This window comes from Sphingobium sp. TomMM15 (assembly GCF_055397045.1).
Window position 1 is genome coordinate 555788 of record NZ_AP027314.1, and the last position, 55785, is coordinate 611572.

Annotated in this window: 56 protein-coding genes and 1 tRNA gene (2 of these 57 only partly in view); 41 read left to right on the forward strand and 16 right to left on the reverse strand. The window is 61.4% G+C overall.

What is annotated here, in order from left to right; translation table 11 throughout:
• From ACZ51H_RS02885 to ACZ51H_RS02895, 3 genes are all read left to right on the forward strand, one after another.
• Positions 1-577, forward strand: partial view of a tyrosine recombinase gene (locus ACZ51H_RS02885; RefSeq protein WP_464802388.1) — the 3' portion only. Its footprint begins 341 nt before the window's first position; the window shows 577 of its 918 coding nt (coding positions 342-918); the start codon falls outside the window, past its left edge; it ends in the stop codon at positions 575-577.
• An 11-nt stretch (positions 578-588) separates the two neighbouring features.
• Complete coding sequence (locus tag ACZ51H_RS02890; RefSeq protein WP_449471788.1) at positions 589-1533, forward strand: acetyl-CoA carboxylase carboxyltransferase subunit alpha; 945 nt, start codon at positions 589-591, stop codon at positions 1531-1533.
• Between the two features lie 210 nt (positions 1534-1743).
• On the forward strand, positions 1744-2274 hold the full coding sequence (locus ACZ51H_RS02895; protein ID WP_464802389.1) for a LysM peptidoglycan-binding domain-containing protein: 531 nt from the start codon (positions 1744-1746) through the stop codon (positions 2272-2274).
• Positions 2275-2346: 72 nt separating this feature from the next.
• Here the strand turns inward: ACZ51H_RS02895 and ACZ51H_RS02900 are convergent, their stop codons facing one another.
• Entirely contained in the window at positions 2347-2508 is a 162-nt protein-coding gene (locus ACZ51H_RS02900) for a Flp family type IVb pilin (protein ID WP_464792423.1), read from the reverse strand.
• 136 nt (positions 2509-2644) lie between these two features.
• A complete protein-coding gene (locus ACZ51H_RS02905; RefSeq protein ID WP_464802390.1) occupies positions 2645-2830 on the reverse strand; it encodes a Flp family type IVb pilin in 186 nt (61 codons plus the stop codon).
• Positions 2831-2910: 80 nt separating this feature from the next.
• Here ACZ51H_RS02905 and ACZ51H_RS02910 point away from each other — a divergent pair, with 80 nt between their 5' ends.
• A complete protein-coding gene (locus ACZ51H_RS02910; protein WP_449471791.1) occupies positions 2911-3318 on the forward strand; it encodes a (deoxy)nucleoside triphosphate pyrophosphohydrolase in 408 nt (135 codons plus the stop codon).
• A 36-nt stretch (positions 3319-3354) separates the two neighbouring features.
• On the opposite strand, the gene bfr is transcribed toward ACZ51H_RS02910, so the two are convergent.
• The 3 genes from bfr to ACZ51H_RS02925 all read right to left on the reverse strand — a co-directional run bounded on the left by bfr (position 3355) and on the right by ACZ51H_RS02925 (position 5463).
• Positions 3355-3834, reverse strand: a complete 480-nt coding sequence (gene bfr / locus ACZ51H_RS02915) for a bacterioferritin (RefSeq protein WP_196224051.1) — start codon at positions 3832-3834, stop codon at positions 3355-3357.
• 158 nt (positions 3835-3992) lie between these two features.
• Positions 3993-4163: a (2Fe-2S)-binding protein gene (locus ACZ51H_RS02920; protein ID WP_460987790.1), complete on the reverse strand. Its 171-nt coding sequence runs from the start codon at positions 4161-4163 to the stop codon at positions 3993-3995.
• Positions 4164-4218: 55 nt separating this feature from the next.
• Complete coding sequence (locus ACZ51H_RS02925) at positions 4219-5463, reverse strand: DUF418 domain-containing protein (RefSeq protein ID WP_464802391.1); 1245 nt, start codon at positions 5461-5463, stop codon at positions 4219-4221.
• Between the two features lie 59 nt (positions 5464-5522).
• Here ACZ51H_RS02925 and ACZ51H_RS02930 point away from each other — a divergent pair, with 59 nt between their 5' ends.
• Positions 5523-6290 carry a methyltransferase domain-containing protein gene (locus ACZ51H_RS02930; RefSeq protein ID WP_464802835.1) on the forward strand — a complete coding sequence of 256 codons (768 nt, stop codon included), beginning with the start codon at positions 5523-5525 and terminating at the stop codon, positions 6288-6290.
• Positions 6291-6328: 38 nt separating this feature from the next.
• On the opposite strand, the gene purL is transcribed toward ACZ51H_RS02930, so the two are convergent.
• Positions 6329-8506: a phosphoribosylformylglycinamidine synthase subunit PurL gene (purL, locus tag ACZ51H_RS02935; protein ID WP_464802392.1), complete on the reverse strand. Its 2178-nt coding sequence runs from the start codon at positions 8504-8506 to the stop codon at positions 6329-6331.
• Between the two features lie 107 nt (positions 8507-8613).
• On the opposite strand from purL, the gene ACZ51H_RS02940 reads away from it, so the two are divergent.
• Positions 8614-9057 carry a DUF805 domain-containing protein gene (locus ACZ51H_RS02940; protein WP_464802393.1) on the forward strand — a complete coding sequence of 148 codons (444 nt, stop codon included), beginning with the start codon at positions 8614-8616 and terminating at the stop codon, positions 9055-9057.
• 49 nt (positions 9058-9106) lie between these two features.
• Here the strand turns inward: ACZ51H_RS02940 and ACZ51H_RS02945 are convergent, their stop codons facing one another.
• On the reverse strand, positions 9107-9490 hold the full coding sequence (locus ACZ51H_RS02945; protein ID WP_464802394.1) for a hypothetical protein: 384 nt from the start codon (positions 9488-9490) through the stop codon (positions 9107-9109).
• Between the two features lie 170 nt (positions 9491-9660).
• Between ACZ51H_RS02945 and ACZ51H_RS02950 the strand changes: the two genes are divergently transcribed.
• The 5 genes from ACZ51H_RS02950 to queA all read left to right on the forward strand — a co-directional run bounded on the left by ACZ51H_RS02950 (position 9661) and on the right by queA (position 13308).
• Entirely contained in the window at positions 9661-9921 is a 261-nt protein-coding gene (locus tag ACZ51H_RS02950; protein ID WP_196224044.1) for an exodeoxyribonuclease VII small subunit, read from the forward strand.
• An 11-nt stretch (positions 9922-9932) separates the two neighbouring features.
• Entirely contained in the window at positions 9933-10841 is a 909-nt protein-coding gene (locus tag ACZ51H_RS02955; protein ID WP_464802395.1) for a polyprenyl synthetase family protein, read from the forward strand.
• Between the two features lie 3 nt (positions 10842-10844).
• Positions 10845-11357, forward strand: coding sequence for a pantetheine-phosphate adenylyltransferase (coaD, locus tag ACZ51H_RS02960; RefSeq protein WP_196224042.1), 513 nt, complete (start codon positions 10845-10847; stop codon positions 11355-11357).
• 94 nt (positions 11358-11451) lie between these two features.
• Positions 11452-12210: a peptidylprolyl isomerase gene (locus tag ACZ51H_RS02965; RefSeq protein ID WP_460987798.1), complete on the forward strand. Its 759-nt coding sequence runs from the start codon at positions 11452-11454 to the stop codon at positions 12208-12210.
• 69 nt (positions 12211-12279) lie between these two features.
• A complete protein-coding gene (gene queA, locus ACZ51H_RS02970) occupies positions 12280-13308 on the forward strand; it encodes a tRNA preQ1(34) S-adenosylmethionine ribosyltransferase-isomerase QueA (RefSeq protein WP_464772135.1) in 1029 nt (342 codons plus the stop codon).
• Between the two features lie 14 nt (positions 13309-13322).
• Here queA and ACZ51H_RS02975 read toward each other — a convergent pair whose 3' ends face one another.
• A complete protein-coding gene (locus ACZ51H_RS02975) occupies positions 13323-13661 on the reverse strand; it encodes a DMT family protein (protein WP_449471805.1) in 339 nt (112 codons plus the stop codon).
• Positions 13662-13860: 199 nt separating this feature from the next.
• Entirely contained in the window at positions 13861-14781 is a 921-nt protein-coding gene (locus ACZ51H_RS02980) for a DUF2171 domain-containing protein (RefSeq protein ID WP_464772136.1), read from the reverse strand.
• A 199-nt stretch (positions 14782-14980) separates the two neighbouring features.
• Between ACZ51H_RS02980 and ACZ51H_RS02985 the strand changes: the two genes are divergently transcribed.
• The 3 genes from ACZ51H_RS02985 to ACZ51H_RS02995 all read left to right on the forward strand — a co-directional run bounded on the left by ACZ51H_RS02985 (position 14981) and on the right by ACZ51H_RS02995 (position 16328).
• Positions 14981-15056 (forward strand) — tRNA-Ala (locus ACZ51H_RS02985).
• A 68-nt stretch (positions 15057-15124) separates the two neighbouring features.
• On the forward strand, positions 15125-15895 hold the full coding sequence (locus ACZ51H_RS02990; protein ID WP_464772137.1) for an NUDIX hydrolase: 771 nt from the start codon (positions 15125-15127) through the stop codon (positions 15893-15895).
• Between the two features lie 160 nt (positions 15896-16055).
• The gene (locus tag ACZ51H_RS02995; RefSeq protein ID WP_196224035.1) at positions 16056-16328 is read left to right on the forward strand and encodes a DUF4242 domain-containing protein; all 273 of its coding nucleotides are present in this window, start codon (positions 16056-16058) and stop codon (positions 16326-16328) included.
• On the opposite strand, the gene trpE is transcribed toward ACZ51H_RS02995, so the two are convergent.
• The gene (gene trpE / locus ACZ51H_RS03000) at positions 16329-17852 is read right to left on the reverse strand and encodes an anthranilate synthase component I (RefSeq protein WP_464775207.1); all 1524 of its coding nucleotides are present in this window, start codon (positions 17850-17852) and stop codon (positions 16329-16331) included.
• A gap of 1 nt (position 17853) precedes the next feature.
• Positions 17854-19806, reverse strand: a complete 1953-nt coding sequence (locus ACZ51H_RS03005) for a peptidylprolyl isomerase (protein ID WP_464802396.1) — start codon at positions 19804-19806, stop codon at positions 17854-17856.
• Positions 19807-19977: 171 nt separating this feature from the next.
• On the opposite strand from ACZ51H_RS03005, the gene tpiA reads away from it, so the two are divergent.
• From tpiA to ACZ51H_RS03020, 3 genes are all read left to right on the forward strand, one after another.
• A complete protein-coding gene (gene tpiA / locus ACZ51H_RS03010; protein WP_464802397.1) occupies positions 19978-20724 on the forward strand; it encodes a triose-phosphate isomerase in 747 nt (248 codons plus the stop codon).
• Positions 20725-20974: 250 nt separating this feature from the next.
• Positions 20975-21352, forward strand: coding sequence for a preprotein translocase subunit SecG (gene secG, locus ACZ51H_RS03015; protein WP_464802398.1), 378 nt, complete (start codon positions 20975-20977; stop codon positions 21350-21352).
• 91 nt (positions 21353-21443) lie between these two features.
• On the forward strand, positions 21444-23075 hold the full coding sequence (locus tag ACZ51H_RS03020; RefSeq protein ID WP_449471834.1) for a CTP synthase: 1632 nt from the start codon (positions 21444-21446) through the stop codon (positions 23073-23075).
• Positions 23076-23303: 228 nt separating this feature from the next.
• Here ACZ51H_RS03020 and ACZ51H_RS03025 read toward each other — a convergent pair whose 3' ends face one another.
• A complete protein-coding gene (locus ACZ51H_RS03025) occupies positions 23304-24575 on the reverse strand; it encodes a serine hydrolase domain-containing protein (protein ID WP_464802399.1) in 1272 nt (423 codons plus the stop codon).
• 212 nt (positions 24576-24787) lie between these two features.
• Between ACZ51H_RS03025 and rimP the strand changes: the two genes are divergently transcribed.
• From rimP to ligA, 13 genes are all read left to right on the forward strand, one after another.
• Positions 24788-25312 carry a ribosome maturation protein RimP gene (gene rimP / locus ACZ51H_RS03030; RefSeq protein WP_464794602.1) on the forward strand — a complete coding sequence of 175 codons (525 nt, stop codon included), beginning with the start codon at positions 24788-24790 and terminating at the stop codon, positions 25310-25312.
• A gap of 12 nt (positions 25313-25324) precedes the next feature.
• A complete protein-coding gene (gene nusA, locus ACZ51H_RS03035; protein WP_449471839.1) occupies positions 25325-26896 on the forward strand; it encodes a transcription termination factor NusA in 1572 nt (523 codons plus the stop codon).
• 7 nt (positions 26897-26903) lie between these two features.
• A complete protein-coding gene (locus ACZ51H_RS03040; protein WP_449471841.1) occupies positions 26904-27140 on the forward strand; it encodes a tautomerase family protein in 237 nt (78 codons plus the stop codon).
• Between the two features lie 197 nt (positions 27141-27337).
• Entirely contained in the window at positions 27338-27994 is a 657-nt protein-coding gene (locus ACZ51H_RS03045; RefSeq protein ID WP_464802400.1) for a DUF448 domain-containing protein, read from the forward strand.
• A 68-nt stretch (positions 27995-28062) separates the two neighbouring features.
• Positions 28063-30651 carry a translation initiation factor IF-2 gene (gene infB / locus ACZ51H_RS03050; RefSeq protein ID WP_464772144.1) on the forward strand — a complete coding sequence of 863 codons (2589 nt, stop codon included), beginning with the start codon at positions 28063-28065 and terminating at the stop codon, positions 30649-30651.
• A 127-nt stretch (positions 30652-30778) separates the two neighbouring features.
• Complete coding sequence (gene rbfA, locus ACZ51H_RS03055) at positions 30779-31177, forward strand: 30S ribosome-binding factor RbfA (RefSeq protein WP_449471844.1); 399 nt, start codon at positions 30779-30781, stop codon at positions 31175-31177.
• A 17-nt stretch (positions 31178-31194) separates the two neighbouring features.
• Positions 31195-32229 (forward strand): tRNA pseudouridine(55) synthase TruB, encoded by a 1035-nt coding sequence (truB, locus tag ACZ51H_RS03060; protein WP_464802401.1) that lies wholly within the window; start codon positions 31195-31197, stop codon positions 32227-32229.
• A gap of 19 nt (positions 32230-32248) precedes the next feature.
• Complete coding sequence (gene rpsO / locus ACZ51H_RS03065) at positions 32249-32518, forward strand: 30S ribosomal protein S15 (protein WP_167302834.1); 270 nt, start codon at positions 32249-32251, stop codon at positions 32516-32518.
• A gap of 176 nt (positions 32519-32694) precedes the next feature.
• The gene (gene pnp, locus ACZ51H_RS03070) at positions 32695-35025 is read left to right on the forward strand and encodes a polyribonucleotide nucleotidyltransferase (RefSeq protein ID WP_464772146.1); all 2331 of its coding nucleotides are present in this window, start codon (positions 32695-32697) and stop codon (positions 35023-35025) included.
• Between the two features lie 145 nt (positions 35026-35170).
• Complete coding sequence (locus ACZ51H_RS03075) at positions 35171-36187, forward strand: sensor histidine kinase (protein WP_464802402.1); 1017 nt, start codon at positions 35171-35173, stop codon at positions 36185-36187.
• A gap of 67 nt (positions 36188-36254) precedes the next feature.
• Complete coding sequence (locus ACZ51H_RS03080; protein WP_196226413.1) at positions 36255-37040, forward strand: outer membrane protein assembly factor BamD; 786 nt, start codon at positions 36255-36257, stop codon at positions 37038-37040.
• Between the two features lie 110 nt (positions 37041-37150).
• Complete coding sequence (gene recN / locus ACZ51H_RS03085; RefSeq protein WP_464802403.1) at positions 37151-38812, forward strand: DNA repair protein RecN; 1662 nt, start codon at positions 37151-37153, stop codon at positions 38810-38812.
• Positions 38813-38872: 60 nt separating this feature from the next.
• A complete protein-coding gene (gene ligA, locus ACZ51H_RS03090; RefSeq protein ID WP_464802404.1) occupies positions 38873-41017 on the forward strand; it encodes an NAD-dependent DNA ligase LigA in 2145 nt (714 codons plus the stop codon).
• A gap of 122 nt (positions 41018-41139) precedes the next feature.
• Here ligA and yghU read toward each other — a convergent pair whose 3' ends face one another.
• A complete protein-coding gene (gene yghU, locus ACZ51H_RS03095; protein WP_464802405.1) occupies positions 41140-42015 on the reverse strand; it encodes a glutathione-dependent disulfide-bond oxidoreductase in 876 nt (291 codons plus the stop codon).
• Positions 42016-42414: 399 nt separating this feature from the next.
• Between yghU and groES the strand changes: the two genes are divergently transcribed.
• The 3 genes from groES (at position 42415) to ACZ51H_RS03110 (ending at position 46959) form a co-directional block, all read left to right on the forward strand.
• Positions 42415-42702: a co-chaperone GroES gene (groES, locus tag ACZ51H_RS03100; protein ID WP_167302842.1), complete on the forward strand. Its 288-nt coding sequence runs from the start codon at positions 42415-42417 to the stop codon at positions 42700-42702.
• 111 nt (positions 42703-42813) lie between these two features.
• Positions 42814-44460 (forward strand): chaperonin GroEL, encoded by a 1647-nt coding sequence (gene groL / locus ACZ51H_RS03105; RefSeq protein ID WP_460987821.1) that lies wholly within the window; start codon positions 42814-42816, stop codon positions 44458-44460.
• Between the two features lie 507 nt (positions 44461-44967).
• A complete protein-coding gene (locus ACZ51H_RS03110) occupies positions 44968-46959 on the forward strand; it encodes a putative bifunctional diguanylate cyclase/phosphodiesterase (RefSeq protein ID WP_464802406.1) in 1992 nt (663 codons plus the stop codon).
• 3 nt (positions 46960-46962) lie between these two features.
• Here ACZ51H_RS03110 and ACZ51H_RS03115 read toward each other — a convergent pair whose 3' ends face one another.
• On the reverse strand, positions 46963-47919 hold the full coding sequence (locus tag ACZ51H_RS03115) for a crotonase/enoyl-CoA hydratase family protein (protein ID WP_464802407.1): 957 nt from the start codon (positions 47917-47919) through the stop codon (positions 46963-46965).
• A 238-nt stretch (positions 47920-48157) separates the two neighbouring features.
• Here ACZ51H_RS03115 and ACZ51H_RS03120 point away from each other — a divergent pair, with 238 nt between their 5' ends.
• Positions 48158-48337, forward strand: coding sequence for a hypothetical protein (locus ACZ51H_RS03120; protein ID WP_464802408.1), 180 nt, complete (start codon positions 48158-48160; stop codon positions 48335-48337).
• A gap of 61 nt (positions 48338-48398) precedes the next feature.
• Entirely contained in the window at positions 48399-49529 is a 1131-nt protein-coding gene (gene tgt, locus ACZ51H_RS03125; RefSeq protein ID WP_464802409.1) for a tRNA guanosine(34) transglycosylase Tgt, read from the forward strand.
• Positions 49530-49532: 3 nt separating this feature from the next.
• On the opposite strand, the gene ACZ51H_RS03130 is transcribed toward tgt, so the two are convergent.
• Both ACZ51H_RS03130 and ACZ51H_RS03135 read right to left on the reverse strand, forming a co-directional pair.
• A complete protein-coding gene (locus ACZ51H_RS03130; protein ID WP_464802410.1) occupies positions 49533-51083 on the reverse strand; it encodes a sensor histidine kinase in 1551 nt (516 codons plus the stop codon).
• A gap of 190 nt (positions 51084-51273) precedes the next feature.
• Complete coding sequence (locus ACZ51H_RS03135) at positions 51274-51498, reverse strand: NepR family anti-sigma factor (RefSeq protein WP_449471862.1); 225 nt, start codon at positions 51496-51498, stop codon at positions 51274-51276.
• 297 nt (positions 51499-51795) lie between these two features.
• On the opposite strand from ACZ51H_RS03135, the gene ACZ51H_RS03140 reads away from it, so the two are divergent.
• The 6 genes from ACZ51H_RS03140 to prsK form a co-directional block, all read left to right on the forward strand.
• A complete protein-coding gene (locus ACZ51H_RS03140; RefSeq protein ID WP_449471864.1) occupies positions 51796-52590 on the forward strand; it encodes a response regulator in 795 nt (264 codons plus the stop codon).
• Between the two features lie 95 nt (positions 52591-52685).
• Complete coding sequence (locus tag ACZ51H_RS03145) at positions 52686-52826, forward strand: hypothetical protein (protein ID WP_196226406.1); 141 nt, start codon at positions 52686-52688, stop codon at positions 52824-52826.
• Between the two features lie 107 nt (positions 52827-52933).
• Positions 52934-53602, forward strand: coding sequence for a sigma-70 family RNA polymerase sigma factor (locus tag ACZ51H_RS03150; RefSeq protein WP_449471865.1), 669 nt, complete (start codon positions 52934-52936; stop codon positions 53600-53602).
• A 51-nt stretch (positions 53603-53653) separates the two neighbouring features.
• Positions 53654-53926 carry a hypothetical protein gene (locus tag ACZ51H_RS03155; protein WP_464802411.1) on the forward strand — a complete coding sequence of 91 codons (273 nt, stop codon included), beginning with the start codon at positions 53654-53656 and terminating at the stop codon, positions 53924-53926.
• Positions 53927-54103: 177 nt separating this feature from the next.
• Positions 54104-55492 carry a TIGR03013 family XrtA/PEP-CTERM system glycosyltransferase gene (locus ACZ51H_RS03160; protein ID WP_464802412.1) on the forward strand — a complete coding sequence of 463 codons (1389 nt, stop codon included), beginning with the start codon at positions 54104-54106 and terminating at the stop codon, positions 55490-55492.
• 9 nt (positions 55493-55501) lie between these two features.
• Positions 55502-55785 carry the 5' portion of an XrtA/PEP-CTERM system histidine kinase PrsK gene (prsK, locus tag ACZ51H_RS03165; protein ID WP_464802413.1) on the forward strand. The gene runs 1789 nt beyond the window's last position, so the window shows 284 of its 2073 coding nt (coding positions 1-284); it begins with the start codon at positions 55502-55504; the stop codon falls past the right edge of the window.

Here is a 55785-nt window from a genome sequence, read left to right on the forward strand (position 1 = left end):
ACTCTTTGCGTTGATCGAACAGAAACTGGCGGTCGAGCATCCCAGCGCGTTGGATCTTCGTCTGTCCGCCCTGATCGAGTTGTTATATGGTTCCGGTTTACGGGCTACCGAACTGGTGTCCTTGCCCCGTCGCGCGCTGGCAGCGGATCGGCCGTTCCTGATTTTGAAGGGCAAGGGCGCGCGCGAGCGACTGGTGCCGATATCGGATCGGGCGCGGGCCGCCGTTTCCAAGTGGTTGCCGCATGTCTCTGCTGAGAGTCCCTGGCTGTTTCCGTCGGGGAAAACTTATCTTAGCCGCATTCGGCTCTATCAGTTGGTGAAGCAACTGGCCGCCGCCGCCGGTATCGCTCCGCAGCGGGTCAGTCCCCACGTGCTGCGCCATGCCTTCGCCACGCACCTATTGGAAGGGGGGGCGGACCTGCGCGCGTTGCAGTCGATGCTTGGCCATGCCGATATCGGCACGACGCAAATCTACACCCATGTCGATAGCCGCCGATTGGTCGAACTGGTCAACAGCCGTCATCCACTGGCGACAATGCGCCATCGTTTCGTTGACGAAGAAGCGTCTGCCCCCTAACGCCGTCGGCCATGGTTAGCTTTCTGGAATTTGAAAAACCTATCGCCGAGCTAGAGGCGCGTGTCATCGAATTGCGCGCTACGGCCAGCGCCGGCGACATCGATATCGGAGACGAGATCGACAAGCTTGAACAGCGCGCGACCAAGGTGCTTGTGGATACATATGCCAAGCTAACGCCTTGGCAGAAGACTCAGGTCGCCCGTCATCCCGATCGCCCGCATTTCAAGGATTATGTCGCGGGCATGTTCGACAATTTCATGCCCCTTGCCGGTGACCGCGCGTTTTCAGATGATCAGGCGATCATTGGCGGTCTAGCGATGCTGGGTGACCGCCGCGTCATGGTGATCGGTCATGAAAAGGGTGACGACACTGCCAGCCGCGTTCGGCACAATTTCGGGATGGCGAAGCCTGAAGGCTATCGCAAGGCGATCCGCCTGATGCAATTGGCTGACCGTTTTGGGCTGCCGGTCGTCACATTGGTGGACACATCGGGGGCGTTCCCGGGCGTACAGGCGGAAGAGCGAGGTCAGGCTGAGGCGATTGCCCGCTCGACCGAACAGTGTTTGGCTCTAGGTGTGCCCATGATTGCTGCGGTAGTGGGTGAGGGTGGCTCCGGCGGCGCGGTGGCGTTGGCCGCGGCGAACCGGGTGTTGATGTTCGAACATGCGGTCTATTCGGTCATATCGCCCGAAGGCTGCGCATCGATCCTGTGGCGCACCGCCAACAAGGCGAGCGATGCCGCCACTGCCATGCAGGTCACCGCCCAGCATCTTAAGGATTTGGGCGTCATCGACCGGATCATTGCAGAACCTATTGGAGGCGCGCATCGGGAGCCGGTGCAGGCGATCGCCAGCCTGGGCGCCGCCATTGGCGAAGAGTTGGATTCCCTTGCCGGATTGAGCCCGCAGGATCTTCGTACTGACCGAGCCGACAAGTTCCTCGCCATCGGCGCTTGATCTAAGGCTGCTCTCTGGGAACATGCATTCGGAACGTCGTTTCGTCCCGGTAATAGGTTGAGCGTGTCTGGAGGAGCCGTGAGGAGGGGTTTAGCGTTGATGAGCCGCAGCCGTTCTTTACGGCGGTGATCCACGCCAGGGGTCATCGAGGGAAGCCGCTTCCGCCATCACGACTTGCGTCTAGCCTTCACTGCGCCATCCGGATTCGGTATGGAAACAGCGACGATGCAGTTTCGATTTCCGGCGCGGGTGGGCAAGCCCAGTTTGATGGGGGCGCCTATTCGTGCGATCTCCCCAACTATATTGATTCGGCTTTCGCAAAGCTCGGTGGTGGCAACAGCCATACCAGCAGGCGAGGTGCGTCGAACGACGATCAATGGAATGGCGGCTGTCGGGCGAACCATCAGGGCAAGCGCCAGTTCCAGCCAGGTTGATGCGACGGTATTCGCCTATGATTTGGGTGGCGGGAAAGCCTATCATTTTCTGCTGCTGACTCCTGCGGGGCGGGGGCAGGGGTCATTTGCTTCCATGGTGCAATCCGTCACGCGAATTACCTCACAGGAAGCCGCAGCTATAAAGCCGCGTCGCATCAGCGTGGTGATCGTCAAGGCTGGTGATACGGTGCAATCGATTAGCCGACGTATGGCTATACCGACATCAACTGGAGCGCTTCTGACGCTCAACGCTTTGATCGTCCAAAGCGTCTTAAAACCCGGCCAGCGAGTAAAGATTATTACATAGCCGTCGGGGAGGGTGCAAAACAAAAAAAGGCGGCGGGATTGCTCCTGCCGCCTTTTCGAAATCGTTTCGAAATCAGTTCATGTTGTTCGAAACTTTGTTAAAGGTGTTGCCCAGCTTGCCACCCAGGCTGCTCATCGCGCCGATGGCGGCAACAGCGATTAGGGCTGCGATCAGGCCATACTCGATGGCGGTTGCACCCTTTTCATTCTTCAGCATCTTGCGAACGAACTTCATGTGAAGTCTCCTTGACTAGAAAAAATCCCGTTTAACTACCCGGCCGCCCCGCTTGAAATAGGTCAGCTATGGACGGTTTATGGGAGTTAGGTTGACAAAGATTTAATGGCGCGAAGGAAGTGTCAGATATTGATGGTTAATGCGCGAGAACCTGTGTGGCGACGTTGTTCCACATGCCTGTAGTCTTGGTTGCTACGTTCGATATCGCCGCTAGTGCAGCCAGGCAGACCAAGGCCAAGATCAGCCCATATTCGACTGCGGTTGCTCCCCGTTGACACTGCAACAACCCCGATCGGGATAAGCGTTTGATCAACCCGCGCATTGCATCACCCGTTTATTGCAGACAGTCCCGTTTAGCCTTGTAAAAGAGCCAGAGTTAACAAACCCCTTTGCTGGACGAATATGACGACAATTCATCCCCTGTTGGTAGTGGCTGCAGCACTTGTCGATGCCGATGGCCGGGTGCTGCTTCAGCAACGCCCGCCTGGTAAGGCGATGGCGGGGCTGTGGGAATTTCCTGGGGGCAAGTTGGAGGAAAGCGAAACCCCGGAGGCTGCACTTGTCCGAGAGTTAGAAGAAGAACTCGGCATCCGCACGCACACAAGTTGCCTTGCGCCCGCAGCTTTCGCCAGTGAAGCGCTAGGAGATCGGCACTTGTTGCTTCTGCTCTATGTTTGTCGAAAGTGGGAAGGCTTGCCCGAGGCACGGCATGCCACGGAACTTAAATGGGTCAGGCCCAACCAGATGTATGCACTGGATATGCCACCGGCAGACTTGCCGTTGATTGGTCTGCTCGATTCGCTGATCTGAAATAGGGCGGGCTAACGGCATGGCCCGCCCGCCGAATCACTCTTCCCTGGCTTTGCTCTGCAGCTGAATGTAGTTCTGAATGCCCATGCGTTCGATCATTTCGAACTGGGTTTCCAGCGTATCGACATGCTCTTCCTCGCTTTCGAGGATCGATTGGAACAGGTCGCGGCTGACATAATCGCGCACTGTCTCGCAATGGGCGATGGCGTCCTTAAGAACGGGAAGTGCTTCATATTCCAGCTCAAGATCGGCCTTCAGCACTTCTTCGACCGTTTCGCCGATTTTCAGGCGGCCAAGCAGCTGGAAATTGGGCAAGCCGTCGAGGAAGAGGATGCGTTCCGCCACCTTGTCGGCATGCTTCATCTCATCGATCGACTCTTCATATTCGAATTTGGCGAGCTTCTCGATGCCCCAATGATCGAGCATACGGTAATGCAGGAAATATTGATTGATCGCGGTCAGCTCGTTCTTGAGGACCTCGTTGAGATAGTCGATGACTTTTGAGTCACCCTTCATGGCGCTGTCCTCGGGCTATTGGAATGAAGCCGTAACTATAGGGCCATCGCGGGGCTTTGTTAACCGGAAAGCCGCAGAAAAGGGGGATTTTGCAAGCAGCTATTGCGTCGAGTTCGCGGCAAAAGAGAGACGCCCGCTGCGGATGTCACGCAATCAAATCAGGCGGTAGCGCGTTCGGCAGCTATCAGCGTGCGGGCGAAAGGTACGCATTGGCCGCATTTGGGCCGACGGCCGAGGTGAGCATAGGCGCTGCAAGGGGTATCGGCGCCGCTCCGCACGGCTTCCTTCAGATCCTTTTCGCGAATGGCATTGCAGACACAGACGACCATGAGGCTCTCCCTGACTCGGGAAATATCTCAAATGATAATGGGTCGCAATAGAATATTAGATGCTGTTGCGAATCTTTTGCGCCTTACCGCGAGCCAAGCTTCGCCACAGCCATTCCAGGGGTCCTACGGCGAATCGGGATAGCCAGGCTGTGGACCAAGCAAGCATGAACAGCCATCCACACAGCACCACCAGCGGCAGTTCCAACGGCCTGAGATGCGAAAATAGCCCTAGCCCCCATCCATAGAAGACAGCGCACATGATGAGACTGGTGCCGAGATAGTTGCTGAGAGCGAGGCGCCCCGTGCGCGCGACTGCCATCGTCATGCGGCTCTGGCGATGTCGCGTGAAGACCCACAGAATCAGTGCCGCCCAGCCCGCCGCAAGCGGGATGCGAAAAGGAAATGACCAGGCAAGCGACACACCTATGGACGGAACGACAGGGAAGTTTTGCCAGAGCAGCCAGCCTGCTAGCGCCGCCATGGGTGGCAATCCGACCAGGAAACAATGGCGGGCAGTGCGCCAATATTGCTCCGCTTCCCATCGTCCGGTCAGGAAGCCGCCCTTCAACATCGCCATGCCCATGAGCATGAAGCCAAGGGTATCAAATGCGCTCATGAAGAAGGTCCACCACCAATCGTGGACGAAAATGTACAGATGATGCGTGAGGATAGTTGCGAAGCTGCCGCGATAGGTGGCGATCTCCTGCCGGATGGCTGGGTCATCGGGGTTGGTGAATGGTCCGATATATTGCGCGAAGCTATCCCGGATGCTGGCGATTCCGTCTGGCGCTAAGGCCGCGTCTGCCCATCCGTGGATGCTGAACATGAACAGCGCGCAGATCAGAAAATGCGCGAGGAAGAAGAAAAAGGCCCATTTGATGAGCGCTAATGGTTCCTTGCGGACGAACAGCATCGCGATCAGCCCGATCAGGGCATAGTTCATCAATATGTCACCCGCCCATAGCAGCAGATAGTGGGCAAGGCCGAAGACGAACAGCCACGCCGCCCGGACGATTTGCGCCCGCTGTCCGTCACGCCCCTCCATCTCCTCCCGATCGATCAGCAGCAGCATGGACGCGCCGAACAACATCGAAAAAAGAGCGCGCATCTTTCCGTCGAAAAACAGGAAGCTGACGAGCCAGAACAGTTTATCGCCGACGGACAGCGGGCCAACAGCAGTCGGATTGAAATAGGCCGTCTGCGGCAGGGCAAAGGCGCTGATGTTCATCCACAATATGCCCATGACGGCGCACCCGCGCAGCACGTCCACGGCGGCAATCCGGGATGAAGGAGGAGACATGCGGCGAGGTTCCTTAAAGACGCTGGCAAAGTCGGCGGGGCTCTGTCATGCGACTAGCCATGAACAGCGGCCGCAAGCAACGGATAAGCGAAGCGTTCGGCGCGGCGGTCGGCCATTACGAAGATCATGCCGGTCCGCAACGCGCGGCGGCGGCGCTGGTCGCCGACCTTGCTCAGTGGCAGAAGCCCAGCGGAGTGGGGCGCATCCTGGAGATTGGCTGCGGAACGGGCCTACTGACCCGCGATATTCAGCGGCGTTGGCCGAGGGCGGAGCTGCTGGTCACCGACATTTCGCCGGAAATGCTTGCTCGAACGGCTGCAGGGGCGTTCGTCGCGGGGACTTTTCTTGCCATGGATGGCGAAGCGCCGCCGTTCGAGGGGGAGTGGTTCGACCTCATCCTGTCGAGCCTAGCCTTTCAATGGTTCGATGATCTGGAAGATGCCATTGCTCGCCTGGTGGCGTTATTGAGGCCGGGCGGCAGCCTGATATTTTCTACCATGGGGAAGGAGAGCTTTGGCCGTTGGCGATCAGCTCATCATGCTTGCGGGGCCGTTCCCGGCGTGCCTGATTATCCTTCGCTTGATGACCTGTCCTCGATGCTGCGCCGATATGAGGATGCCTTCGCCTTTGACGAAACTTGTCCGCTCAGCTGCACCGAGGCACGCGGCCTGATTTCTCATTTGAAAGGCATTGGCGCGGTCGTATCGAGCGAGGGCCGGAAACCGCTTTCGCCGAAAGAATTGAAGAAGGTGATGGCTGCCTTCGATGCCGGAGGCGGTACTGACGACTATCAGATATTGTTCGGACGGGTGACCCGGCCTGCCTGACATGGCTCCCGCTGGGCAGGAGCCATGTGTGTTGGCACTTACAGTTCAGCGTCCATCAGGTTGGGGAAGAAACCCTCGTGCGCAGAGCGCAGGTCGGCGAGATTCACGCCCGCCACATTGTGGCCGCCGACAGTGCCGATCCTGACTGCGCCGGCAATCTCCGTACCCGCCGCCGTTGTTACGACATAGCGGCCTTGATCTTCGCCAAAGGACGCTGCGGTGTTCAATTCGATGTCGAGTTGCGCGCCCATTCCACCTGCCAGCGCCATTTCGGCGACGGTAACCAGCAGGCCGCCGTCTGAAATATCATGGACGGCATTGACCTTGCCTTGGGCGATCAACGTGCGGACAGCTTCGGCATTGGTTCGTTCGACAGCCAGGTCGACCTTTGGCGCGTCACCAGCTTCGCGACCCTGAATTTCCCGCAGCCAAATGGACTGGCCGAGATGCGAGCCTTCGCCGCCGATCAGCCAGATAGCATCGCCCTCCTGCTTGAAAGCGACGGTCGCCATCACATCGACATCCTTCAGCAGGCCGATGCCTCCGATCGCGGGGGTGGGCAGGATTGCCGAGCCGCCGCCGGTCGCCTTCGATTCATTGTAGAGGGAGACGTTACCTGACACGATGGGGAAGTCGAGCGCGCGGCAGGCGTCACCCATGCCTTCCAGACAGCCGGTGAGCTGAGCCATGATTTCCGGACGCTGTGGATTGGCGAAGTTCAGGCAGTTGGTGACGGCAAGCGGTGTCGCGCCGACGGCCGAGATGTTGCGATAGCATTCGGCGATCGCCTGCTTTCCGCCCTCATAGGGATCGGCATAGCAATAGCGCGGGGTGCAATCGGTGCTGATCGCGATGCCCTTTTGCGAGCCGTGGACGCGCACCACTGCCGCGTCGCCGCCGGGGCGCTGCACCGTGTCGGCGCCGACCATGTGGTCATATTGCTCCCAGATCCAGCGGCGGCTGGCGATGTCGGGGGAACCCATCAGCTTGACGAGATCAGCCCCGATGTCCGCGCTTTCGGCGATCTCGCCCAGCGGCTCAACGCCGGACCAAGCCTTATATTCGTCCTTCGGCATCGACGGGCGATCGTAGAGCGGCGCGTCGTCGGCCAGCGGCGCGAGCGGAATGTCGCACACCGTCTCGCCCTTGTGCACCAATACCATGCGGCCCGTGTCGGTTACATGGCCGATCACGGCGAAATCCAGTTCCCACTTCCGGAAAATGGCTTCGGCGAAAGCTTCTTTGCCCGGCTGGAGCACCATGAGCATGCGCTCCTGGCTTTCCGACAGCATCATTTCATAGGCCGTCATGCCGGTTTCCCGCTGCGGCACGTCGTCCATGTTAAGCTGAATGCCGACGCCGCCCTTGGACGCCATTTCGACCGAGGAAGAGGTGAGGCCCGCGGCGCCCATGTCCTGAATCGCGACGATCGCGTCCGATGCCATGAGTTCAAGGCAGGCTTCGATCAGCAGCTTTTCGGTAAAGGGGTCCCCGACCTGCACGGTGGGGCGCTTGGCATCGGCGTCGTCGCCAAAGTCCGCCGATGCCATGGTCGCGCCGTGAATGCCGTCGCGGCCGGTCTTCGATCCCACATAGACGATCGGGTTGCCGATGCCGCTGGCGGCCGAATAGAAGATCTTGTCCGTGTCCGCGACACCTACGGTCATCGCATTGACCAGGATGTTGCCGTCATAGGCCGGGTGGAAATTCACTTCGCCGCCCACGGTCGGCACGCCGACGCAATTGCCGTAGCCGCCGATGCCATGCACCACGCCGCTGATGAGATGCTTCATCTTTGGATGGTCGGGGCGGCCAAAGCGCAGAGCGTTCATGTTCGCCACTGGACGCGCGCCCATTGTGAAGACGTCGCGCAGGATACCGCCTACGCCCGTCGCCGCGCCCTGATAGGGTTCGATGTAGGACGGGTGGTTGTGGCTCTCCATCTTGAAGATCGCCGCCTGTCCGTCGCCAATGTCGACGACGCCCGCATTCTCACCGGGGCCACAAATGACTTGCGGGCCTTCCGTCGGCAGCTTCTTCAGGTGGATGCGGCTCGACTTGTAGGAGCAATGCTCCGACCACATGACCGAGAAGATGCCCAGTTCCGTCAGATTCGGCTCTCGGCCGAGGGCGTTCAGAACGCGGTCATATTCTTCCGGCGAAAGGCCATGTTCGGCGACGATTTCCGGGGTGATCTGAGTGGCTGCGGTCGACATGAGCGCGCCTTTAGCCGGGGAGGGGCGGATAGACAATCCTTGGCCAGCCCAAGTTGGGAAAACATGCTATTTATATGCGTTGGAACACCGATCGGAGGACGGGGCATATGGAATGGATGTTATTGCCGCTGCGCCGCTACGCCCGTTTTTCCGGCCGTGCGCGGCCAAAGGAATATTGGATGTTCATCCTGTTCCTTCTGCTTTGCTTCATCGCGATCGGCATTGTCGAAGGGCTGCTGGGCCTGAGCACCACCGAACATTGGGTACGGCGCGGTCCCTGGTGGTTCGATACCGGCTATCACACGCGGGGAGGGCCGCTCACCGGCCTGTTCGGTCTGGCCATCCTGATCCCCTGGCTCGCCGTGGCGGTGCGGCGTTTGCATGACACGGATCGAAGCGGTTTCTGGCTGCTGATCATTTTCTTCCCGGTGATCGGAAGCTTGGTTCTACTGGTCTTTTTCATCATGAGCGGGACGCGCGGTCCCAACCGCTTTGGTCCTGACCCCGTCGAGGTTGGTGAACCCGAACTGGTCGGCCGGATAGGGAAATGAAAAAGGCCGGGCTGTTGAGCCCGGCCTGTGAAAGACATGGAAATGTTGATCAGGCTTTGCAGCTAAGGCCGCTTTTGCCCGGAAGGGTGGCGGTGATCTGCTTGCCGCTGCCTTCGACCGAATAGCCGCCTTCGGCCGTGAAGGGCTTGCCAGCTTCGGGGGCGACGAGCTTCGTCGGCGCGCCGTTCTTTTCAGTGCGCAGGTTCGCGGTCTTGTCGTCGCTCAGGAAGTCGACGAAAATGAGACTGTTATCCTTGCAGCGATACTGACGGCTTACCTTCACCGAAGGCGGCAGTTCGACAGGTGCGGCATTCGCGAGCTGTTGAGCCATCGGATCGGCAGGGCCGCCGACGACTTCGGGTTGATCATTTTTGTTGCAAGCGGAGAGCATGCTGAGAGCAACGGCGGAAATCAGGGGGAGATAATATTTCATAGCGGTCCTTCTATGTGCACTTGCTGGCGCGAGCGTCAACGCAAAACTGCCAAAATCCCTCCAGTCTTGTGCGAGTTTGGATGACGCTTTTATTACAAGCAGGCCCGGAATCTGCCTTGCGGCGTGGTGCAGGCTTGACCCGGCCACCTGCGCTCGCCAATGCATGGGGCATGGCCGAAGACAGCAAGACAGAGCCGGGCGATTTGTCCCAATTGTCGTTTGAGGATGCGCTGCGGGCGCTGGAGTCGATCGTTCGTCGGCTGGAAAGCGGTGACGTGCCGCTCGACGAGTCGATCTCGCTCTATGCGCAGGGTGAAGAGCTGCGCAAGCGCTGCCTTGAACGCTTGCAGGCGGCAGAGGCCCGCATCCAGAAATTGACCATCGATCCCAGCGGCGCCGTCACGGGCGCCCAGCCTTTCGGCGCGGATTGAGCGCCGTGGCCATGGAGGGGCTGACCTCCGGTTCAGCGGTGGTGGCTGTTAGAGCGGCTGCCGTCGCCGCAGACATTGATCGCGCGTTTGAACTGTTGCTGACCGTTCCCGATGATCCGCGTGCGCGCCTTTATAAGGCCATGCGCCATGCGGCCATAGGCGGCGGCAAGAGATTGCGTCCCTTGTTGGTGCAGGCGGCGGGCGAGTTGTTCAACATCTCCCAGGACTCGCTGCTTCGCGTCGGCCTGGCTGTCGAATGCATCCATGTCTACTCGCTGGTGCATGACGATCTGCCGGCGATGGATGATGATGACATGCGCCGGGGCAAGCCGACGATCCACAAGGCCTTTGATGAGGCGACGGCGATCCTGGCCGGGGACTGCCTTCATGATCTTGCCTTCGAAATATTGGCGGATGAAGAAACGCATCCAGACCCCTTCGTGCGGGTGGAGCTGGTAAAGGCGCTGGCGCTTTCCAGCGGTCCCGCAGGTATGGCGGGTGGGCAGATGATGGATTTGGAGGCGGAAGGCACCAGCTTCGACCTCGTCACCGTAACGCGCCTGCAACAGCTTAAGACTGGAGCGCTTATCGCGTTTTGCGTGGACGCGGCGGCGATCATGGCGCGCATTCCGGCCGATGCGCGCACCAGCCTCCACGGCTATGCGCGCGACATCGGCCTGGCTTTCCAGATTGCCGACGATCTGCTGGACGTCGAAGGTGACGCCGATCTGGCGGGCAAGGCGTTGGGCAAGGATGCGGCGGCGGGCAAGGAAACCTTTGTCTCCCTGCTGGGTGTGGAGCGCGCGCGTGAACAGGCGCGCTTGCTGGTGGATCAGGCCAAGGCGCATCTTCATGGGTTCGGCGGGGAGGCCGATCTGCTGCGATCGATCGCAGACTATATCGTGGAAAGGGACCGGTAAGGCATGAGCAGGCAGCGGGTGGGGGTCTATCCCGGCACGTTCGACCCGATCACTTTGGGTCACATGGACATTATTCGCCGAGGGGCCAAGCTGGTAGACAAGCTAGTGATCGGCGTGACCACCAACATTTCCAAATCGCCCATGTTCTCCGATGAAGAGCGGCTGGAAATGGTGCGCCGCGAATGCGCCGACATCGACACGGAGATCGTTGTCACTGGCTTTAATTCATTGCTGATGGATTTCGCCGAATCGCAGGGTGCCAGCGTCATCATCCGTGGCCTGCGCGCCGTTGCCGACTTCGAATATGAATATCAGATGGCGGGGATGAACCAGCAGATTAACCCGCGTGTCGAGACTGTATTTCTCATGGCCGATGTCTCGCTTCAGCCGATCGCATCGCGGCTGGTCAAGGAAATCGCGCTTTACGGCGGTCCGATCCACAAGTTCGTCAGCCCCGCGACATGCCAGCAGGTGGTGGCGCGGGTCGGCGAGATTGGAAAGAAGGGCGACCAATAAGGGCCGCTCAGCCTTCGTTCAGTTGCCAATCGCGAAGAGCGCGTTATCAGAGCAGCTTCGCCACCAGGCTTTAGATATTAGGGAAAGCTCATCCATGCGGTTCAGTTCGGCGTTCAAGACCGTGGCGATCACTATCGCTCTCTATGCGTCGGGCGGCGTGGCGCTGGCCCAGGGTGGCGGAGGCGCTAATGCCGAAGAGGCAAAAAGGGCCGAGGCTGCTGCGCGGGCCGAGCAGAATGCCAAGTCGATGGGACAGGATCCCAGCGCGAAACTACCGCCCGCTTCGGTGCCCGTAGATCCCCAGGATGTCTGGGATCTTGACCTGTCGAGCGGCGGCCGTGTTCGCATCCAGCTTCGTCCCGATATCGCTCCCCAGCATGTGGAACGTATCAAGCAACTGACGCGCCAGGGCTTTTACAACGGTCTGAAATTTCACCGTGTGATCCCCGGCTTCATGGCGCAAGGCGGTGACCCGAAGAATGACGGAACCGGCGGATCATCGCTTCCCGACTTGCAGGCGGAATTCAACCCGATGCCGCACCTTCGCGGTACCGTGTCGATGGCCCGCGCGCAGGACGAAAACAGCGCCAACAGCCAGTTCTTCATCCTGTTCCTGCCCCGCATGCAGCTCGACAAGAAATATACGGTGTTCGGTCGCGTGATCGAAGGCATGCAATATGTCGATGCCATCACGCCGGGCGAGCCCCCCGCAAACCCGACCACGATCCTGCAGGCATCGATTGAAAGCGACGGCAAGCCGCCAGTCATGGCGCTTCCCACGCCGCCCGCGCCTTCCATTATTGCGCCCGCACCCGCACCGGTGAAGAAAGCGTCATCACAGAAGAAGCGATAAGTCGCACCTGAAGTGGATCATGCCGATGTCGCATCGGCCTGATGGCCGTGCCTTGAGGACAGCGCCCGCATGCGCGTAGATCTTTTCGATTTCGAACTGCCGCCTGAAAGCATCGCGCTAAGGCCCGCGTCGCCACGCGACGCGGCGCGCCTGCTATTGGTCGATGGCGAAAAGCCTTTCGAAGATCGTACCGTTCGGGATTTGCCCGCCTTGCTGCGCGCCGGTGATGTGCTGGTGTTCAATGATACCAAGGTCATTCCCGCTCAATTGGAGGGCGTTCGCGGCCAGGCGAAGATCGGCGCCACGCTCCACAAGCGCCTTGGCCTGCGTCAATGGCAGGCGTTCCTTCGCAATGCCAAGCGGGTGCGCGAGGGGGACCAGATAGATTTCGGTGCAGACGTCACCGCTCTGGCGGGCGCGCGTGATGACGATGGCGGGGTCACGCTGACCTTCGAGGGCGATGAGCCTGTCGAGGTGCTATTGGAGCGGGCGGGGCACATGCCGTTGCCGCCCTATATTGCCAGCAAGCGGCCAACGGATGCCCGAGACCGCAGTGACTATCAGACCATGTTCGCTCGCGAGGACGGGGCGGTGGCGGCTCCGACGGCGGCTTTGCATTTTACGCCCGCGCTGATGTCGGCGCTCAGTAAGGCGGGCGTCATGTCTGAAACGCTGACGCTTCATGTGGGGGCCGGTACGTTTCTGCCCGTGAAGGCGGAGGATACCGATGATCACCGCATGCATGCGGAATGGGGCCGGATTGAGCAAGCCGCCGCCGACCGGCTGAATGCTGCGCGCCAAGCTGGCGGTCGCCTTATAGCAGTGGGCACGACCAGCTTGCGCCTGCTTGAGAGCGCCTGCGGGGAAGATGGAGTGATCCGCCCGTTCGCGGACGAGACCCGCATATTCATAACACCGGGCTACCAGTTCCGCGCAGTGGATGGGCTAATGACCAACTTCCATCTACCGCGATCGACCCTGTTTATGCTGGTAAGTGCCTTGATGGGGCGGGAGCGCATGCAGGCGGCTTATGCTCATGCGATAGAAAGCGGATACCGCTTTTACTCCTATGGGGACTCGTCGCTTCTCCTGCCTTAGCTCGCAGATTCGCTTTAGGATCGCCCTACGAACAGAAAGCCGACCGCCGCCATTATGCACAGAAAAGCGGCCGCGTGGCGCCAATGGAGTGGTTCACCCAAAACCGTCACCATGAAGCCTCCGAAAACGATCAGGGCGATTGCTTCCTGTGCGATCTTCAACTGACCTGGGCTCCAGCCGCTGGCGAACCCAATGCGATTTGCGGGTACGGCGAAACAATATTCGACGAGCGCGATGCCCCAACTGATCAGGATGACCAACAGGATCGGCTTTCCCATCCCGCCCTTCAGATGCCAGTACCAAGCTATGGTCATGAAAAGGTTGGAAATGACCAGCAGCAATATGGTTGGCATGAAAGGGCCTCGTAACGCTTGCAGTTTGCGCTCTGGCATTGCTTGAGGCCCAAGGGCAAGGGCTTGATCGACCTTATATCATCCTCCCTCCATGCCGGACGCATTGAAGGTGGGGCCGGCGCACCGTTGCGCGTGAGCGCGTTCGGACAAGCAAAGGGTCCGGACATCCGCCGGACCCCTTGCCTATTTTTGTCTTCGATTAGCGATTGCGTTCCGTATTGCGCGAACTGACGCCGCCAGCGTTCCATCCGCTCTGTTCGCGCCCTTCGCCAAAGAGAGCATTCTGCTCGCGTTCGGTTCGCCAAGCATGGTGCGCTTCATCGGCCGTCTTTTCCAGTGTCACCCTTTGTTCGTCCACCGACCTGATCCAGGACGAAGGTACGGAGTGGTGCACGCCGCTGGCATCCTGATCATTCTTGGTCAGGATGATGCGATCGCCACTTAACCGATCGACCGTACCCACATGAGCGCCGTCGCTTCCGACGACTTCCATATGTTCGCGGACCTGTTGCGCCGCCTGGCGCTGTTCGGTGCGCCGCGTGCGCCAGGTTCCGAACTCACTGTTGAAACGATCGCGATGCTCCCGCTGATATTCAGCATAGTCGCGGTCCAGCTCATTCATCCGCTGTTGTCGCCACGCATAATAGTTGGCGTCATGATGCTCGCCATAATCATGCGTGGGGCCGTAGGCGCGTACGCGATTGCCATGATCCTCGCTGCCATAGCCACTGCGTTCCCCCGTATAGGGCGCATAGCCGCGGTTCGGCAGATATTGGTTGCTGCGTGATGCCGAGGCGAACCCGATGCGGCTGCTTTCATCGCGCGGGTCGCCATAGGGGCGATTATAATATTCGTCATATTCGCGGCGGCGTTCTGCTTCCTCATCGCCGAACCAACTGCGGATTTCATCTCCGGCGCGATCGAAAAAGCCGCGCTCTTCCGGATCATACTGTTCTGGTGACCGCCGAGAATCCGGACCGCTGAACTGGCCGCGCGTGCCGTAGCGATAGCTACGATCATCGCGCCAGTCACGCTGTCCGCGATGGCGGTCGGATCCGCGATCCCAGTCGCTCCGAGCCCTGTCATCGTCGCCATAGCGACGTCCGCCTTGATAGCCCATCGTCCTTCTCCTTGGCTGCTGTTGCTACGGCATAAAAGCCGTTGCATCACCAATGAGCAGCAGGGCGCATCGTTCCGGATGTTACGTGCGGGTAACATCGCTCTTCCGCACCGTGCTGCCGATGTTGCTGCAAGGCCGAGCTTTTCCGAAAAAGCCCGTTGCAAGGGAATCTCCGCTCGCTTATAGGCAGCGCTCCTTTGGGGCCGTAGCTCAGCTGGGAGAGCGCGTCGTTCGCAATGACGAGGTCAGGGGTTCGATCCCCCTCGGCTCCACCACCCCTCCAGTGACGGGGTGATCCAGAAGGACTTTACCATTAGCATTATACGCGCCTATGGCGGCTCTCATGGCATCGACCAAAAGTGAAGGCCGGGTAGCGGCGACAGCTGTAATCGTTCGCGACATGCCCGATGGGCCGCCGCATATCCTGATGATGGAACGCGCTGGGAGCATGGCTTTTGCAGCGGGAGCGCTGGTGTTTCCGGGAGGCGCGGTTGATGAGGCGGATCGGGAATTGGCCCGCGCCGTGGACGCTTCCGGCAACGTGGAGGAGACCGCCGCTCGGCTGGCGGCGATCCGTGAAACGCTGGAGGAAAGCGGCCTTGGCATCGGTTTTGGGGTGCGGCCCGATCCGGCGCAATTGTTCGAAATGCGGCGCGCCCTGACGGGAGGCGCAGGTCTTTCGGCGATCATCGAAGCGCATGGGATCAGGCTCGCCCTCGATCAATTGGTGCCATTCAGCCGCTGGCATCCTGCGGATGCGGAAATGGCCGCGCGCATTTATGACACGCATTTCTATTTGGTGCAGGCGCCAGAAGGGCAGGTCGCAAGTGCGGATACGACCGAGAATGTCCGGTTGTTCTGGATGAGCGCGAGTGACACGATTGCTCTATGCGACGCGGGCGGGGGGCGCATCATTTTCCCGACCCGCCGCAATCTTGAGCGATTGGCCTTGTTCGACAGCTTCGCCGCGATGGCGGCCCACGCCGGGTGCTTTCCCGTCGAAAAGATCAGTCCCTGGCTGGAAGAGAGAGGCGGCGTGCGCCATCTCTGCATCCCCGATTATCTCGGCTATCCCGTGACGTCGGAACCGATGGAGCGTGTGCAGCGTGGTTAGGCCATGCGCTGTCTCAGCTGGCGCATTCCCGCTTATTTCAGCGATCTTCCAGCGCGACTAAATCGCCGCGTGTTTGGCGGGAGGCCATGCCGTTAGCGCCGTTATGGACTCGCGCCGCACACAGGCATAGATTCGGCGCTCTTCACGCATGGAGGTGGTCATGCCGCAGTTCGTGATAGAAAGAGAGATGCCCGGCGCGGGAAGGCTGCGGGGCGATGAGCTCAGGAACGCGTCACAAGGTTCGTGCAATGTGCTGCGCGAACTTGGACCCGAGATACAGTGGGTCCACAGCTATGTGACGGACGACAAGATCTATTGTCTCTACCGCGCGCCCAGCGAAGAGTTGATCCGGCAGCATGCCGAGCTTGCGGGGCTTCCCGCCAACAGCATCGCCAGAGTTCGGTCGACGATTGATCCCACGACCGCCGAGTAGTTATTGCCCGAAGCCAGCCTGCCGCGCGAGATCGACGGCCTCCCGCGCTGCCGCGAGGAGTGCGCCACTCTTCGCCTCGCATTCGCGCTGCTCATATTCCGGCGTGGAGTCGGCGACGATGCCCGCGCCTGCCTGGACGTGCATGATGCCATCCTTGAGCACGGCGGTGCGTAGCACGATGCAGCTGTCCATATTGCCGTCGGGTCCGAAATAGCCGACGCCACCTGCATAGGCGCCGCGCGTTTCCGGTTCCAGTTCCGCGATGATCTCGCAAGCGCGGACCTTGGGCGCACCCGAAACCGTGCCTGCCGGGAAGCCCGCGAAAAGGGCGTCCAGCGCATCCTTGTCCGGCGAAAGACGGCCGACGACATTCGACACGATGTGCATGACGTGGCTGTAAAATTCGACGCTATAGCTGTCGGTGACCGTCACCGATCCGGCGGTAGCGACCCGCCCCACATCATTGCGCCCGAGGTCGAGCAGCATCAGATGTTCTGCCCGTTCCTTGGGATCGGCGAGCAGACTTTCGCGATTGGCAGCATCTTCGACAGCATTTTTGCCGCGTGGCCGCGTTCCCGCGATCGGGCGGATGGTGACTTCACCATCCCGTGCACGAACCAAAATCTCGGGGCTGGAACCGATCAGGGCAAAGCCGGGCAGATCGAGATAATAAAGAAAAGGCGAAGGATTTATCCGTCGCAGCGCCCGGTAAAGCGAGATTGGCGGAAGGGTGAAGGGGCTGGTGAAACGCTGGGCGAGCACCACCTGAAATATGTCGCCAGCCACGATATAGTCTTTGGCCCGCTCGACCATGGCCTTGTAGCGACCCGGCTCCAGTGCGGGGGTCACATCGACATCGGTAATGTCCTGGGGAGCAGGCGCGTGGGGCAAGGGCGCCGCCAGACGCGCCGCCGTTGCATCGATCCGCTCCAGAGCCTGCGCGATCGCCGCGTCGGCATCGCTGAAGCTGCCCTTCCAGACCGGGGCGACAAGATACAGCGCGTCAGCCAGCCGATCGAAGACAAGGATGATGGTCGGCCGCACGAACAGCATGTCAGGCAGTTCAAGCGGATTGGGCGCTGGCCGGGGCAGCTTTTCGACAAGGCCGACCGTCTCATAACCGAAATAGCCCACGAGGCAGGCGAGGGCAGGGGGAAGGGCGGGGTCAAGATCAGCCCGGCATTCCGCCACAAGCGCGCGCAAGGCATCAAGCGCCCCCGCTGCTTCCGGAACAAATGCCTGTGGGTCAGTCGCCCAATGACGATTAATCTCCGCCGCCTGTCCCTGCGCGCGGAAGACAAGATCAGGCGCGAGGCCGATCAGGCTATAGCGGCCGCGAACCGCACCACCTTCGACCGATTCCAGCAGAAAATCGCCGCGATCGGCTACGAACAGCTTGAGCGCGGCGGAGATGGGCGTGTCCGTGTCCGCGATCTGGCGGCGCCACACCAGCGCCGAATTGCCAGCGGCCAGTGCGGCATGAGCAGCCGCTATCCCGTCATTGCCTGCGCTGCCCGCAACCATGTTACTGTGCGCCGCCATTGGTGCTGGCAAGCGCGCGCTGGACGCTGGCGACGGCTGACGGGTTCCGGGTCACGCCAAGCTGCTTCTCGACCGCCCGTTCGAACTGCTGCCCATATTCCTGCCCGACGACATCGCCAAGCTGGCTGCGGACCTGATCAAGCAGGGCGGTCTGGCCACCCGCATCGCCATGTTTGATACCGTTCAGTTGCACGACGAAATAGCCGCGATCCTGACCGATCGGCATCGTCTTGACGCTGTTCGTTGCCATGGAGAAGAGGATCGCGACCTCGGCGGGGGGACGCTGACCTTCCCGCATGATATCGGCGCGACGCCCGCCCACTGTCTGAGGTGCGGGCAGGCGAACGCCAGCCTGGGCCACCGCGTCGGCAAGCTTCATGCCCTTGGCGACCTTCTCACGGATCTGCTCGGCTACGGCCTTCGCCTTGGCGTTGCCCTGCGCCAGTTTATACTGGGCCAGTACCAGCGGCTTAACCTTATCCAGCGGTGGCGGCGCAGCGGCGCGAATCTCGGCGGGCGCGGCAAGAGCGTAGCGCTGGTCGGGCGTGATCGGCACGAGCTGCGCGTCATCGTCTTGGCTCATCTGGAACACGGGTGCCAGCAGCGGACGGACATCAGCCGGAGCCTGATAGGCCTGATCCTCGACCTGCTTGCCGTTGGCGATCAGGAAGGGCGTCGTTTCCAGCTTCAGCCCGTTGTCCTTCACCACTTCCTCAAAGCTGCCGCCGTCGGCGATCTGATCTTCCACCTTTCCGGTGAACTCGCTCAGCAGGCGCTTCTGCTTTTGCGAGCGGAGCGTCGTTGCGATTTCGTCGCGTACGGCTGACAGCGGCCGCGCGGGAACGGTCTTAACGTTCGATACGCGCAGCAGAATCCATCCGAGTGGTCCCCGGATCGGGCCGACAAGCTCGCCTTGCTTGGCCGCAAAGCCCGCATTTGCGATCGCGGCGGACGTTGTGGTGGTCAGGCTTTCACGGCTTTGATCCACCAGCGCCGACGCTTCCAGCCCTGCGCCCTGCGCAGCGGCTGCAAGCGACTTGCCGCCCTTTACCTGCTCTGCGATCGTTTTCGCGGTGGCCTCGCTGGGCAGGATGAGCTGCTCGAAATTGCGGCTTTCCTTGGCGGCGTAGCTCGCCTTGTTCTGATTATAAGACGCGGCAATTTCGGCGTCAGTCGGCTGCGAGGCTTGCGCGAAGCGTTCGCCATCGATCACGGCATAGCGAATGCGGCGCTGCTCTGGGATGGTGAAGCGCCCGGCATTCTGCTGATAATAGGTGGCGAGCTGTGCGTCCGTGGGGTCCTTAATGTCCGCAAAGGCTGCGGCGGGGACAGCAGCGATCGTTCCTTGGCGCGCCTCCAGCAGCAGCGAGGCATAGGGCAGGATGACGCTGTTCGGCAGCTTTACACCCAGGCCGAGCGGAGCGAGCATTTGCCGTTCGAGGATCTCGCGGGTGATGTCTTCGCGCAGGGCCTGTTCGGTGATGCGTTCGCGGAGCAGAAGCTGGCGGAAATTTTCCTGGCTGAATCTGCCTGCGGCGTCCTGAAAGGCGGGGATTTGGGCGATCTGCGCATCGACGAGACGCTTGGAGATGTGGACGCCCTGATCCTTTGCATATTCTTTCAGTGTCATCGCGGCGACCAATTGATCATAAATCTGGCCAGCGGCGCCTTGGGCGAGGAAATCGCCGATCTGAAGACCCGGGGTGGCGCGGCGGGCATTTTCGAAGACGCGCTGAACCCGTTCCTGGAACTGGGGCAGGGTCAGTCGGGTGCCGCCCGCTTTCGCGACCGTCTCGCCGCCGCCGCCAAGCGAGGTGCCAAACTTGCCGCTCGTGACGTCGCCCATGATGAAGGCCGCCGCGATGACGCCTAGGAAAAGGAGCGCGAAGAGGGCGCCGAATTTCGAATGGATGAAGCGGCGGAAGTTTGAAAGCATGAAGTAAGTCCAGAATTGAAAGACTTTTACGGGCGGCCCGCTTTAGGGGCGGATCGTCGCGGCGGCAAGTGCGGCTTGGCTGGACAAATGCCGTGCCTTTGTCCATCGGCCTGTCGGGGCTGGCTCGGCGCGGGTTGGCGGATAGACGAATGACTGAAGGGGTATGGATTGATGGGCAGGCGCAAGCTGGTGGTCGGCAACTGGAAGATGAACGGCCTTCGTTCACAGCTGCCCGAAGTCGAAGCGATCGGCGCGCTGGCGGCTGAGCGTCCGGTGGTCGAGGTGGGGCTGTGCCTGCCCGCGACGCTGATCGCGGCGGCCGATCAGGTCAAGGGCGGCGCCTTTGTCGGCGCGCAGGACTGTCACATGAACGATAGCGGCGCGCATACTGGCTGCCTGTCGGCGGCGATGCTGGCCGAAGCGGGTGCGAGCTGGACGATCGTTGGCCATAGCGAACGGCGGCAGGATCAGGGCGAAACGGACGCCGATGTCGCGGGTAAGGCGCTGGCGGCTAAGGCTGCGGGTCTGAAGGTTATCCTGTGCGTCGGCGAAAGCCTGGACGTGCGCGACGCTGGCGGGGCCGAAGGCGTCGTGTCGGCGCAGCTGCTGGCGTCGTTGCCGGAAGGCGCGGCGGCGGACTGGCTGGCGATCGCTTATGAGCCGATCTGGGCGATCGGCACGGGCCGCATCCCCACGATGGAGGCGGTCGAAACCATGCATAAGGCGCTGCGGGCTGCGTTGGCTGGCCGGATCGGCGATGGCGAAGCGGGTGCCATGCGCATCCTCTATGGCGGGTCGATGAATGGCGAGAATGCGGCCGAATTGATGGCGATCAAGGATGTCGATGGCGGCCTAGTGGGCGGAGCGAGCCTGACCGCGGCGAAATTCGGGCCGGTGATTGCGGCTGCGGGGGAATAAGCGGAAGGGCTCTTCACTAGCAGCGTTTCTCGACTTTACTTGAAACGAACGGGGCAAGTGACGGTGATGTGTCATCGGGTGGGAACGGAGCGGCTCGCTTCGCTCGCGCCCACCCCCGACCCTTCAAACGAGTCACGTGCCTCGTTTGAACTTGAAAGGGAGGGGGGGGTAGGGGCGGCTCCCGGTTGCCCCGGCCGCGCTTCAACGCTATGGGCTCCACAACGCACCCCATTGGGACAGATATTCTCGCATGTTCACCTTCATCCTCGTCGTGCAGGCCATTGTCGCGGCTCTGCTTGTCACCGTCATCCTGATGCAGAAGTCGGAAGGCGGCGGTCTGGGCGTGGGTGGTAGCCCGGCGGGGTTGATGTCTGCGCGGGGCGCGGCGGACTTTCTGACGCGGTCGACGACGGTGCTGGCCACCATCTTCGTGCTGCTGTCGGTCGTTCTGGCGGTGATCGCATCGGTGCAGCATGCGCCGAGCGATATCGATACCTCGCTGGTGAAGCAGGCTCCGGCGGCTCCGTCGGCCCCTGCGCCGACCGGTAGTGCCGATCCGTTGGCCGGAGCAGCAGGCGCTGCGAGCAATGGCCAGGCGGCAAATGGCGCGGTTCCGCTCGCCAACTGAACTTTTCGTTCAAATTTCCGATCTTTTTTTGCTCGCGCGTGGATTCGCGCGCTTGCCCAACTTGTTTGTAAAAGGCTAAGCCTCCTCTCCCATGGCGCGGTATATTTTCATCACCGGCGGCGTGGTCTCCTCGCTTGGCAAGGGCCTTATGGCCGCATCGCTCGCAGCACTGCTGCAAGCGCGAGGTTTCCGTGTGCGTATCCGGAAGTTCGACCCTTATCTCAACGTCGATCCGGGCACGATGAGCCCGTATCAGCATGGCGAAGTCTATGTGACCGATGACGGGGCGGAAACCGACCTCGACCTTGGCCATTATGAGCGGTTTACGGGGGTTTCGGCGCGTCAGTCGGACAATGTGACGCAGGGCCGTGTCTATCAGACGATCATCCAGCGCGAGCGGCGCGGCGATTATCTGGGCGCGACGGTGCAGGTGATTCCGCACGTCACGGACGAGATCAAGGCGTTCGCGATAGCCGAGTCAGACGATCTGGATTTCGTGCTGTGCGAAATCGGCGGGACGGTGGGTGACATCGAATCGCTGCCTTTCATGGAAGCGATCCGTCAGCTGCATAATGACCTGGGTCGCCGCCAGTCGATCTTCGTCCATGTGACGCTGGTCCCCTATATCGCGGCGGCGGGCGAGCTGAAGACAAAGCCCACGCAGCACAGCGTGCGCGAACTGACGTCGCTGGGCATCCAGCCCGACATTTTGCTGTGCCGTTGCGAACATCCGCTGCCCGACAGCGAACGGGCGAAGATCGCGCTGTTCTGCAACGTCCGCAAGGAAGCGGTGATCCCCGCGCTCGACGCCAGCAGCATCTATGCGGTGCCCGCGCAATATCATGCCGAAGGGCTGGACGAGGAAGTGCTGCGCGCCTTCGGCATCGACGATGCGCCCAAGCCGACGCTCGATCGCTGGATGGACATCATGGACCGCCAGCAGAACCCCGAAGGCGAAGTGACGATCGGCGTCGTCGGCAAATATGTCGGCCTGCCTGACGCTTATAAGTCGCTCTATGAGGCGCTGACCCATGGCGGCTTTGCCAATCGGGTGAAGGTGAAGATCAAGTGGATCGACGCCGAATTGTTCGAGAAGGGCGATGATGTCGCCGCCAGCCTGGAGCCGATGCACGGCATTTTGGTCCCCGGCGGCTTTGGCGTGCGCGGGTCGGAAGGCAAGATCGCGAGCGTTAAGTTCGCGCGCGAACGCAATGTGCCCTTCTTCGGCATCTGCCTTGGCATGCAGATGGCCTGCATCGAAGGCGCGCGAAATACGGCTGGTATCGCCGAAGCGTCCACCACCGAATTTGGCGAGACGAGCGAGCCGGTTGTCGGCCTCATCACCGAATGGATGAGCAGCGAAGGCTTGCAGAAGCGCACGGCTGAAACCGACCTTGGCGGCACGATGCGGCTGGGCGCCTATCCCGCCAAGCTCACCGGCAACAGCGTGGTCGCGGGCATATATGGCGCGAGCGAGATCAGCGAGCGGCATCGCCATCGCTATGAGGTCAACGCGGGCTATCGCGAGGCGCTGGAGAAGGGCGGCCTCATCTTCTCGGGCATGTCGCCGGACGGCACCTTGCCGGAGATTGTCGAGCGGCCTGACCATCCCTGGTTCGTCGGGGTGCAGTTCCATCCGGAGCTGAAGTCCAAGCCGTTTGATCCGCATCCGCTGTTTGCTAGCTTTATTGAGGCGGCGGTGAAGCAGAGCCGGTTGGTTTGATCGGCTCGAGCCTTTTCTAAGCAGATGGAATCATCTGCTGGCTCGGAAAATGCGGCAGAATAAAATCCTGGAGCATCCGGGCCGATGTAATCGGATCGGAATCTGCTCCAGGTCGAGGTCTGGCCGATATGGGCTACTGATTTTCTGACTTCGTCACCCCGGACCTTGATCCGGGGTCCCGCCTAGCTCCGCGGTTAGACAAGCGAGCAGCTATTTGCTCGTCAGCCCTTATAATGTCCTGGCCGAGGCCAAATCCGCATGGACGGCCTTTGGCAGATTGATCGCGAAGTCGAAGACGGACAGGTTGTTGATCAAGCCGGTCACCCGAAGCCGCTGCGCGGGCGCGATGATGCCGATCGTCCCGGCGGCGCCCAGCCAGCCGAACAAGCCTTTGAACCCGCCATGATCAGCAATACAGCCGCCCGCGCCGAATCCGACCACACCAGGAATGCCGACATAGCCGCGCATGTTCACGCCCTGCGGCAGGAGGTTGGAGGTTCCAACCGTCACAGCGGTAGGCGGCAGGACCTCTGCTCTGCCCAAACGGCCTTCATTCGTCAGCATGGCCAGGAAACGGTCGTAATCATGGGCCGAGGAGATGAGGCCGCCCCCGCCCGAAGGAAATGCGGGCTTGTTCAGGAAGATGGAGGTCGGACCTGCATCGACCACGGCCAATTTGGCGCCTCTGCCCGTATAGCTTGTGACGAGACGCGCCTTCTTGTCTGCTGGCACATCGAAGAAGGTGCTGTTCATGCCAAGAGGTGCGAAGAACCGCTGCTCCAGAAACTGTTCAAAGGGCATGCCTGCCACCAGCTCTGTGATGCGGCCCAGCAAATCCAGCCCGACCGAATAGCTCCAGGCTGTGCCGGGGTCTGAAAGAAGCGGAGCTGCCGCCAGCCGCTCGGCGAATTGCTTGAGGCTAGAGGGGGGCGCTTGCTCCAGTCGTTCAGCGTTGCTGAGCAGGTTCTGCCTCAGTCCCAGCTGCTGATATACAGCCTTGAGCGGCGCGCTCATCGCAGGCCCACCACCAAGACCGGCGGTGTGGGTCAGCAGGTGACGGATCGTCATGACAGAAGCGGCGGGGCGCGTTTCGAGGCTTTGGCCGGGGTTGGTCAGAACGCGCATATTCGCAAAGCCGGGGATGAAATCGGCAACAGGCTGATCGAGCTTCATCCGGCCCTCGGCGATCAGCAGCATCACCGCCATGCCGGTGATGGGTTTCGTCATCGAATAAACGCGGAACAGCGTGTGCTCATCCACCCGGCGCGGGTTGTCCAAGGCGATCGTTCCGCTGCTCACATAGGCTGGGCGATCAGTTCCGCGACCGATCGCCACGATTGCTCCGGGAGCGGCTGGTTCCCCGATCACGCCGTTCACCATGCCCCTAACCGCAGGGAAGCGTTCGGCAGCGGCGCGCGCGCGTACCGGCGCGGCACTCATAAGACCGAGGCAGGCTGCTCCCTTCAGCAGATCGCGCCGTAAGAATACCGAATGTGGCATGGCCGTCCTCCCCCCTTATTGTCGCTCTTTCTACGGTGTAGATGGTATACAGGACCGGTCACCGCTTCATCAAAATTCTCCCGCACGAATAATGTTGCAGCATTATATCTTCCCCCCTATATCGCCCTTGCTTCCTTACATCGTCAAACATGTCGGGGTCGCAGGCGGAACGCTTGCGGCGGCGGGAGCGCACATATTCTGTTGGAGACTGCATGGCGGACATCGCCGAACTGACCGCGCTGATCGAACCGGAGGTGAAGGCCTTGGGGTTCGACCTTGTGCGCGTGAAGCTGTTCGGGTCTGGCGATGAATATACGTTGCAGATCATGGCGGAAAATCCCGCGACCAAGCAGCTCGTTATTGAGGATTGCGCGACCATCTCGCGCCGCCTGTCCGATGTGCTGGATGAGGCTGACCCGATCGAGGAGGCTTATCGGCTGGAGGTCAGCTCGCCGGGTATCGATCGGCCGCTGACCCGTCTCCACGACTTCATGGAATGGGCCGGGCATGAGGCGAAGATCGCCACCAGCGAAACGGTGGCGGGGCGCAAGAGCTTTCGCGGCATCCTGAAGGGTGTCGAGGGCGAGGACGTCCAGTTCCAGGATAACAAGGCCGGGGATGTCGCCATCCCCTTCGCGTTGGTCGGCGATGCCAAGCTGATACTGACCGACGCGCTCATTTCTGCTAGCATGCCGCTCTCCTCCGATGGGGCGGACGAGTTCGAAACCGAAGAGTAAGGGTTCACGACCATGGCCAACGCCATTTCCGCCAACAAGGCCGAGCTGCTCGCGATCGCGAACAGCGTCGCCACCGAGAAGATGATCGACAAGGCGATCGTCATCGAGGCGATGGAAGACGCGATCCAGCGCGCCGCTCGCGCGCGCTATGGTGCGGAGAATGACATCCGCGCGAAGCTGGACCCCGACAGCGGCGACCTGCGCCTGTGGCGCGTCGTCGAGGTGGTCGAGGCCGTGGACGACTATTTCAAGCAGGTGGACCTCAAGCAGGCGCAGAAGCTGAAGAAGGATGCCGTGATCGGCGACTTCATCGTCGATCCGCTGCCCCCGATCGATCTCGGCCGCATCGACGCCCAGTCCGCCAAGCAGGTGATTTTCCAGAAGGTCCGCGACGCCGAGCGTGAGCGTCAGCATGAGGAATTCAAGGACCGCGTGGGTGAGATCATCACCGGCGTCGTGAAGTCCGTCGAGTTCGGCCATGTCGTCGTCAATCTCGGCCGCGCCGAGGGCGTGATCCGGCGCGATCAGCAGATCCCGCGCGAAGTCGTCCGTGTGGGCGACCGCATCCGCTCGGTGATCCTGAACGTGCGTCGCGAAAACCGTGGCCCGCAGATTTTCCTCAGCCGCGCGCATCCCGAGTTCATGAAGAAGCTGTTCGCGCAGGAAGTGCCCGAAATCTACGACGGCGTCATCACCATCATGGCCGCCGCCCGCGATCCGGGATCGCGCGCCAAGATCGGCGTTATCAGCCGCGATTCGAGCATCGACCCCGTCGGCGCCTGCGTCGGCATGAAGGGCAGTCGCGTGCAGGCCGTCGTGCAGGAAATGCAGGGCGAGAAGATCGACATCATCCCCTGGTCGGAAGATACGGCGACCTTCGTCGTCAACGCGCTCCAGCCCGCGCAGGTCGCTCGCGTCGTTATCGACGAGGAAGAAGAGCGTATCGAAGTCGTCGTTCCCGACGATCAGTTGTCGCTCGCCATCGGCCGTCGCGGGCAGAATGTCCGTCTCGCCTCGCAGCTGACGGGCAAGGCCATCGACATCATGACCGAGGCCGACGCGTCCGAAAAGCGCCAGAAGGAATTCGTCTCCCGCTCCGAACTGTTCCAGAACGAGCTGGACGTGGACGAGACGTTGTCGCAGCTGCTGGTGGCCGAAGGCTTTGGCGAGCTGGAAGAAGTCGCCTATGTCGGCGTCGAGGAACTGGCGGCGATCGAAGGCTTCGACGAGGATCTGGCCGCCGAGCTGCAAAGCCGTGCGCAGGAAGCGCTGGACCGCCGCGAAGCCGCTGCCCGCGAGGAGCGTCAGGCGCTCGGCGTCGAGGATGCGTTGGCAGAGATGCCACACCTCACCGAAGCCATGCTGGTGACGCTGGGCAAGGCGGGCATCAAGACGTTGGATGATCTGGCCGATCTAGCGACGGACGAACTGGTCGCGAAGAAGCGCGTCGATCAGCGCCGCCGCCGCAGTGAGACGTCCGAGGATAAGGGCGGGATTCTCGCCGAATATGGCCTTAGTGAAGAGCAGGGCAATGAGATCATCATGGCCGCCCGCGCACACTGGTTCGAAGGCGAGGAAGCTTAAGCGCCCCATGCCTTTCGTCGATATCCGTCTGGCCGGAAACGCCACCCGTGAACAGAAGGCAGCGATCGTTGCCGACGTCACCCAGTCGCTCGTTGAGCGGCTGGGGAAGTCGGCCGCTGCCGTGCAGGTGGTGATTTCCGAAATCTCGACGGAGAATTATGGGTCGGGCGGGCAGCTGATCGCTGACCGCGCGCCTGCCTCCAGCCCTGGGGAGGACGCCAATGCCGCGGTCACTTCCCGATGAGAGGCTGACGCCGTCATATAGCGCTGTCTTATCCTCGCTCTTCCCTTTCAAAAGTAAGGTTGGGGCGGGTACGATCGCGGCAGCAATCGCTAGCACCCGTTTTAGGGCTGAGGGCGTAGCGCGCTTCGCGCGACCCACCCCCATCCTTCAATCGAGTCACGTGCCTCGATTGAACTTGAAAGGGAGGGGCTAAAGTCGTGACCGAACGCAAATGCATCCTCTCAGGCGATCGGGCCGATCCCGAGACGCTGATCCGCCTCGCCGTTGGACCAGAAGGTCAGGTTCTTCCCGACATTCGCGCGAAGGCGCCGGGCCGTGGCGCGTGGATCGGCGTTCCGCGCGCTGAGCTTGAGCAGGCGCTCGCCAAGGGTAAGCTGACGGGTGCACTCGCGCGGGCATTCAAAACGGGTGAGTTGCAGATCCCGGACAATTTGCCGGACCTGATCGAAGATGGCCTGCGCAAGGCTTTGCTGGACCGCTTGGGGCTGGAGGCGAAGGCATCCATGGTCCTCACCGGATCGGAAAAGATCGACGTCGCCTGCCGTCAGGCCAAGGTTCAACTGCTGCTCCACGCCAGTGATGCCGCAGCCGACGGCAATCGAAAGCTCGACCAGGCGCTGCGGGTCGGACAGGAAGCCGAAGGCACCGAATTGGCGGGCGTCGTCTTGCCTGTGGACCGACAGGCCCTATCTATGGCAATGGGGCGGGACAATGTCGTCCATATCGCAGTGACCGACTCGCGTGCCGCGTCGCGTCTGCGTACGGCCATCGGCCGCTTGGAAAGCTATCTGGGTTGCGCTAGCGAGGCGCCCGTGCATGGGGAGCATGACTCCGCCGGTGCGCTGGGCGCCTGACGAGCATGGAATGAAGGCGCCGACGGGCCTTGCCGGTCGGATGTAAGTGAAGGGTACAGTTCAGTCGTATGAGTGACAGCAAGGAAGACAAGCCGGTTCTGGGCCGCAAGCCGCTGGGCATCAAGCGGACCGTTGAATCCGGCCAGGTGCAGCAGCAGTTCAGCCATGGCCGCAAGAATACGGTCGTGGTTGAGGTGAAGCGGCGCCGCATTCTGGGCAAGCCGGGCGAAGCCGGTGCGCCTGCGGCTGCGCCTCAGGCTGATCCGGCTCCGGCACCCGCCGCAGCGGCACCCGCGCCGCAGCAGCCGCAGGCTCGCGCGCCTCAGCCTGCCGCGCCCGCGCGTCCCGCTCCGCCGCAGAGCCTGATGTCGCGTCAGGAATTGCAGGTAAAGCTGCTGCGCGAGGCTGAAGAAGCCCGCATGACCGCGCTGGAAGATGCGCGTCGCCGCGAAGACGCGCAGCGTAATGCCGCGAGCGAGGATGAAAAGCGCCGCGCCGAGGAAAATCGCCTGGCTGCGGAAGCTGCTGAGGCTGAAGCCGCGCGCCGTGTCGAAGAAGAAGCCAAGGTCGCCGAGCAGAAGCCCGAGCCCGAAGCTCCTGCGGCGCCTGTCGCCGAGGAAAGCCCCGAAGCGCGTCCCGCTGCCGCTCCGGCTGCTACCGCTTCTGCTGCGCCGCCGCCGCGCCGCTTCACGCCGGTTACCCCGATCAAGCGTCCCGAACCGGCCAAGCCGGATCGGACCAAGCGTGCGGGCGAGGACAATCGCCGCCAGTCGGGCAAGCTGACCGTAACGCGCGCGCTTGCGGACGACGACAGCGCTCGTGCCCGTTCGCTCGCCGCATTGAAGCGTGCCCGCGAAAAGGAACGTCGCGCTCACTATGCCGGTGGCGCGCAGCAACGTGAAAAGCAGGTTCGCGACGTCGTCGTGCCCGAAAGCATCACGGTGCAGGAACTCGCCAACCGCATGGCCGAAAAGGGTGCGGACCTGGTGAAGTCTCTGTTCAAGATGGGCACCGCCGTCACTCTGAATCAGCCGATCGATCAGGATACGGCGGAACTGCTGGTCGAGGAATTCGGCCACCGCATCCAGCGCGTTTCCGATGCCGACGTTGAAATCGGCATCGAGGGTGAAGTCGATGCGGCAGAGACGCTGAAGCCCCGCGCGCCAGTCGTGACCATCATGGGTCATGTCGATCATGGCAAGACATCGCTGCTTGACGCACTGCGCGGCACAGATGTGGTCGCGGGCGAAAGCGGCGGCATCACCCAGCATATCGGCGCCTATCAGGTGACGACCAAGGGTGGCGACGTCATCACTTTCCTCGACACGCCGGGCCATGAGGCTTTCTCGGAAATGCGTGCGCGTGGCGCGAACGTCACGGACATCGTCATCCTGGTGGTGGCGGCCGATGACGGGCTGATGCCGCAGACGATCGAGGCTATCAACCATACCAAGGCGTCGGGCGTCCCGATGATCGTCGCGATCAATAAGTGCGACAAGCCGGAAGCCAATCCGCAGAAGGTGCGCGAGCGTCTGCTGAGCGAAGAGATTGTCGTCGAGGATATGGGCGGCGATGTTCAGGACGTGGAGGTTTCGGCGCTCAAAAAGACCGGCCTTGACGAACTGATCGAGAAAATCCTGCTCCAGGCGGAAGTCATGGAACTGGGCGCCAACCCCGATCGCCCTGCCGAAGGCAATGTGATCGAGGCGCAGCTCGACAAGGGCCGTGGCGCGGTTGCCACCGTGCTGGTCCGCAAGGGCACGCTCAAGGTTGGCGACACCTTTGTCATCGGCGCGGAGAGCGGCAAGGTTCGCGCTCTGGTCAATGACAAGGGCCAGAATGTGAAGATCGCCGGTCCCTCGACCCCGGTTGAGGTTCTGGGCCTGTCGGGTGTTCCTCTGGCGGGCGATCAACTCACGGTCGTCGAGAATGAGGCTCGCGCTCGCGAAGTTGCCGCCTATCGTCAGGAACAGGCGACGAAGAAGCGCACCACCAGCGCCCCGACCAGCTTTGAACATATGTTCTCGGCGCTCAACACGACCGTCATCGAATATCCGGTGGTGGTGAAGGGCGACGTGCAGGGTTCCGTCGAAGCTATTGTCACGGCGCTCAACCGCATTTCGACCGACGAGATCAAGGTCCGCGTCCTGCATTCAGGCGTTGGCGCGATCACCGAAAGCGACGTCACGCTGGCCGCTGCCAGCCGTGCGCCGCTGATCGGCTTCAACGTCCGTCCCAATGCCAAGGCGCGTCAGCTGGCGGAGCGCGAGAAGATTTCGCTGCGCTATTATGACGTGATCTACGACTTGCTTGAGGAAGTTCGCGGCGAAATGGCGGGCCAGCTGGCTCCAGAGCGCATCGAAACCATCGTCGGCCGGGCCGAGGTGCTTCAGGTGTTCCCGGCGGGCAAGAAGGACAAGGCGGCTGGTCTGCTCGTCCTCGACGGCATCATCCGCAAGGGGCTCAATGCGCGCCTTACCCGCGATGATGTCATCGTGTCGCGTACTCACATCGCTTCGCTGCGCCGCTTCAAGGACGATGTGTCCGAAGTGCGTGCGGGCATGGAGTGCGGTGCGGTGCTGCAAGACACGAACGACATCAAGGCCGGCGATACGCTGGAACTGTTCGAGGTCGAGGAACGCGCCCGGACGTTGTGATGATCTAGCTTTCCCCTTCCCGCAAGCGGGAGGGGGGCAGGGGGTGGGCTCGCCCTCTCCTGAACTGTAATGGCCGATGGGGAGAGCCCACCCCCGGCCCCTCCCGCCTGCGGGAGGGGAGGATATAATGCCCGCTCCTAATGAAGGCCCCTCCGTCCGCCTGCTGCGTGTGGGCGAACAGGTGCGCCATGTGCTGTCAGACATTCTCCAGCGCGACGACGTGCATGACGATGTTCTCGCCAAGCATGTCGTCAGCGTGACCGAGGTTCGCATGTCGCCAGACCTGCGGCATGCCACCGTGTTCGTGAAGTCGCTATTGGGTCAGGATGAGGAGGCGGTGCTGAAGGCGCTGCGTACCAATACGGCCTATCTCCAGCGCGAGGTGGCTCACCGGATTCGCCTGAAATATGCGGCCAAGCTCAAATTCCTGGCGGATGAGAGTTTTGACGAGGGTAGCCATATCGACAAGCTGCTGCGTGATCCCAAAGTCGCGCAGGATCTTGAACAGCCCGATGATGAGGGCTGACGCGCTGCGTTGATCCGATGCACGGCTGGATTATCCTCGATAAACCGCACGGGCTTGGCTCGACGCAGGCGGTCAGCGCGGTCAAGCGCGCCCTTCGCCAAAGTGGCGCGGGTAAGTGGAAGGTCGGCCATGGCGGCACGCTTGATCCGCTCGCTACCGGCGTGCTGCCGATCGCGGTGGGGGAAGCGACGAAGCTCGCCGGGCGGATGCTCGACAGCGATAAGATTTACGACTTCACGATAGCATTTGGCGCACAAACGGACACGCTGGACCTCGAAGGAAAGGTGATCGCTGAGAGAGATCACCTGCCCACGTTCGGCGAAGTGGAAGCGATACTGCCCCGCTTCACCGGCCCGATCGAACAGGCGCCGCCAGCCTATTCCGCGATCCTGATCGACGGGCAACGAGCATATGATCTTGCGCGCGCTGGGCAGGATGTTGAGATGAAGACGCGCGCCGTCACTATCCACGCGCTCACCATATCCTCTCTCCCGCGAGGGGGAGAGGATAGCGAAGTTTGCTCGCAAAGCGGCCTAGCCGGAGTTGGAGAGGGGCAGGGTGCGCCGAGCCCCTCTCCAACTCCGGCTAGGCAGCGAGCTGCCAAGCCTGCGTATCCTCTCCCCCCCTCGGGAGAGAGGATCAATGAAATCACCCTTCGCGCCCATGTCTCCAAGGGCACCTATATCCGCAGCCTCGCCCGCGACATCGCGATCGCGCTCGGCACGGTCGGCCATGTCACCATGCTCCGACGGGTGAAGGCAGGCCCGTTCACCCTCGAATCCGCTATTTCGCTGGACAAATTGGACGAAGCTGCTAGGGGCGGCGGCTTCGGCGGTCTTATGCTGCCGTTGACCGCAGGGCTGGACGACATCCCGGCTCTCGCAGTCTCTCCCGACGATGCATTGGCTCTCCGACAGGGGAAGGTGCTTGTGGGGAAACCGCATACCGGCCTCATGCTGGCGATGGAGGGCGACACGCCCGTCGCGCTGGTGGAGGCCAGTGGCCCAGAAACCCTTAGGGAAATCCGGGTGGTGCGCGGCTTCAATCTCTAGATGTTACGAAAGGAAGCCGATGTCGATTACTGCTGAGCGCAAGGAAGCGCTGATCAAGGAACATGCCCGCGCCGAAGGCGACACCGGTTCGCCGGAAGTACAGGTCGCGATCCTTTCGGAGCGCATTTCGAACCTGACCGAGCATTTCAAGGGTCACCACAAGGATAACCACAGCCGTCGCGGCCTGCTGATGCTGGTCAACAAGCGCCGTTCGCTGCTGGACTATCTGAAGAAAAAAGATGGGTCGCGTTATACTGACCTGATCGGCAAGCTGGGCCTGCGCAAGTAAGCCTGCTACAAAGGGACGGCCCCATTCGGGGCCGTTTCCGATTCTGGAATGGGGCGCAATTCGGCGCCCTGTTTCATTCAAGGGGCCAGACGATGCTCCGAAACCGCTGCGGGCCGGTTTAGCCCGCATCACAGGCCCCGCCCGGCAATAGGGCCAGGCGGGCGAAGGAAAATATTATGTTCGATGTAAAGAAGGTATCAATCGAGCTGGGCGGCAAGACCCTCACGCTCGAAACCGGCCGTATTGCGCGTCAGGCTGACGCCGCCGTGCTGGCGACCTATGGCGAAACCGTGGTGCTGTGCGCCGTGACCGCCGCCAAGTCGGTGAAGGAAGGACAGGATTTCTTCCCGCTGACCGTCCATTATCAGGAAAAATATTCCGCAGCTGGCCGTATCCCCGGTGGCTTCTTCAAGCGTGAGCGTGGCGCGACCGAAAAGGAAACGCTGACCAGCCGCCTGATCGACCGTCCGATCCGCCCGCTCTTCCCCGAAGGCTTCTACAACGAAATCAACGTCATCGCTCAGGTGCTGTCGTTTGATGGCGAGAGCGAGCCCGATATCGTTGCGATGATCGCCGCTTCGGCCGCGCTGACCCTGTCGGGCGTGCCCTTCATGGGTCCGATCGGCGCTGCTCGCGTCGGTTACAAGGATGGAGAATATCAGCTGAACCCGTCGATGGACGTGGTGAAGGAAGGCGAACTCGACCTGGTCCTGGCCGCCACTGGCAACGCCGTGATGATGGTCGAATCCGAAGCCAAGGAGCTTTCGGAAGACGTGATGCTCGGCGCCGTGCTGTTCGCCCATGAAGCGAGCAAGAAGGTTGTCGACGCGATCATCCAGCTGGCTGAAAAGGCTGCGAAGGACCCGTGGGAAGTCGCCAAGGGCGAGGACCTGGACGACCTGAAGAAGAAGCTCAAGAAGCTGATCGGCAAGGACATCACGGCTGCCTACAAGCTGACCGACAAGTCGGCACGCTCGAACGCGATCAACGATGCCCGCGCCAAGGCGAAGGCATTCTTCACCGAAGAAGGTCTCGATGCCCAGACCGTCATGGCTGGCATCAAGCTGACCAAGAAGCTGGAGTCCGAAATCGTCCGTGGCGCCATCATCAAGGATGGCAAGCGCATCGACGGCCGCACCACCACGCAGATCCGCCCGATCGAAGCGATGGTCGGCTTCCTGCCGCGCACCCATGGTTCGGCGCTGTTCACCCGCGGTGAAACGCAGGCGATCTGCACCACCACGCTCGGCACCAAGGACGCCGAGCAGATGATCGACGGCCTGAACGGCGTCTATTATGAAAACTTCATGCTGCACTATAACTTCCCGCCCTATTCGGTCGGTGAAGTCGGCCGCTTCGGCGCGCCGGGCCGTCGTGAAGTGGGTCATGGCAAGCTCGCATGGCGTGCGCTGCACCCCGTGCTGCCCAGCAAGGATGAGTTCCCCTACACGATCCGCGTTCTGTCGGACATCACCGAGTCCAACGGCTCGTCGTCGATGGCGACGGTCTGCGGCGGTTCACTCTCGATGATGGACGCGGGCGTTCCGCTCAAGCGTCCAGTGTCGGGCATCGCGATGGGCCTGATCCTCGACGGCAAGGATTTCGCTGTTCTCAGCGACATTCTGGGCGACGAAGATCACCTCGGTGACATGGACTTCAAGGTGGCGGGCACGGAAGCGGGCATCACCACCATGCAGATGGACATCAAGGTTGCCGGCATCACGCAGGAAATCTTCGAAGTCGCTCTGCGTCAGGCGAAGGAAGGCCGCGCCCACATTCTGGGTGAGATGAACAAGGCCCTGTCCTCGACCCGCACCGAGCTGTCGGCTCACGCCCCGCGTATCGAGACGATCCAGATCGACAAGTCGAAGATTCGTGACGTCATCGGCACCGGCGGCAAGGTCATTCGCGAGATCGTCGCGGAAACCGGCGCCAAGGTCGACATCGACGACGAGGGCATCATCAAGATCAGCTCGTCCGACATCGACCAGATCGAAGCCGCCAAGAAGTGGATCCTCGGCATTGTCGAGGAAGCGGAAGTCGGCAAGATCTACAACGGCAAGGTCGTCAACATCGTTGACTTCGGTGCGTTCGTGAACTTCATGGGTGGCAAGGACGGTCTCGTCCACGTCTCCGAAATGAAGAATGAGCGCGTCGAAAAGCCAACCGACGTCGTGTCGGAAGGCCAGGAAGTGAAGGTCAAGGTCCTGGAGATCGATCCGCGCGGCAAGGTTCGCCTGTCGATGCGCGTCGTCGATCAGGAAACCGGCGAAGAGCTGGAGGACACCCGTCCTGCCCGCGAACCGCGCGAACCCCGTGGTGATCGCGGCGACCGTGGCGATCGTGGCCGTGGCCCGCGCCGTGATGGCGGCGACCGTGGTGGCCGTGGTGGTGATCGCGGTGGCGATCGCGGTCCGCGCCGTGACCGTGGCCCCCGCAGCGAAGGCCGTGGCGGCGATGACGACGGCTCCAACGCTGGTCTGCCGGACTTCCTGACTCAGGACTGATCGGTTCCAACCCATCAGGTTAAGCAAAATGAGAAGGGCGCCCCCGCCGGGCGCCCTTTTTCGTTAGAGCCCAAACTCCTTGACTTCGATCAATTGGAGATGGCCAAACTTCTGTTACTGTGCGGCGCGATTTCAGGGAGATAAGATGCAGCGTTCCAATGAAAGGTTCGTCGAGCGCCTGCCTCTCGTGCTTCGGCGGCCAGTATATGCCTATGCCGTATCGGCCCTGTTTTGTGGCATCGCCCTTGCCCTCAGGCTGTCCGCGCAGGACTTCCTGCCGATCGGCTATCCTTTCGTATCCTTCTTTCCCGCTGTCATCCTTTCGACCTTTTTGTTCGGGCTGCGTCCCGGGATATTTGCGGGCATAGTTTGCGGAATATTGTCCTGGTATTTCTTCATCCCGGCGGGCGCTGGCGGCATCCTTAGTGGTGGCGTCATCCTCGCGCTTATTTTCTATGCGGCCGTGATCGCCATCGACATCGCGCTCATTCACCTGATGCAGCGGGCCAATTTCAACCTTGCCGTGGAACGGGAACGCAGCCGTACGCTGGCGGAAAACCGGGAACTTCTGTTCCACGAATTGCAGCATCGCGTTTCCAATAATTTGCAGGTCGTAGCCGCGATGCTGTCATTGCAGCGGCGCCATGTAGACGATGAACTGGCGAGCAGGGCGTTGGACGATGCCGCCAGCCGCCTCGCGCTGATTGGTCGGATCAGCCGTGCATTGTATGATCCGGCAGAGGATGGGCAGGACCTGCATGCCTTTCTGACGCGGCTGACGGCGGATGTGCTGGAGGCGAGTGGGCGGGACGACATTCGCGTTACCGTCAGCGCTCCACCGGGTCTGACGCTGGAATCCCATGTGGCCGTGCCGCTCGCGCTGATCGTGGCGGAGGCGGTGAGCAATGCCATTGAACATGGCTTGCCTCATCGTGGCGGAACGATTGACGTATCACTGGAGGATTCGAGCGGGACGCTGTCGCTGAAGATCGCTGACGATGGCGACGGCCTCTCTCCCGATTTCGAGATCGAGAAGGGCAATTCCATCGGCCTGCGCATTGCAAGCGCGCTGGCGAGCCAGCTCAGCGGACAGTTCGGCCTGCACGCGCGGCCGGAAGGCGGCGCGATCGTCCGGTTGGACCTGCCCGCGCAGGCGCGTTGAGAGCCTGAAGCGTCCGCACGCTATTCTGCCGCTTGGCGAGTGCCATTCGCTCCGCTATGACCCGGCCATGCTGACGAAAACCATGACGCGCATTGGCGCTGCTACCGCCCCGGTTCTGCTTGCCGCCTTGCTCGCCGGCTGCGCCACGTCGAAGAACAAGGCCGACACGCAATATGTCGCCCGCGACGTGTCCACGCTTTACAATGCGGGCAAATATCGGCTCGATCGCGGGCAATATAAGATGGCCGCCGCCCTGTTTGACGAGGTGGAACGCCAGCATCCCTATTCCCCCTGGGCGCGCCGGGCGCAGCTCATGTCCGCGTTCAGCTATTATATGAACAAGGACTATAGTGAATCGATCGCGGCGTCGCAGCGCTTTCTGGCGATTCATACCGGCAACAAGGACGCGCCCTACGCCTATTATCTGATCGCGCTCTGCTATTATGAGCAGATTGCCGACGTCACCCGCGACCAGAAGATCACGCAGCAGTCGCTGGATTCGCTGGGCGAATTGATCCGCCGCTATCCCGACACCCGTTATGCCGCCGATGCCCGGTTGAAGCTGGACCTTGTCAACGATCACCTTGCGGGCAAGGAGATGGAAGTCGGCCGTTTCTACCAGCGTCGCGGGCAGTGGTTGGCGGCGACGCTGCGTTTTCGCGTGGTCATCGACAAATATCAGACGACCACCCACACGCCCGAGGCGCTGGAGCGTCTGGTCGAAAGCTATCTCTCGCTCGGCATTCCGGAGGAAGCGCAGAAGGCTGCGGCTGTTCTGGGCAAGAACTATCCCGGCTCCAAATGGTATGAGCGTAGCTACAAGCTCATGCGGGAACATGGCGCGAAGGCGTAATTGCCGATTTACCGTCACCCCAGCGGAAGCTGGGGTCTCAGGCCATTGGGCACGACCCGGCGGCACGAGATCCCAGCTTCCGCTGGGATGACGTCTGGAGATCGGCCGCATTGCTGACCAATCTTTCCATCCGCAACGTCGTCCTGATCGAGGCGCTGGACCTGGAGTTCGGCACGGGCCTTGGCGTGCTGACGGGGGAGACCGGCGCGGGCAAGTCTATCCTCCTCGATTCGCTTGGGCTGGCGCTGGGGGCGAGGGCTGACAGCGGCCTCGTCCGCAGCGGAGAGGCGCAGGCCAGCGTCACCGCCACCTTCGACATTCCCCGCGGTGAGCATAGGGCCGCTGAACTGCTCGCCAACAATGGCATCGAACTTGATGCGGGCGAACCGCTCATCATTCGCCGCACGCTAAAGGCTGACGGGGGAAGCCGGGCCTTCATCAATGATCAGGCCTGTTCCGCCGCCTTGCTGCGTGACCTGGGCGGTACGCTGGTTGAGATACATGGGCAGCATGACGATCGCGGGTTGCTCAATCCGCGTGGGCATCGTCAGTTGCTGGACGTCTATGGCCGTTGCGACAGCGCGTCGGTGGCATTTGCCCACTCTGCCTGGCGCGCGGCGGCCGACCGGCTCGCGGAAAGCCGCGCGGCGGTCGAGGTGGCGGCGCGGGATCGCGACTATCTGACCCATGCCGTTGAAGAGTTGTCGCGTTTTGGCCCCGAACCCGGCGAGGAAGCGGCGCTGGCCGAAGAGCGCGCGACCATGCAAAAGGGCGCGCGGTTGTCCGATGACCTGTCGACGGTGACGGATTGCCTCACCGGCTCGGACGGTGGGTTGGCGCAGTTGCGGCAGGCGGCGCGGCGGCTCGACCGCATGGTGGGTGAATATGAGCCACTTGCCGAAGTGCTCGCCGCCCTCGACCGGGCGGTGATTGAGGCGGGCGAGGCGGAGGACCGGCTGGCCAAGGCAGCGGATGCGCTCAGCTTTGATCCGGCGCGGTTGGACGCGATCGAAACGCGGCTGTTTGACCTGCGCGGATTGGCGCGTAAGCATCAGGTCGCCGCCGATGATCTCGCTGCGCTGCGCGATGAGATGTCGGCAAAACTGGCCGCCATCGAGGGCGGAGAGGAGCATATCGCCGTGCTGGAAGCCGACGTTGCGGCCAGCGCCGCCGCCTATCGCGACGCGGCGCAGGCGCTGTCCGCTCAGCGCAAGGATGCTGCCGCGCGGCTCGATGCGGCCGTGGCGGCGGAACTCGCGCCGCTGAAGCTCGACGCCGCGCGCTTCCGCACCACCGTCGGCGCGCTCGATGAAGGGCAGTGGAGCGCGCAGGGCATGGACCGGGTGGAGTTCGAGATTTCCACCAATCCCGGCGCTCCCTTTGCGCCTTTGGTGAAGATCGCATCGGGCGGCGAATTGTCACGCTTCATTCTGGCGCTCAAGGTCGCGCTGGCGGAGCGGGGCGGGGCGGATACGCTGATTTTTGACGAGATCGACCGGGGCGTCGGCGGCGCGGTGGCCTCTGCGATAGGCGACCGTCTGGCGCGGCTGGCGCAGAGCAACCAGATACTTGTCGTCACGCACAGCCCTCAGGTGGCCGCGCGCGGCGCTGGCCATATGCTGATCGCTAAGGCCAGTGACGGCACCGTGACCCGCACCGGCGTCCATGCGCTGAGCGATGGTGAGCGGCGCGAGGAGATTGCCCGCATGCTTTCCGGCGCGGAGATCACTGCCGAGGCTAGGGCGCAGGCGGATCGGCTGCTCGAAGTCTGAACTGCTACGAGCAAATGATCGCTTCTCGACAAGCCCGCCCTGAACGGGGATGGAGCAGATATGAATGACTCGATCGACCCGACCCTAATGACTGAAGCCGACGCCGCCAATCGCCTGATGCGGCTCGCCAGGGAAATTGCGCGGCACAATCGGCTCTACCATGATCAGGATCAGCCAGAGATCACGGACGCCGTCTATGACGCGCTGATCCGCGAGAATGGAGCGCTGGAGGCGGCTTTTCCGCAGCTCGTCCGGGCGGATTCTCCCAATGCGCAGGTCGGCGCTGCGCCGACTTCGGGATTGAAGAAGGTCCCGCATGCGGTTCGCATGATGAGCCTCGACAATGGCTTTTCGGACGAGGACATCGCCGAATTTCTCGCGCGTGTCCGGCGTTTTTTGGCGCTGCCGGACGGTGAGCCTATCGCGCTGACGGCTGAACCGAAGATCGACGGTCTGTCCTGCTCGCTCCGTTATGAAAAGGGAGAGCTACGCCTCGCCGCGACCCGTGGCGATGGCACGACCGGCGAGGATGTGACCGCCAATGTGCGCACCATCGGCGACATTCCCGACCGGCTGACCGGCGAGGACATACCCGACCTATTCGAGGTCCGGGGTGAGGTTTATATGGCGAAGGCGGACTTCGTCGCGCTCAATCAGCGCCTGCTGGCAGAGGCGGATGACCCGGAAAAGGCGCGGCAATTCGCTAACCCCCGCAACGCTGCGGCGGGATCGCTGCGGCAGAAGGACGCCACTGTCACCGCCAGCCGCCCGCTGCGCTTCCTGGCCCATGGTTGGGGCGAGGCGAGTAGCCTTCCGGCAGAGACTCAACTTGGCGTCATGCAGGCAATCGCCCGCTGGGGCCTGCCGGTGTCGGACATGCTGACCTGCGTGGACTCGCTTGACGGATTGATCGCGCATTATCGCGGGATAGAGGCGGCGCGCGCCGACCTTCCGTTCGACATTGATGGCGTGGTCTACAAGGTGGACCGGCTCGATTGGCAGCAACGGCTGGGCTTTGTTGCCAAGGCGCCGCGCTGGGCGATCGCGCATAAATTCCCGGCGGAGCGGGCGCAAACCACGCTTGAGGCGATTGACATTCAGGTCGGCCGCACGGGCAAGCTGACGCCGGTCGGGCGGCTGACCCCCGTAACGGTGGGCGGCGTGGTCGTGTCCAACGTGACGCTGCATAATGCCGACGAGATCGAGCGTCTGGGCGTGCGGCCGGGCGACCGGATCGTGGTGCAGCGTGCTGGCGACGTCATCCCGCAGGTGGTGGATAATCTGACACGCGACGAAGCGCGCCCCGCTTTCCTCTTCCCCGATCATTGCCCCGTATGCGGATCGGAAGCCGTGCGCGAAGAAGGCGAGGTCGATATCCGCTGCACCGGCGGCCTGATCTGCGGCGCGCAACGGTTCGAACGGCTCCGCCATTTCGTCAGCCGTGGTGCGCTCGACATTGAAGGGCTGGGCGAGAAGACCATCCAGGAATTTCTCGACCTTGGATGGATCACCGAACCGGCCGACATCTTCCGCCTCAAACAACATCGCGTCGCGCTGCTCGGGCGCGAGGGATGGAAGGAGAAGTCCGTCGATAACCTGTTCGCCGCGATCGAGGCGAAGCGCGTTCCGGACGCTGCGCGCTTGCTCTTTGGCCTTGGCATCCGGCACATCGGCGCGGTCACGGCGCGCGATTTGTTGAAACGCTACACGAGCCTGCCCGGCGTCAGAGCGCTGGCCGAGGAGATTATCGCCTTACGCGATGCCACCATCTGCGCCGAGGGTGAGGAGGAAGCACGCTTCCGCAATCGGCTGGACAAGGCGATTGCGGAGATGATCGGCGTCGAAAATGTGGGTTCGGCGGTTGGCCATGCGCTCGCCGACTTCTTCCACGAACCGCATAATCGGGAGGCGTGGGATGACCTGCTGTCCGAAGTTTCGCCGCCCGACTATGTGGTTGAAACCACCGCCAGCGCGGTGACGGGCAAGACCGTGGTCTTCACCGGCAAGCTCGAAACCATGAGCCGGGATGAGGCCAAGGCGCAGGCCGAGCGCCTCGGCGCCAAGGCCGCAGGGTCGGTTAGCGCAAAGACGGACCTGGTAGTCGCTGGCCCCGGCGCGGGATCGAAGCTGAAACAGGCGGCTTCGCTCGGGATCGAGGTGATCGATGAAGCGGCCTGGGCGGAGATCGTGAAGGCAGCGGGGTAGGGGCGCACTAACCACACCCCGTTATTCCAGCGAACGCTGGAATCTCAGGAGGAGGCCGGGGAGCACAGGATCGACGAGACCCCAGCCTTCGCTGGGGTGACGCGCTAAATGCTGCCGGGGCTTTAGCTACCCACCCCTTCCACCTTATCCCGCGTCTTCGTATCAAAGTCGCTCGCATCGTGCCGCTCAAGCAACTGTTCCTCCAGCGGACCACTAGCACGGTTCACGATCCTGCCGCGCTTCACGGCAGGCCGCGCATCGATCTGCTTCGCCCAACGCTGCACATTGGCGTAGCTCTGTACGTTCAGAAATTCGCCCGCCCCCACATAGGTCCGGTCAAGTGCCACCCCGCCATACCAGGGCCAGATCGCGATATCCGCGATCGTAAACTCATCGCCAGCAACATATTCATTCTCGCCAAGCTGCTGATTCAGCACGTCGAACTGCCGCTTGACCTCCATCGCATAGCGGTTGATGGCATATTCGATCTTTTCAGGCGCATAGGCGAAGAAATGGCCAAAGCCGCCGCCCAACAGGGGTGCGCTGCCCATCTGCCAGAACAGCCATGACAGGGTCGCGGTACGCTTCGCCGGGTCCGAGGGCAGGAACGCCCCGAACTTCTCGGCCAGATAGACCAGAATGGCGCCGGATTCGAACACCCGCTGGGGTGGGGACACGCTGTGGTCCATCAGGGCAGGGATTTTGCTGTTCGGATTGACCGAGACAAAGCCGCTGCCGAACTGGTCGCCCTCGCTGATGTTGATGAGCCAGGCGTCATATTCGGCGCCCGGATGGCCCGCCGCCAGCAGCTCCTCCAGCATGATCGTGACCTTTTGCCCATTGGGCGTGCCCAGCGAGTAGAGTTGCAGCGGGTGCTTTCCGACCGGCAATTCCTTGTCATGGGTCGCGCCCGCGATCGGTCGATTGATGTTGGCGAAGGCACCGCCATTGTCCTTGTCCCATGTCCAGACGCGAGGCGGAGTATAGCTTTCAATCATTTGGCAAAATGCTCCCATGGCGATGTCGCCCCGCAAGTAGGAAGCGTGGTCCTGTGCCGCAACGGTCGGGTTCAAGGGAAACGGCTTGGCCCTGCACATTTGACACGCCAACGGTCGCAGCAATCCCGCGCATTGGCGCTACGTTGGTGACAAAAGGCCTCCCAACGCGCACAAAGCGCACGCTTTCCGCCTGTGACGGAATGCATAAAAAATCTGCATCCATCTCTTGACCGGCAATTTCATCGCTCCATATTCCGCGGCGCTGGCACTCTTCAAAAGAGAGTGCTAACAGCATCTGGTTCATACGGGAGAAGGAACGGCGTTCAGCAGATTCGCGGATAGGGAAATCCCCGCGATTGGACGTCCGACCCAACCCAATAGAGGGAAAGGCAACTCAACATGGCATTTCGTCCGTTGCATGACCGCGTTCTCGTTCGCCGCGTAGAAGCGGAAGAGAAGACTGCCGGTGGCATCATCATCCCCGACACCGCCAAGGAAAAGCCGCAGGAAGGCGAAGTCGTTTCCGTCGGCACCGGCTCCAAGGCCGAAGATGGCAAGGTGACCCCGCTGGACGTCAAGGCTGGCGACCGCATCCTGTTCGGCAAGTGGTCGGGCACCGAAGTCAAGGTCGACGGTGAAGACCTGCTGATCATGAAGGAATCGGACATTCTGGGCGTCGTCGCCTAACCGATCATTGATGTCATCCCGGCGAAAGCTGGGATCTCAGGCCTTTAAACGCGGCGCTATGCCGCACCAGATCCCGGCTTTCGCTGGGATGACGGACAGAGGAACAAAATCATGGCTGCAAAAGACGTAAAGTTTTCGCGTGACGCTCGTGAGCGCATCCTGCGCGGCGTCGACATCCTGGCCGACGCGGTCAAGGTGACCCTGGGTCCCAAGGGCCGCAACGTCGTCATCGACAAGAGCTTCGGCGCTCCCCGCATCACCAAGGACGGCGTCAGCGTCGCCAAGGAAATCGAACTGAAGGACAAGTTCGAAAATATGGGCGCGCAGATGGTCCGCGAAGTCGCTTCGAAGACCAACGACATCGCCGGTGACGGCACCACCACCGCGACCGTTCTGGCCCAGGCCATCGTTCGCGAAGGCATGAAGTCGGTTGCCGCTGGCATGAACCCGATGGACCTGAAGCGCGGCATCGACCTCGCTGTCACCAAGGTCGTCGAGGACCTCAAGGGCCGTTCCAAGCCGGTTGCCGGCACGAAGGAAATCGCCCAGGTCGGCATCATTTCGGCTAATGGCGACACCGTCGTTGGCGAAAAGATCGCCGAAGCGATGGAGCGCGTCGGCAAGGAAGGCGTGATCACCGTCGAGGAAGCCAAGGGTCTCGAATTCGAGCTGGACGTCGTCGAAGGCATGCAGTTCGATCGCGGCTACCTGTCGCCTTACTTCGTCACGAATCCGGAAAAGATGGCAGTCGAACTGGCTGATCCCTACATCCTGATCCACGAAAAGAAGCTGTCGAACCTTCAGTCGATCCTGCCGATCCTCGAAGCGGTTGTTCAGTCGGGCCGTCCCCTGCTGATCATCGCCGAAGACATTGAAGGCGAAGCGCTGGCGACCCTGGTCGTCAACAAGCTGCGCGGTGGCCTGAAGGTCGCTGCGGTCAAGGCGCCTGGCTTCGGCGACCGCCGCAAGGCCATGCTGGAAGACATCGCAGTCCTGACCAAGGGTGAAGTGATTTCCGAAGACCTCGGCATCAAGCTCGAGAACGTCACGCTCGGCATGCTCGGCACCGCCAAGCGCGTCACCATCGACAAGGACAACACGACCATCGTCGATGGCGCCGGTGATGGCGAAGCGATCAAGGGCCGTACCGAGCAGATCCGTGCGCAGATCGAGACGACGACGTCCGACTATGACCGTGAAAAGCTGCAGGAACGTCTGGCCAAACTGGCTGGCGGCGTTGCAGTTATCAAGGTCGGCGGTGCTTCGGAAGTCGAAGTCAAGGAGCGCAAGGACCGCGTCGACGACGCGCTGCACGCAACCCGCGCAGCCGTTGAAGAAGGCATCGTCCCCGGTGGCGGCACGGCTCTGCTGTACGCAACCAAGGCTCTCGAAGGCCTCAAGGGTGTGAACGACGACCAGACCCGTGGTATCGACATCATCCGTAAGGCTATCGAAGCGCCGCTGCGCCAGATCGCCCAGAATGCGGGCGTCGATGGTGCGGTTGTCGCAGGCAACCTGCTGCGCGAAAATGACGAGACGCAGGGCTTCAACGCCGCGACCGACACCTATGAGAACCTTGTCGCCGCTGGCGTCATCGATCCCACCAAGGTCGTTCGCGCTGCTCTGCAGGACGCGGCTTCGGTCGCCGGTCTGCTGATCACCACCGAAGCGTGCATCGCCGAAACGCCCGCCGATGACAAGGCGCCGATGGGCATGCCCGGCGGCGGCATGGGTGGCATGGGCGGCATGGACTTCTAAGTCCTTCGCTCACGCGAAAACGAGAAGGGCCGGTGGAGCGATCCACCGGCCTTTTTCTTTGGGGGACGCCGGAGCGAGGAAATTTCAGGCCTGTGGCCGTGGGTGATGCCATCCGAAGCTGCATTTGCCGGAAGAGGTGTGGCGCAATTTCGCGACATATTAGGGCATCCTGCTTAAAATCGGCACAGCCTCCTATTCTCGTTCGCCCTGAGCTTGTCGAAAGGTTGTATTTCTTTTCAGGAAGAAGAGGGCTTCGACAAGCTCAGCCCGAACGAGGTAGGGTATTCGGATAAAAGCTATGCTGCTCCAGCTTGCGCAGGAAGGCTGGCGGGATTGCCCTTCCGAGCATTCTGTAGGGAAGTCTGAAGGTTAAGCGACCCGACAAAAGGGCGGAAAATGAAGGGAGCAGCCCCACATCCGACAGCCGCTCGAAACCTCCATTTCGGGCATCTTACCGGGTCTGAATTTACCAAATAGAAATCATGTTTGGCCAAAGATGACGGAGACGTGTCACGCCTCTTCCATCATTGGAGCGCAAAATTGCGCGCGCATCTCGCGCCCGATACTCAGCAGAGCGCTGAGGTGCAGGACAGCCTTGTCCAATCGCTCTACGCCTCGCCCAAATCGCTGATGATCGGCGCACTGGCTGGCGGAGCGCTCAGTTTCGTCGTCGCCTACCATGCTGGCCGCGCCGAAATCACCACGATCGCAGCGTTGATTTTCCTGGTTGCGGTGAGCCGGTCGATCTCCGCAGTCTATTTTCTGCGGCAGTTGGCAGACCATCAAGGACCCACGCAGCAAATATGGGGCCTTGCCTATGAACTGGGTGCGTGGGGCTATGCGGCGCTGCTTGGTCTGCTCGCTTTTGCCACTCTGGTCCTCACCGGCGACGCATCTTTGCACATATTGAGCGTGACGTTGGTCGCGGCCTATTCAGGCGGCATCGCGGGCCGCAATGCGGGCCGAATTCATATCGCCATCGGCCAGACATGTTTCGCGCTGCTGCCAACCTCCCTTGGTCTCTGCATCGCGGGCGGGCTCGGCTATTGGGTTCTGGCGACCATGCTGTTCCTGATGATCTTCGCCATGGCTGAGATCACGCGCACCACCCACAGAATCGTCGTGGAGGCATTGCAGGGCAATTATGAAAAGTCGCAGCTGGCGACGAAGTTCGAGCGGCTGGCGCGGTTCGACAGCCTGACCGGCGTCGAAAACCGGATGGCGATGCAGATGCGCTTGCGGGAACTGTTCGATAAGCGTCAGTCCGATCAGGATCCGATGGCCGTGTTCTGGATGGACCTGGACCGGTTCAAGGAGATCAACGATTCGCTCGGCCATATCATTGGCGATCAGCTGCTTTGCACGGTAGCTGCCCGGCTTTCCCATGCGCTTGATAGCCGTGGCCATGTCGCGCGCTTTGGCGGAGACGAATTTATCGTGATTTGCCCCGGCGCGGATCGCTCCATTGCCGAGCAGATCGCGCACGATGTGATGACAGAGTTCAGCCACGACTTCGACGTTAGCGGCTATCATCTGACGGTCACTGCATCGATGGGCATTGCGGTTGCGCCTGACGACGGGCGCGATAGCGAGGAACTGCTCCAGCACGCCGACATGGCACTGTATGAGGCGAAACGCACAGGGCGGAACCGCCATGCGCAGTTCGACTGGTCGATGAAGGAGCGGCAGAATCGGACCTATGAGCTGGAAATGGCGCTGCGTACCGCCATGGCGAATGGTGAGCTGCTACTGCATTATCAGCCGATCTTTGACACGGTCACAGGCAAGATCGCGATCTGCGAAGCGTTGATGCGGTGGGATCACCCGACCATGGGCCGGATTTCGCCGGCCGAATTCATACCGGTCGCCGAAAGCAGCTCCCTGATCGAACCGATCACTGCATGGGCGCTGGAGCAGGCGTGCCGTGACGCCATGCTGTGGGATGATCATGTCCGCGTCGCCGTCAACATCTCGCCCGCGCTGATCAAGAGCGACGGGCTTCCGCGCGCTGTCATATCGGCGCTGATGGGATCGGGCCTGAAGGCCAAGCGGCTGGAACTGGAAGTAACGGAGTCCATCTTCCTGGAAGACAGTGGCCGGACCAGCCTCATCCTGTCGGAGCTTCAGCGTATCGGGTTGCGACTGGCCCTTGATGATTTTGGCACGGGCTATTCTTCGCTCGGCTATCTGCGCGACTATTCCTTCGACACGCTGAAGGTCGATCAGAGCTTCATGCGCAGCGTGGGTGAAAAGGGACGGGATCGCGCGATCGCCCAGTCGGTTGCCTATCTGGCCCATTCGCTGGACGTCGAAACGGTGGCGGAAGGCATCGAGACCGAAGAGCAGCTGCGTTATGCGCGTGAGATGGGTTTCACCAATGTGCAGGGTTTCGTGCTCAGCCGCCCCATGCCAGCCGAGGACCTGCTCAAGATGATGAGTAACATGCGGCGTGAGAAAAGCAACGTCGTCACGCTCATGCAGAGCCGTCGCCGCGCCTGACGGCTATTTGGTCAGGCGCGTCTGGGCCGATGCAAGCCGACGCATCATGCGCAGGTCCTTGGGATCGAGCTTGAGCGCGGTTGCCGCCCAATTCTCCACAATGTCCTTAAGCTCGGCATAGTCGAGCGGATCGACGCGGCGGCCCGCTTCGAACACGCCGACATGGCCCGCATGGTGCGGACGGTTGCCGGCGATATAGTCACGCACGGCCTGTTCGCCCTCTCCATCCTCGGCAAGGATGGTGACCACGCCCATGTCGTACATTTCTTCAGCGGTATAGACCTTGCCCGACAGGATCATGCGTTCCGCCATGCGACGGCCGAGCTTGCGCGCCAGAATGGAATAAGCGCCCATGCCGGGGAAGAGGCCGAAGAGCATTTCGGGCAGGCCGAAGCGAGCGCTCCGCTCCGCCACGACGACGTCGAAGCAGAGAAGCGCCTCGAAGCCGCCGCCAAGTGCATCGCCCTGCGCCAACGCGATAGAGATTAGCGGCATGTCCGCATTGCGCCAGGCGCGATGGACCACGTCGATGCAGGCATGACCATATTTGACGAGACCGGGCAGGTCGCCCCGCTCGATGCAGCCAGCAAACAACTCAAGGTCGCCGCCAAGGTTGAAAACGCCCGGAAAACGTGAGCCCAGCACCATATATTTGAGCGGCAGAGCGCCTTCATCAAACAGCCGCTTGGCCTCTGTCTGCCAAAGCCGAATGTCGCGCAGCATCGGCAAATTGTAGTTTGGCCGATTCGCGGGGGTCATGAACGCCCATAATGTGTCGGTCGCTTCTTCAAAGCTGACGTCGACCTGACCCAGGTCGAACAGCATCGAATGGCCGTTTTCGCGCGCCTGAGGCGCAGCTTCCGTAGCGGCAAATGGCTGAATGCTTTCGACATGCAGATGCATGGGCGAAGCGTCCTCCACCTCATCTCGTGCCGGATTAAACCGTCCGGAATCAATCATCTGTGCCCCCGCATTTCGATATATGCTGAGGAAAACAATATTGTCAGACCTATGCAACCACCGCGAACCCGAAGAGTGCTTCATTAACCCTTTTTATCGCCGACTGTTGCCTCTAAGTAGCAGAAATGCCGCGATCATTATGGTTAACGTTGCATTAATGCAACAAATGCCGTTAACCCATTTGCAGATGAAGATCGTCTCAGGGCTTTGTTAACCTTTATTAATTATGAAATGGTGCATGGACAGACATCGCACCGATCCACAGATTGTGACGCTCCTGCTTCATGATGAAGAGGGGGTGAGTTGGACCCTTAACCTGGCGGCTGATTGCCTGTGCTTCATCGGCAATTACCGCCGTGTGGAGGGTTTCGACATCGATGCGATCGTGGCGTTCGATGGCCTGCGCAAGGCTGGTTGATCCCGCATAATTTTCAAAAAGCGGTTCCCACTTCTTCGCGCGATGTTCTAGAGCGCGCAGCGTGACTCAATCCCGCTTTTCCTTCGCTATCGCCGCAACGGACGGCAAGGCCCGCACGGGCACGATCCAGATGCGCCGTGGGGAGATCAGAACCCCCGCCTTCATGCCGGTCGGCACCGCCGCGACCGTAAAGGCCATGCGACCCGCCGAGGTCCGCGCGACTGGCGCCGACATCATCCTGGGCAATACCTATCATCTGATGCTGCGTCCCGGCGCCGAGCGTGTGGCAAGGCTGGGCGGGCTGCATGGCTTCATGGGATGGGACCGGCCGATCCTGACGGACAGCGGTGGTTATCAGGTGATGAGCCTGTCCGCGCTCACGAAGATGAGTGAGGAGGGGGTGGCCTTCGCCAGCCATATCGACGGGTCCCGTCATATGCTGACGCCCGAACGCTCGATGGAGATTCAGCGCCTGCTCGACAGCGACATCGTCATGGCGTTCGACGAATGCACGAAAAATGGCTGCACTCACGACGAAGCCGCGAACAGCATGGAGCGGTCGATGCGCTGGGCCAAGCGGTCGCGCGAGGGCTTTGACGCGGGCGGCGAACATGCCGAGCGCGCGGCGCTGTTCGGCATCCAGCAGGGGTCGCTTGACGAAAATCTCCGGCGTATTTCGGCGCAGAAGCTGATCGAGATCGGCTTTGACGGCTATGCTGTCGGCGGCCTGGCGGTCGGGGAGGGGCAGGAGGCGATGTTCGGCTGCCTCGACTATGCGCCCGATATGCTGCCGCAGGACAAGCCCCGCTACCTGATGGGGGTGGGGAAACCCGACGACATTGTTGGTGCCGTCGAACGCGGCATCGACATGTTCGATTGCGTCCTGCCGACGCGCAGTGGGCGCAACGGACAGGCTTTTACCTGGGCAGGCCCGCTCAATATTCGCAACGCCCGCTTTGCCGAGGATCTTTCGCCGCTCGATCCGCGCTGCACCTGCCCGGTTTGCGCAACATGGAGCCGCGCCTATCTGCATCATCTGGTAAAGGCCGGAGAAATGCTGGGCGCGATGCTGATGACCCAGCATAACATCCACTTTTACCAGTCATTGATGCAGGCGATCCGCGACAATATCGCACAAGGCCGGTTCGCTGCTTTCGCGGCGGATTTCCGGCGCGACTATCAGCGGGTCTGATGATCAGGGAATGACGGTGATGGCGATGGCATAGTCGCCAGCGACGGGATCATGATCCAGCGGAGCGCGCAGCTGGCGGGAAAGGCCCGTCAGCACCCGGCCATAACGTTCCTCGATCCTTTCGCCCATCGTATCGGAAGCGCGCAATGCCGGGGAACTGACGTGAAGGATCGCGCGGTCTTCCCGTCCGGGTTCGAGCTGCACCGTTATGCGCATGCCTGTCTTGGGATCGGACAGCATCGCCAGTTCCACCAGTTCTGTCAGCAGGAAGGCGATGGGAACGGCAACGTCCTGACTGATGTGCAGATTGTCGCTATCGATCTGGATGCCGAACCGCCGCGCTTCTGCCGGAGCGGTGCCGCGCAGGCTGGCGGACAATTCGCTGACCAGTGAACGCACGCCAACGCCGCGATGCTCCTCCAATTCGGCGTAATGATTGCGATGCACGACCGATAATGCATCGACGCGGCGCTGAATGGAGGCATAGGCCTCCACGGCTTCGGGCTCGTGCGCGGCGCGCGCATGCAGGCTGATCAGGCTGGCGATGATCTGGAGGTTGTTCTTGACGCGATGATGCACCTCTCGCGTCAATTTACGCTGGGTTTCCAGCCCCTCGGCCATCTCGGCCTCATGCGTTGCGACATCCTCGCTGATTTCGCGGAAGGTTTCGCCCAGCGCCACTATTTCCTGCGCTGGGGTGCGTATGCGGCGCATGGGCTCCAGCACTTCGCCGGGATGATAGGCGGCTACGGCGCGGCGCAGCGCGACTAGCGGCTGGATCAGCAATCGGTTGACCACGAACCAGCCGATCGCCGCCGCCGCGAACCACATCACCAGCGGCAGGAACAGCGAAAGCATGCGTGCAAGCGTGACCGGCGGATCGCGCAAGGTCATGGTGAGCAGAATGTCCGGCGGATCAAGCCGCGCGGACAGGCTGGTGCTTTTGCCCCGCAGATTGCCTGTTGGACGACTGACCACCAGAAGCTGATCGCCCTGCTGCAAGCTTAACTGCCGGTTCTGGAGCGCCGTCGTCGGACTGGCGATCGTTTCCAGATAGGAGCGCGAATAATAGGCGATTGCCGCCACCTGCCGGTTGTCGCTGACCACGCGGCTGACGAGATAGCCCGATGCTGGCAGCAGGAGCGCCGGGGCCGTGTGAAAACGTGCCGCCGTGGTCAGGCCGTGCGGTTCCGGCTGGGACGATCCGCAGATGCGGCGACCCTTTCGATCGTAGATATAATATCGGCCGCCTTCCCGGTCGTGGGACGTCAGGAAGACCGACAGCCGCTTGCACATTTCCGGCCCCTCGCTGCCGGTGGACAGCGCGTTGGCGGTAAGCATCAACGCCGTTCGATCCGAAGCCAGATCTTCGGTCAACTTCCGTGCGCTCTGCGTCACGGACACGCGAAGCAGCGCTTCCTTTTCCAGGTCGGACGTCCGGATGGCCTGCAAGGACGCGACAAGGGCGATAAGGCCCAGCGGCAGCAGGGCGAGCGTCAGGATGAGGAACATCTTGACGCCGGTGGACTGGATCAGGCTGTTCAGGTTACGCATGAGCAATCAACTGGCTGGGACTGGCCGTCCCGTTCATGCGATAATCAGGAGTGTGTCGACAGGAAAGGTCTGCCGCACGCAAGCGCGCACCGCCCAAGCAACGGGTCGGCCCGCGCATATTCCATTTTCGAAAAGCACCAGTCTGCCCTCGTCCGGGACGCCTCAATGACGTCGATCCTTGAACCGACGCTTAGTCCAGCTTCCGCAGTAGGTCGAGCATTTCGGAGGGAATGTCTTCATCCACCGCACGCTGATAAACGGAGCGCAGCGCGTTGGCGACTTGTCCGTCACCCTTGGCCGGGGAGGACCGCCGTTTTCGGGGGGCGCTGCCAGTCACGCCCGAATCCGGGGTGTTGGCGCCGACATCTTTCTTGTCCCCTCCCTTCACATCCCGTTCCGTCGTTGAAGCAACCAAAATACGCCCCTCTGCAACGCTAACATGTCAATCGACATTTCTTTTGCGGCTTTCCCGCACGACGTCAATTGACCGCCAGCGGACCTTTACATCAAAATCCGGATTTCAGTTAAAAAACCGAACGGCAGTGAAACAAATCTTTTCGTCGTTGGTTCCGCACTTCGAAGCATTTTTTGTGGCCTTGTGAAAGGCGACCGAGAGGGGCGGGGGCTTGCCACATCGGCATCAGCAATCCATCCTTTCGCGCAGCGAGTGTTTAGTAGCAATGCGCCCTATGGGCTGGGAGAAGATTTACAGATGTCGCTTGGACAGCAACTGCACCCCCATCTTCCTTTCTTGCGCCGCTATGCCCGCGCCCTGACGGGCAGCCAGGGTCATGGTGACGCTTATGTGCGTGCGACGCTGGAAGCGATCGTCGCGGCGCCCGAAGAGTTTCCGGCCGATGTCGATCCGCGGCTTGGGCTTTACCGGACTTTCCACGCGATCTGGTCGTCATCCCATCTGGAGGACGGTCCGGTCCTGACGGGCAATGACGGGCAGGAAGCGGTCGCGCAGGCACGCCTCGCGCGGTTGACACCGCTCCCCCGACAGGCGCTGCTGCTGACGGCGCTGGAAGGTTTCACGGTCGATGACGTCGGCTATCTGATCGGTCTGGACCCGGCCGATGTCGAAGCCCTGGTGGAAGAAGCGCTTGGCGAGATCGAGGCGCAGACTCGCGCCAAAGTCCTGATCATCGAGGACGAGCCGATCATCGCCATGGACATCGAAACGATCGTCCGCGACCTTGGTCATGAAGTGACCGCAATCGCCGTGACCCGTGAAGACGCGGTGCGTGAAGCGCTGGCGGAGCGGCCGGGGCTGGTGCTGGCGGACATTCAGCTGGCGGACGATTCCAGCGGCATCGATGCGGTGAAAGACATCCTGGCAGAATTCTCCGTGCCGGTTATTTTCATCACCGCTTTCCCGGAGCGTCTGCTGACGGGTGAACGGCCCGAACCGACATTCCTCATCACCAAGCCGTTCCAGCGTTCGACGGTCAAAGCGGCCATTTCGCAGGCCCTTTTCTTTGACGAGGCCACTGCCCCGGCATGATTGGGCAAAGCCGACATGCCATAAAAGACTGAATGAGTGGCGGAACCCGGCTCATTCCCCCGCGTTATTCATGCGTAACGATCGGGAGGTGAATTATGGCGGAAGAGGAAAAGCATGTTGCTGCCGAAGACGCCAGGTCAGGATCGACGCCACACATAGTCCGTTACATTCTCGGCATTTCGCTGCCTCTGGTAATTATTGGCATGCTGATCGTGCTGTGGAGCTATTACGGGTAAACAACATTGGTTCCGTGGAACAATGGGTATAGGATGCGGACGCACATATGGCTTTGACGGCTTCGGTTCATGAGGCGAGGGCGACAGCCAGTAAGAGGGTTGTTCCCATGAGCGAAGGGCTTGGCCAGGAGGCGGAGCACCAGGAAGAAGAGCGGCAGTCGCTCTCGGATTCGGATTTCAAACGTGAACTGGCTGCGGTGATCCCGCACTTGCGCGCGTTTGGCCGGTCCCTTTCGGGTAATCGCGATGTCGCCGATGACCTCGTTCAGGAAACGCTTCTGAAGGCATGGGCGGCGCGTGTCCGTTTCCAGGCGGGCACCAACATGCGCGCTTGGACGTTCATCATTTTGCGCAACCATTATCTGTCGCAGATGCGGCGCTCGCGCTTTCGTGGCGATTGGGATGACCTGACGGCTGATCGCATCTTGGCGGCGCCTGCTGGTCAGGACAAGCATGTCGAGCTTTCCGACATGCAGCGTGCCCTGTTGCAATTGCCCCAGCCGCAGCGCGAGGCGCTCATCCTCGTCGGCGCGGGCGGTTTTGCCTATGAAGAGGCCGCCGAAATCTGCGGCGTCGCGGTTGGAACGATCAAGAGCCGGGTGGCGCGTGGACGCGCCGCGCTGGAACAGATTCTCGAAAGCGGCGATCTGCCCTCGCGGCGGACACAGGAAACCAGAGACACAGCCGTGCTGGACGAGATCATGGACGACGTCGATCGCCTCAGTCGGGGGCGTGAGATGAGGCAGAGTCCCGACCTGGATGCCGATGACGTATAAGGCCGGTTCCTGCCAACCTTCCCGGATGGGAAGGGGCATGGGAGAAGGACTATGGTTGAGGGTGGAAGGAGAGGCGACCCTCCTCTGGACCGGGAGAAGTCGGACCAGATGATCGAGGCGAAGCGGTCTCGCGGTAGCACCGTGATTTTCGCGATCGTTGCGATTGCCCTGATCCTGGCTATCGGCTTCTTCTACCTGACAAAGGAACGCGAAAATCGAGTGGGGGACACGCTGATCGAAGCGGCCGATTCACCCGATAGCGCCGCGCATGTCGTCGGCGATGCTGCTCAAAATGAGGCGGAGCGGCTGAACAGCCGGAACTGACCTGCGGGCAGACGCGCTGGTAACGGAACAGGCGGCGGCGCAGGCCATCTTCAGAAAATCTTTGGGAATTTCCTCCACAGTCAGCGCATTGTCGGATTTCCTTACAGTCATTGTAAGCGATTCCGATGCCAACAAGGCTGCCTTTGCCAACGGCAGCGCCGGGAATGCGCGCGACTGATGATCAGGCTTTTCAAACATTATGTGCCGCATGCCGTGCTGCTACTGGGGCTGCTTGATCTTGTCCTGCTGCTGGGCGCGGCCGAGGCCGGATGGATATTGAGGGCTCAGCAAATCGGCATGGATGTCGATCAGATCACGACGCGCGCCGCGCCGTTGATCAGCTTCGCGCTGTCGATCCAGACTGCCATGATCGCGGTGGGCGTCTATGGCACCGAAGCGCTCCAATCGATCCGTTTTGCCTTTGCGCGCCTGCTCGTGGCGATCTCGCTGGGTGTCATATTCCTGTCGGTCATGCATTTCGTGCTGCCCGACCTGACGCTTTGGCGGTCCAATTCTCTTTATGCCATGGCGCTTGCTATCGCTCTGCTGCTGGCGGTGCGGCTGCTGCTGGGGTCGATGCTCGGTGGTGAAGCGTTCAAGCGTCGGCTGGTCGTGCTGGGCGCGGGCAATCGCGCCAACCGCATCCGCGAACTGGAGCAGCGAAAGGGGGCGGGATTCCTGATCGTCGGCTATATTGCGATGAACGATGGGGAGCAGGTGATCCCCGAAGCGATCAACCGCAGCGCCATCTACAATCTGGCGGATTTCGTGGTGCGGCTGGCCGCCAGCGAGGTCGTGCTGGCGCTGGAGGAGCGACGCAACGCGCTCCCTTTGTCCGATCTCCTGCGTATCAAGACGACGGGCGTCCATGTGAACGAGATATCGACCTTCCTCGAACGAGAGACGGGCCGGGTCGATCTCGACAGCGTGAATCCTAGCTGGCTGATTTTTTCGGATGGTTTCTCCGCAGGCCGCCGCTTGTCCAGCATCGCCAAGCGGCTTTTCGACGTCATCGCCAGTTCCATCCTTCTGCTGCTGACTGGCCCTATCATCCTGATCGCGGCGATCCTGGTGAAGCTCGATAGTAAAGGCCCTGCTTTCTACCGGCAGCAGCGCGTCGGCCTGTTCGGCGAGGAATTCTGGATCGTGAAGCTGCGCACCATGCGGCAGGATGCGGAAGTCAGCGGGCAGGCGGTTTGGGCGGAAAAGGACGATCCCCGGATCACCCGGCTCGGCTACTGGCTCCGTAAGCTGCGCATTGATGAACTGCCGCAGACATGGACGGTGCTGAAGGGCGAGATGAGCTTCGTTGGCCCTCGCCCGGAGCGGCGCCAGTTCGTCGAGGATCTGGAGCAGCATCTGCGTTATTATGCTGAGCGCCACATGGTGAAGCCGGGCATCACCGGCTGGGCGCAGATCAACTATCCCTATGGCGCGTCGATCGAGGACAGCAGGAACAAGCTGGAATATGATCTCTACTACGCCAAAAATTATACGCCCTTCCTCGACCTGCTGATCCTGATCCAGACCCTGCGCGTCATCCTGTGGCCGGAAGGGGCGCGCTGAGGCGCGGCGATGGGAGGGCTGCTGCAATTTGTCGGAGATTGGGGCCACGCGCTCGCTGCCGTGCTGTTCGCGGCGGTCGGGATATTCGGCCTGCGCCGCCGGGAGCAGGCGGCGGATCAGCGGATGCTGGCGGTCGCCCTGCTGCTGACATCCTGCTGGTCGCTCTATGTATCCTTCGGCGGCGTAGACAAACCGCTGACGGGAATTGGTGAGAATATCCGCAACGCCGCATGGCTGCTGTTGCTGTTCATGATGCTGCGCCGGGATGCGGCGGCGCGGGCGGGATCGATGGT

What these genes read in the sequence shown, in the direction of transcription:
- queA (WP_464772135.1), top strand. Translation starts at nt 12,280, where the DNA reads ATGCGCGTAGATCTTTTCGATTTCGAACTGCCGCCTGAAAGCATCGCG.
- ACZ51H_RS02955 (WP_464802395.1), top strand. Translation starts at nt 9,933, where the DNA reads ATGGAGGGGCTGACCTCCGGTTCAGCGGTGGTGGCTGTTAGAGCGGCT.
- ACZ51H_RS03080 (WP_196226413.1), top strand. Translation starts at nt 36,255, where the DNA reads ATGCTGACGAAAACCATGACGCGCATTGGCGCTGCTACCGCCCCGGTT.
- ACZ51H_RS02900 (WP_464792423.1), bottom strand. Translation starts at nt 2,508, where the DNA reads ATGAAGTTCGTTCGCAAGATGCTGAAGAATGAAAAGGGTGCAACCGCC.
- ACZ51H_RS02965 (WP_460987798.1), top strand. Translation starts at nt 11,452, where the DNA reads ATGCGGTTCAGTTCGGCGTTCAAGACCGTGGCGATCACTATCGCTCTC.
- ACZ51H_RS03075 (WP_464802402.1), top strand. Translation starts at nt 35,171, where the DNA reads ATGCAGCGTTCCAATGAAAGGTTCGTCGAGCGCCTGCCTCTCGTGCTT.
- ACZ51H_RS03155 (WP_464802411.1), top strand. Translation starts at nt 53,654, where the DNA reads ATGGTTGAGGGTGGAAGGAGAGGCGACCCTCCTCTGGACCGGGAGAAG.
- trpE (WP_464775207.1), bottom strand. Translation starts at nt 17,852, where the DNA reads ATGGTTGCGGGCAGCGCAGGCAATGACGGGATAGCGGCTGCTCATGCC.
- ACZ51H_RS03040 (WP_449471841.1), top strand. Translation starts at nt 26,904, where the DNA reads ATGCCTTTCGTCGATATCCGTCTGGCCGGAAACGCCACCCGTGAACAG.
- coaD (WP_196224042.1), top strand. Translation starts at nt 10,845, where the DNA reads ATGAGCAGGCAGCGGGTGGGGGTCTATCCCGGCACGTTCGACCCGATC.
- tpiA (WP_464802397.1), top strand. Translation starts at nt 19,978, where the DNA reads ATGGGCAGGCGCAAGCTGGTGGTCGGCAACTGGAAGATGAACGGCCTT.
- ACZ51H_RS03160 (WP_464802412.1), top strand. Translation starts at nt 54,104, where the DNA reads ATGATCAGGCTTTTCAAACATTATGTGCCGCATGCCGTGCTGCTACTG.
- secG (WP_464802398.1), top strand. Translation starts at nt 20,975, where the DNA reads ATGTTCACCTTCATCCTCGTCGTGCAGGCCATTGTCGCGGCTCTGCTT.
- ACZ51H_RS03145 (WP_196226406.1), top strand. Translation starts at nt 52,686, where the DNA reads ATGGCGGAAGAGGAAAAGCATGTTGCTGCCGAAGACGCCAGGTCAGGA.
- ACZ51H_RS03115 (WP_464802407.1), bottom strand. Translation starts at nt 47,919, where the DNA reads ATGATTGATTCCGGACGGTTTAATCCGGCACGAGATGAGGTGGAGGAC.
- ACZ51H_RS03120 (WP_464802408.1), top strand. Translation starts at nt 48,158, where the DNA reads ATGGACAGACATCGCACCGATCCACAGATTGTGACGCTCCTGCTTCAT.
- pnp (WP_464772146.1), top strand. Translation starts at nt 32,695, where the DNA reads ATGTTCGATGTAAAGAAGGTATCAATCGAGCTGGGCGGCAAGACCCTC.
- ligA (WP_464802404.1), top strand. Translation starts at nt 38,873, where the DNA reads ATGAATGACTCGATCGACCCGACCCTAATGACTGAAGCCGACGCCGCC.
- ACZ51H_RS02890 (WP_449471788.1), top strand. Translation starts at nt 589, where the DNA reads ATGGTTAGCTTTCTGGAATTTGAAAAACCTATCGCCGAGCTAGAGGCG.
- ACZ51H_RS02920 (WP_460987790.1), bottom strand. Translation starts at nt 4,163, where the DNA reads ATGGTCGTCTGTGTCTGCAATGCCATTCGCGAAAAGGATCTGAAGGAA.
- ACZ51H_RS02925 (WP_464802391.1), bottom strand. Translation starts at nt 5,463, where the DNA reads ATGTCTCCTCCTTCATCCCGGATTGCCGCCGTGGACGTGCTGCGCGGG.
- ACZ51H_RS03140 (WP_449471864.1), top strand. Translation starts at nt 51,796, where the DNA reads ATGTCGCTTGGACAGCAACTGCACCCCCATCTTCCTTTCTTGCGCCGC.
- ACZ51H_RS03025 (WP_464802399.1), bottom strand. Translation starts at nt 24,575, where the DNA reads ATGCCACATTCGGTATTCTTACGGCGCGATCTGCTGAAGGGAGCAGCC.
- rbfA (WP_449471844.1), top strand. Translation starts at nt 30,779, where the DNA reads ATGCCCGCTCCTAATGAAGGCCCCTCCGTCCGCCTGCTGCGTGTGGGC.
- ACZ51H_RS03005 (WP_464802396.1), bottom strand. Translation starts at nt 19,806, where the DNA reads ATGCTTTCAAACTTCCGCCGCTTCATCCATTCGAAATTCGGCGCCCTC.
- ACZ51H_RS02950 (WP_196224044.1), top strand. Translation starts at nt 9,661, where the DNA reads ATGGCCGAAGACAGCAAGACAGAGCCGGGCGATTTGTCCCAATTGTCG.
- ACZ51H_RS02995 (WP_196224035.1), top strand. Translation starts at nt 16,056, where the DNA reads ATGCCGCAGTTCGTGATAGAAAGAGAGATGCCCGGCGCGGGAAGGCTG.
- ACZ51H_RS02895 (WP_464802389.1), top strand. Translation starts at nt 1,744, where the DNA reads ATGGAAACAGCGACGATGCAGTTTCGATTTCCGGCGCGGGTGGGCAAG.
- ACZ51H_RS03020 (WP_449471834.1), top strand. Translation starts at nt 21,444, where the DNA reads ATGGCGCGGTATATTTTCATCACCGGCGGCGTGGTCTCCTCGCTTGGC.
- purL (WP_464802392.1), bottom strand. Translation starts at nt 8,506, where the DNA reads ATGTCGACCGCAGCCACTCAGATCACCCCGGAAATCGTCGCCGAACAT.
- rimP (WP_464794602.1), top strand. Translation starts at nt 24,788, where the DNA reads ATGGCGGACATCGCCGAACTGACCGCGCTGATCGAACCGGAGGTGAAG.
- ACZ51H_RS02975 (WP_449471805.1), bottom strand. Translation starts at nt 13,661, where the DNA reads ATGCCAACCATATTGCTGCTGGTCATTTCCAACCTTTTCATGACCATA.
- ACZ51H_RS02945 (WP_464802394.1), bottom strand. Translation starts at nt 9,490, where the DNA reads ATGAAATATTATCTCCCCCTGATTTCCGCCGTTGCTCTCAGCATGCTC.
- ACZ51H_RS02940 (WP_464802393.1), top strand. Translation starts at nt 8,614, where the DNA reads ATGGAATGGATGTTATTGCCGCTGCGCCGCTACGCCCGTTTTTCCGGC.
- ACZ51H_RS02905 (WP_464802390.1), bottom strand. Translation starts at nt 2,830, where the DNA reads ATGCGCGGGTTGATCAAACGCTTATCCCGATCGGGGTTGTTGCAGTGT.
- truB (WP_464802401.1), top strand. Translation starts at nt 31,195, where the DNA reads ATGCACGGCTGGATTATCCTCGATAAACCGCACGGGCTTGGCTCGACG.
- ACZ51H_RS02910 (WP_449471791.1), top strand. Translation starts at nt 2,911, where the DNA reads ATGACGACAATTCATCCCCTGTTGGTAGTGGCTGCAGCACTTGTCGAT.
- ACZ51H_RS02990 (WP_464772137.1), top strand. Translation starts at nt 15,125, where the DNA reads ATGGCATCGACCAAAAGTGAAGGCCGGGTAGCGGCGACAGCTGTAATC.
- groES (WP_167302842.1), top strand. Translation starts at nt 42,415, where the DNA reads ATGGCATTTCGTCCGTTGCATGACCGCGTTCTCGTTCGCCGCGTAGAA.
- infB (WP_464772144.1), top strand. Translation starts at nt 28,063, where the DNA reads ATGAGTGACAGCAAGGAAGACAAGCCGGTTCTGGGCCGCAAGCCGCTG.
- ACZ51H_RS02930 (WP_464802835.1), top strand. Translation starts at nt 5,523, where the DNA reads ATGAACAGCGGCCGCAAGCAACGGATAAGCGAAGCGTTCGGCGCGGCG.
- nusA (WP_449471839.1), top strand. Translation starts at nt 25,325, where the DNA reads ATGGCCAACGCCATTTCCGCCAACAAGGCCGAGCTGCTCGCGATCGCG.
- ACZ51H_RS03130 (WP_464802410.1), bottom strand. Translation starts at nt 51,083, where the DNA reads ATGCGTAACCTGAACAGCCTGATCCAGTCCACCGGCGTCAAGATGTTC.
- bfr (WP_196224051.1), bottom strand. Translation starts at nt 3,834, where the DNA reads ATGAAGGGTGACTCAAAAGTCATCGACTATCTCAACGAGGTCCTCAAG.
- rpsO (WP_167302834.1), top strand. Translation starts at nt 32,249, where the DNA reads ATGTCGATTACTGCTGAGCGCAAGGAAGCGCTGATCAAGGAACATGCC.
- yghU (WP_464802405.1), bottom strand. Translation starts at nt 42,015, where the DNA reads ATGATTGAAAGCTATACTCCGCCTCGCGTCTGGACATGGGACAAGGAC.
- ACZ51H_RS03150 (WP_449471865.1), top strand. Translation starts at nt 52,934, where the DNA reads ATGAGCGAAGGGCTTGGCCAGGAGGCGGAGCACCAGGAAGAAGAGCGG.
- ACZ51H_RS02980 (WP_464772136.1), bottom strand. Translation starts at nt 14,781, where the DNA reads ATGGGCTATCAAGGCGGACGTCGCTATGGCGACGATGACAGGGCTCGG.
- groL (WP_460987821.1), top strand. Translation starts at nt 42,814, where the DNA reads ATGGCTGCAAAAGACGTAAAGTTTTCGCGTGACGCTCGTGAGCGCATC.